This is a genomic window from Oerskovia gallyi (genome assembly GCF_014836745.1).
Lineage (GTDB): Bacteria > Actinomycetota > Actinomycetes > Actinomycetales > Cellulomonadaceae > Oerskovia > Oerskovia paurometabola.
On record NZ_JACSQE010000008.1, the window covers coordinates 33926 to 91596 of the forward strand.

Genomic DNA, 57671 nt, shown 5'->3' on the forward strand with positions numbered 1-57671 from the left:
CCTCTCGTCGACGCTTCACGCTTCGAGACGTAGGACTCAGAAGTCCCAGTCGTCGTCCTCGGTGTTGACGGCCTTGCCGATCACGTAGGACGAGCCCGAGCCGGAGAAGAAGTCGTGGTTCTCGTCGGCGTTCGGGGACAGCGCGGACAGGATCGCCGGGTTGACGTCGGTCTCGTCCTTGGGGAACAGCGCCTCGTAGCCCAGGTTCATGAGGGCCTTGTTCGCGTTGTAGCGCAGGAACTTCTTGACGTCCTCGGTCAGGCCGACGCCGTCGTAGAGGTCGGCGGTGTACTGGACCTCGTTCTCGTAGAGCTCGAAGAGCAGCTCGTACGTGTAGGCCTTCATCTCGTCGCGCTCCTCGGGGCTGAGCTTCTCGAGCCCCTTCTGGAACTTGTAGCCGATGTAGTACCCGTGCACGGCCTCGTCGCGGATGATGAGGCGGATCAGGTCAGCGGTGTTCGTGAGCTTGGCCCGGCTCGACCAGTACATCGGGAGATAGAAGCCCGAGTAGAACAGGAAGGACTCGAGGAGCGTGCTCGCGACCTTGCGCTTGAGCGGCGAGTCGCCCTTGTAGTACTCCATGACGATCTCGGCCTTGCGCTGGAGGTTGGGGTTCTCCTCCGACCACCGGAACGCCTCGTCGATCTCGCGCGTCGAGCACAGCGTCGAGAAGATCGACGAGTAGCTCTTGGCGTGCACGGACTCCATGAAGGCGATGTTGGTGTACACGGCCTCCTCGTGCGGGGTGATCGCGTCGGGGATGAGCGACACGGCACCCACGGTGCCCTGGATGGTGTCCAGGAGCGTGAGGCCGGTGAAGACACGCATGGTGAGCGTCTTCTCCTCCTCGGTGAGCGTGGCCCAGCTCTGGATGTCGTTCGAGACCGGCACCTTCTCGGGGAGCCAGAAGTTCCCGACGAGCCGGTCCCAGACCTCGGCGTCCTTGTCGTCCTCGAGACGGTTCCAGTTGATCGCGGACACGCGATCGATGAGCTTGAGCTTCCCAGTGGGTGACATGTCGTTCTTCTTCTTTCTCAGCACGGTGCCAGCGACGAGACGAGAGGTCCTGCGGGCGGCGGGAGCGGGAGGGGCGCCGGTCGTGGTCGGGCCTGGCGGGGGCCGCGAGGCACGAGCGGCCCGGGCAGACCGGCACCCCTCCCGTGGGCGTCGCCCTCAGGCGACGAGGACGATCACAGCATGCAGGAGACGCAACCCTCGACCTCGGTGCCCTCGAGCGCGAGCTGACGCAGGCGGATGTAGTACAGGGTCTTGATGCCCTTGCGCCAGGCGTAGATCTGCGCACGGTTGACGTCGCGCGTGGTCGCGGTGTCCTTGAAGAACAGCGTGAGGCTCAGGCCCTGGTCCACGTGCTGCGTCGCCGCGGCATACGTGTCGATGATCTTCTCGTAGCCGATCTCGTACGCGTCCTGGTAGTACTCCAGGTTGTCGTTCGTGAGGTAGGGCGCCGGGTAGTAGACGCGCCCGATCTTGCCCTCCTTGCGGATCTCGATCTTCGAGGCGACCGGGTGGATCGACGACGTCGAGTTGTTGATGTAGGAGATCGAACCGGTCGGCGGGACGGCCTGGAGGTTCTGGTTGTAGATGCCGTGCTCCTTGACGGACGCGGCGAGCGCCTTCCAGTCCTCCTGCGTGGGGATGTGCACGCCGGCGTTCTCGAAGAGCTCCTTGACGCGCGGCGTCGCGGGCTCCCACACCTGGGTCGTGTACTTCTCGAAGTACTCGCCCGAGGCGTACGTCGAGTCCTCGAACCCGCCGAACGCGCGACCCCGCTCGATCGCGAGACGGTTGCTCGCGGCGATCGCGTGGTAGGCCACGGTGTAGAAGTAGATGTTCGTGAAGTCGATGCCCTCTTCGGAGCCGTAGAACACGCGCTCACGAGCGAGGTAGCCGTGCAGGTTCATCTGCCCGAGGCCGATCGCGTGGCCCGACTCGTTGGCGCGCTTGATCGACGGGACGGACTCGATGCTCGTCTGGTCGGACACGGCCGTCAGGGCACGGATCGCGGTGTCGATGGTCTTGGCGAAGTCCGGCGAGTCCATCGTCTTGGCGATGTTGAGCGAGCCCAGGTTGCAGGAGATGTCGCGGCCGACGTGGTCGTACGACAGGTCCTCGTTGTACGTCGAGGGCGTCGAGACCTGGAGGATCTCCGAGCACAGGTTCGAGTGGGTGATGCGGCCCTTGATCGGGTTCGCCTTGTTCACCGTGTCCTCGAACATGACGTACGGGTAGCCGGACTCGAACTGGAGCTCGGCGAGGGTCTGGAAGAACTCGCGCGCCTTGATCTTGGTCTTGCGGATGCGTGCGTCGTCGACCATCTCGTCGTACTTCTCGGTGACCGAGATGTCCGCGAAGGGCTTGCCGTAGACGCGCTCGACGTCGTACGGCGAGAAGAGGTACATGTCCTCGTTCTTCTTCGCCAGGTCGAACGTGATGTCGGGGATGACCACACCGAGCGAGAGCGTCTTGATGCGGATCTTCTCGTCGGCGTTCTCACGCTTGGTGTCGAGGAAGCGCATGATGTCGGGGTGGTGCGCGTGCAGGTAGACGGCACCGGCACCCTGGCGGGCCCCGAGCTGGTTCGCGTAGGAGAAGGAGTCCTCGAGGAGCTTCATCACGGGGATGACGCCCGAGGACTGGTTCTCGATGTGCTTGATCGGGGCGCCGTGCTCACGGATGTTGCTCAGGAGCAGGGCGACGCCGCCGCCACGCTTGGAGAGCTGGAGCGCGGAGTTGATGCCGCGCGCGATGGACTCCATGTTGTCCTCGATGCGCAGCAGGAAGCAGGAGACGGGCTCGCCGCGCTGCGCCTTGCCGATGTTGAGGAACGTCGGGGTCGCGGGCTGGAAGCGGCCGGCGACGATCTCCTCGACGATGTCGAGCGCCGTCTGCTCGTTGCCGTCCGCGAGGCCGAGCGCGACCATGGACACGCGGTCCTCGAAGCGCTCGAGGTACCGCTTCCCGTCGAACGTCTTGAGCGTGTACGAGGTGTAGTACTTGAACGCACCGAGGAACGTGTCGAAGCGGAACTTCTTGGAGTACGCGAACTCGAAGAGCGACTTGACGAAGGCGCGGTCGTACTTCGCGAGGACAGCGGGGTCGTAGTACTTGTTCTCGACCAGGTAGTCGAGCTTCTCCTCGAGGCTGTGGAAGAAGACCGTGTTCTGGTTCACGTGCTGCAGGAAGTACTGGCGCGCAGCCTGGCGGTCCTTGTCGAACTGGATCTCGCCGTCGGGGCCGTACAGGTTGAGCATCGCGTTGAGTGCGTGGTAGTCGAGCTCGACTCCCGCAGCCACCGTGCTCACGCTGGAATCCGTGACTGTCGTTGCCAAAATCGTCCCAATCCGTCGCGGACGCGCTCGACGTCCTCGGCTGTTCCAAGAAGCTCGAAGGCGTACAGGTAGGGCACCTGGCACTTCGAGGAGATGATGTCGCCGGCGATGCAGTAGGCAGCGCCGAAGTTGGTGTTGCCCGCAGCGATCACGCCGCGGATCAACGACCGGTTGTGTGCGTCGTTCAAGAACTTGATGACCTGGCGGGGCACTGCCCCGCCCTCGTTGCCGCCGCCGTACGTCGGGATCATCAGGACGTACGGCTCGTCGACCCGCAGGAACTCGTCCTTGGGTCGCAGCGGGATGCGGTGGACCGACTGGCCGCGGTCCTCGAGGCCCAGCCTCTGGACGAACCGGTGCGTGGTGTCCGAGACGCTGGAGAAGTAGACGAGCGATCCCATGTCACACCTCGCAGCGGGGACCGGAGGGACGAGCTGCTCAGGCGACGGGAGCGACCTTCGCCGCAAGAGCGTTGATCTGGTCGGGGCGGAAGCCCGACCAGTGGTCGTCGCCCGCGATGACGACGGGTGCCTGCAGGTAGCCGAGGCCGCGAACCAGCTCGAGCGCCTCGGCGTCCTGGCTGATGTCCACGACCGAGTACTCGATGCCCTTCTTGTCGAGGGCGCGGTAGGTCGCGTCGCACTGAACGCAAGCCGGCTTGCTGTAGACCGTGATGCTCATCTGGTCAGTCTCCTCGTGTAGGGGATCGGTCTTCCACGGGTCTCGGGCCGACTCCGCGAAGGGTCCTGACCTCGAAGAACACTGGTGGAACTACGATCGTGTGATGTGCCCGAGGAGATGATGCGCTCCCTGGTGCTGACCACTATACCTAGTGGGCGGGCTCCGCGCTCGGCACTAGATGTCGTGGTCGGGTGATCCTGGTCGCCTCATCCTCGGGGCCTCTCGGAGTGTGCTACAAGCACGGATCCATCCTCCCAGGAGGCACTGACAAGACCTGCCGGGCGCCGTCGTCCACCGCTCGTCCGCACGTCGATCCGCAGCCTCTTGCGGCCCCGGTGACTTCTCCACAGGCTGTGGAGGATCGTCGTCCACACGCTGTGGGGAGTCGACCCGCCCTCGTCGACGGGTCACGAGACCCGACGAAGGACAGCGTCGAGCGCGGACGAGGACGTCGCGAAGCGGACAAGCCGGGCAGAAATTTCTCAGGCGTGTCGTGTCGGCTCGGCGTGTCGCGCGGTTCCGGTCGGGCTGCGACAAAGATCACCGCTACCCCGCCGGCGCCGCCTCCGGGGCACCGCGCACGACGTCCGGGCCTCCTCTTCCCAGGAAGGCCCGGACGTCGCGGTCAGCACGTGCCGCCGAGTCAGACCTCGTCGACCGCGGGCAGCACCGAGGACGACGCGAGCCGGCGGTACCAGTGGGCCGAGTCCTTCCAGGTCCGCTCGAGCGTGTCGTAGTCGACACGGATGATCCCGAACCGACGGTCGTAGCCGTAGCCCCACTCGAAGTTGTCGAGCAGCGACCACGCGAAGTACCCGCGCACGTCGGCGCCGGCGTCGATCGCGGCCCCGACGGCGTCGACGTGGTCGTGCAGGTATGCGACCCGGAGGTCGTCGTGGACCCGGGCGGTCCCGTCCGCGTCGACGCTCACCTCGTCGTCGAAGGCCGCGCCGTTCTCGGTGACCATGAGCGGCTGGTCGGGGTAGGTCCGGTGCACCGAGACCAGCAGCTCGGTCATGCCTGCGGGCTCGATGTTCCAGCCCATCGCGGTGTAGGGGCCGGGCTGCTGGACGAACTCGACGTCGTCGACCCCGATCCACGGGCTGTGGCTCGACGCGCCGTGGCCGTCGCTCTCCGAGCGCTCGCCGTCGCCGGAGAAGTGCCGGACGCGCACGGTCGAGTAGTAGTTGACGCCGAGGATCGACAGCGGCTGCCGTACGAGATCGAGGTCGCCGTCGTGGACGAACGACCAGTCGCTCACGTGCGCGGTGTCGGCGAGCAGGTCGGCAGGGTAGGCGCCGTCGAGCAGCGGGCCGAGGAACGCCCGGTTGGCGAGCGCGTCGATCTTCCGCACGGCGTCGAGGTCGGCGTCCGAGGTGGGGTCGTCGGGACGGATGACGTGCAGGTTGAGGGTCACCGAGGTCTTGGCGTCCTCGCCCAGCTCGTCGCGGATCGCGCGGCACGCGAGCCCGTGGGCGAGGTTGAGGTGGTGCACGGCCGCGAGCGCCGCGACGGGCTCGGTGCGGCCGGGGGCGTGCACGCCCGAGCCGTACCCGAGGTAGGCCGAGCACCAGGGCTCGTTGAGCGTGGTCCACACGTCGATGCGGTCCCCGAGCTCGCGGGCCATGCGGCGCGCGTACTCCGCGAACGCAGAGGCGGTCTCGCGGTTCGCCCAGCCGCCACGGTCCTCGAGCTCCTGCGGGAGGTCCCAGTGGTAGAGCGTGACGACGGGCTTGACGCCCGCCTCGAGCAGCGCGTCGACGAGCCGCGAGTAGAACGCGATGCCCTCGGGGTTGAACTCGCCCGTGCCGCCGGGCTGGACGCGCGACCAGGAGATGGAGAAGCGGTAGGCGCCGAGCCCGAGGTCCTTGATGTGCTGCACGTCCTCGGCCCACCGGTGGTAGTGGTCGTCGGCCACGTCGCCCGTGTCGCCGTTGAGGGTACGGCCGGGCGTGTGGGAGTAGGTGTCCCAGATGGAGGGGCCGCGGCCGCCCTCGGCGGCGGCGCCCTCGATCTGGTAGGCGGCGGTGGCCGATCCCCAGAGGAAGTCGGTCGGGAAGGTGCGCGCTGCGGGGGGCTGCGCTGCGGACGGTGCGGGGTCGGCGTCCTGCCGGGTGGCGACGGTGCTCACGGTGTTCCTTCGGTCGGTCGTCGGTGGATGGTCTGACTCAGGCGTGGAAGCGCTCTCACGTATCGATTCGATCAGCGTACCCACGCGGCCGGGCGACGTCGAGGGCGGGCCGCGAGCGGCGCCGTCGGGCAGGAGGACTCCCCCGCCCGACGACGCCGCTCACCCCCCCTTGCGTTCCCCCGCCGCGTGGCGTGGGGCGAGCGTCAGACGGACAGCTCGACGCTGCCCACGCCCTGCGCCCGGACCACCCGGTCGCCGAGCTGCACGGCCCACGGCGCGCGGGCGTCGTCGGAGGTGACCGTGATCCGCGACCCCTCGCGCACGGTGCGGAAGGTCGTGGCCGTGCCCGTCTCGGACGGGACCGTGGTCGTCGAGTCATGACCGTCGGGCAGCTCGAACAGGCGCAGGGTCACGCCGTCGGCCCACTCGTAGTCGGGCCGGTCGGTGCGCGCGCCGACCGGAAGCACCGTGCCCGGGCGGACCAGGAGCGGCAGCGAGTCGAAGCCGTGCCGCTCCGACACCCACCGCGGTCCCGAGACCGTGGTCCCGTCGAGCAGGTTCGTCCAGCGACCCTCCGGGACGTAGTACTCGACGTCGCCCTCGGCCGTGAAGACCGGCGCCACGAGCAGCGAGCCGCCCAGCATGTACTGGGTGTCGACCCCGAAGCCCCCGCGGTCACCCGGGAACTCGAGCACCATGGGCCGCATCATCGAGATCCCGTCCCGGTGCGCCTCCTCCGCGACCCCCGCCAGGTACGGCATGAGCGAGAGCTTGAGCCGCGTGAACCGCCGGGTGACGTCGACCGCCTCCTCGTCGAACGCCCACGGCACGCGCACCGAGTCCGAGCCGTGCAGCCGGCTGTGCGAGGACAGGAGCCCGAACGCGAGCCACCGCTTGAAGACCCCCGGGTCCGGGACCCCTTCGAAGCCCCCGATGTCGTGGCTCCAGTACCCGAAGCCGGACATCGCGAGCGACAGCCCGCCGCGCAGCGACTCGGCCATCGACGCGTACGTCGAGTCGCAGTCACCGCCCCAGTGCACCGGGAGCTGCTGACCGCCCGCGGTCGCCGACCGCGCGAACAGGACCGCGTCCCCCTCGCCGCGCTCGCGCTCGAGGAGCCGGAAGACCGCCTCGTTGTAGAGCTGCGCGTAGTAGTTGTGCATCTTGGCCGGGTCCGACCCGTCCGACCACACCACGTCGTCGACCGGGATGCGCTCCCCGAAGTCGGTCTTGAAGCAGTCGACCCCCTGGTCCAGCAGGCCCTTGAGCTTGCCCAGGTACCACTCGGTCGCCTCGGGGTTCGTGAAGTCGACCAGACCCATGCCCGCCTGCCACTTGTCCCACTGCCACACGCCGCCGTCGGTCGTGCGCAGCAGGAACCCGGCCTCGCGCGCCTCCTCGAAAAGCGGCGAGCGCTGCGCGACGTACGGGTTGATCCACACGCAGATCTTGAGGCCCTTGTCCTTGAGCCGGCTCAGCATGCCCTCGGGGTCGGGGAACGTGCGGGGGTCCCACTCGAAGTCGACCCACTGGTACTCGCGCATCCAGAAGCAGTCGAAGTGGAAGACGGACAGCGGCAGGTCCCGCTCGGCCATCCCGTCGATGAACCCGCTCACGGTCTGCTCGTCGTAGCTCGTCGTGAACGACGTCGTGAGCCACAGCCCGAACGACCAGCCCGGGACGCGCGCGGGGCGCCCCGTCAGCGCGGTGTACCGCGTCAGGACCTCCTTGGGCGTGGGCCCCGCGACCAGGTAGTACTGGAGCGCCTGCCCCTCGACCGAGAACTGGGCACGCGTGTTGATCTCCGAGGCCACCTCGAACGACACGAGCTCCGGGTGGTCGACGAACACGCCGTACCCGCGGCTGCTCACGTAGAACGGCACGTTCTTGTACGCCTGCTCGCTCGACGTCCCGCCGTCGGCGTTCCAGACGTCGACCGCCTGCCCGTTCTTGACGAACGGCCCGAACCGCTCCCCCAGCCCGTACAGCTGCTCGCCCGGCGCGAGGCTCAGCTGCTCGTGCACGAAGTGCGAACCCCCGTGCACGGCATCGGCCTGGACCGCGCCCACGGCCTTGTGCAGGCTCGACGTCACGACCTGCCCGTCCTGCTCGACGTCGACGCGCCAGCCGCCGTCGCGGTGCACCCGCACCGCCAGCGGCCCCGAGCGCAGCACGCCCGCGGCGGCGTCGACCGAGATCTCGGGCCGGAAGCCCTCCTCGCGGCGGAGCTCGAAGTGCGGACCGCGCCGCGCCCCGCCGCTCAGGTGCTCGATCCGCACGCCGATCACCCCCGGCGCAGGCGACGAATAGGTGACCGTCAGGAGCGGCCGGTTGAGCGTGTCGCCGCGCCGCCGGATCACGGCCGTCGGGGCGTACACCGTCATGGTGCCCGCCGCAGGGTCGGCGCGGACGTCGTCGACCTGGGCCGGGTGGAGCGGCGAGAAGCCGTCACGGACCTGCCAGTAGCCGTCGGTGAACTTCATGGGTGCTCGGTTCCTTCGGGGTAGGTGCGGTCACTTCACGGCGCCGGCCGTGACGCCTCGCGTCAGGGTGCGCTGGAAGATCAGGAAGAAGATGACGGCGGGGACGAGCGAGACCAGCGCGCCCGCGTTGGTCGTCGTGGCGTCCATCATCCGGTCGCCCTGGAGCGAGGCCAGCGCGATCGGGATCGTCTGCGTCGCGTTGGTCGTCAGCATGACCAGCGGGATGAAGAACTCGTTCCAGGTCCAGATGAAGAAGAAGATCATCAGGACCGAGAGCGTCGGGCGCACGACCGGGAAGACGATCCTCCACAGGATCTGCCAGCGCGTGGCGCCGTCGAGCGCCGCGGCCTCGAGCAGCGCGGGCGGGAACGTGCCCAGCACCGACGACAGGAGGTACGTGCCGAACGCCGACTGGATGACCGTGAAGATGATGATCACGGACCACTGGGAGTTCGACAGGCCGACCTGCTGCGCCATGGTGAACAGCGGGTAGACCAGGGCCTCTTGCGGCAGCATGTTCGCGAGCAGGAACAGCATGATGATCCACAGGCGACCCTTGACCCTCCCGACGCCGATCGCGTAGGCGTTGAGCAGCGAGAGCAGCGTGCCCCCGATCGCCACGGCGGCCGAGATCCAGATCGAGTTGAGCAGCTTCTGCGGGAAGTCGACCCGCTCCCAGAACGCCACCACGCCGTCGAAGTACAGGTGCGTCGGCCAGCTCAGCGGCCCGTCCTGCGAGTACTCCGCGGGCGACTTGAACGCGTTGAGGAGCATGATGACGAACGGGGCGAGCATCAGGAGCGCGAACAGGGCGGCCGCGGCGAGCACGAACCATCGCCCGATCCCCCGCCGGTGCCGCTGGTCGGGCCGGGTGGCCCGCAGGACCTGGTCCCCGGTGGACTTCTCGACGGACGGGGACAACGTGTCGGTGGCCATCAGCGGCCTCCTTCTTCACGGCGCTCGGCGCGGGACTGCAGGGCGAGGATGACGAGGGCGACCACGACGATCACCAGGGTCAGGACGGTGGCCACGGCAGCGCCGTAGCCGACCTTCGACTTGTCGAAGAAGTTGAGGTACGAGTAGTAGCTGGGCACGAGCGTCGAGCTCTCGGGGCCGCCACGGGTCAGCACGTAGATCGGGCCGAAGACCTTGAGCGCCGCGACCGTGCAGGTCAGGACCACCACGAACGTCTCGGGGCGGATCTGCGGCATCGTGATCGCGCCGAACCGGCGCCACCACCCTGCGCCGTCGAGCTCGGCCGCCTCGTACAGCTCGGGGTCGACCCGCTGGAGCGCCGACATGAAGATCACGACCGGGTAGCCGATCTGGACCCAGACCAGGACGGCCATGACCGTGGGCAGCGCCGTGGTCGTGGACCCGAGCCAGTTGGGCGGGTTCTCGAACCCGATCGAGCGCAGGACCACGTTGAGCGCGCCGGTCTGGGAGTTGAGGATCCAGTTCCACAGCACGCCCGCGACCGCGACCGGCAGGATCTGCGGCAGGTAGTAGGTGGCGCGCAGGAAGGCCGCGACGCCGCCGCCGAACCGGCGGCCGAGGTAGTCGAACAGGACGGCCGCCAGCACGAGCCCGATGATCGTCGGGACCACGACCATCGCGAGGATCATCGCGACCGAGTTCCGGAACGAGGTCCAGAACTGCTCGTCGGCCATCAGGGCGGCGTAGTTGTCGAGCCCCACGAACTTCTTCGGGGCCATGCCGCCCTTCCACTTGAAGAGGCTGTAGTACACGTTCGTGGCGAACGGGATCAGGATGACCACCGTGAAGGCGACCGCTCCCGGGATCAGGTAGGGCAGGTAACCCACCCAGCGGGGTCTGCTGCGCCGCGAGCGCGCGGCCCGTGCTCGCTCGACCGTCGGGGTCGGCGTCTTGACAGTGCTCATGGTCTTTCCTCGTCGTCGGAGTCCTCGGCCCCGGTGGGCGGACGGTCGCCCGCCCACCGGGTTCCCTGCGCTGCGGATCAGCCCTCGAGCAGGTCCGCCTTGCCCTCCTCGTACGGGCCGGACAGGCCGTCGAGGACCTCGGCAGGAGTCTTGGACTTGTTGACGAGCGACTGGAGCTGGCTCACGAGCACGTCGTAGTAGCCCGCGACGGGCCAGTCGGGGTAGAACGCGAGGCCGTCGGCGGCCAGGATGTCGTTGAAGTTCTGGGTGAGGGCCTGGGTGCGCTCGTCCGTGATGGCCGAGACGTCACCCGCGACGGGGAGCCCGCCCGCCTCGCCCAGGATGTTCTGCACCTCGGGACGCAGCGTGATGTCGATGAACTCCTCGGCGAGGGACTTCGAGTCGGCGTTGGTCGGGACGACCCACAGGTTGCCCGACGAGCCCACCTGCAGCGTGTTGCCCGGGAAGTTGAACTGGCCCCAGTCGGCGTCCATCTCGTCGACGATGCGCCCGAACCACCACGAGCCGGAGACCATCATCGGGTAGGTGCCGTTGATGAACGAGACGCCCATGTCCTCGGCCGTGAGAGCGGCGGAGTCGGAGGCGATGTAGCCCTTGTCGATCCAGTCGGCGAGGGTCTCGGTGGCCTCGGTCATCTCCGGGCCCTGGAAGTCGACGTCACCGTCGAACAGCTGGTAGGCGTCGACGAAGTCCTGGTCGGCGTTCGCGAGGACGAGCTCGTACCAGAGCTGGCCGAGCGGGTACTCGGCGCCGGCCTCGGCGAGCGGCGTGACCCCGGCGGCCTGGAAGGTCGCCATCGCGGTCTCGAGCTCGGCGAGCGTGGTCGGGACCTGGACGCCGTACTGCGCGAACATGTCCTTGTTGTAGTAGACGCCCACGAACTCGCCGTAGTTCGGCACCCCGTACCAGTCGCCCGACCCCATGAGGCCGTTCTCGTCGTAGGTCGCGGTGGTCTGGAGCGACCCGCTGAGGGTGGTGTCCCAGCCACGCTCCTCGGCCGCGTCGGTCAGGGGCGTCAGCAGGCCCTGCGACGCGAGCTGGCCTGCGGTCGCGTTCCCCTTGTTGTACTCCATGACGTCGGGAACGTCGTCGCCGGTCAGCACGATCTTCGCGTTCTTCTGGATCTGCTCGAACGTCTGCTTCTGGACGTCGACCGTGACGTCGGGGTTCTCGTCCTCGAAGATCTCGATCGCCTTGGCCCATGCCTGGCCCATGGCCGACGTCTCCGACTCGTAGTGCCAGATCGTGAGGGTCTTGTCGTCGGAGTCCCCTCCGCCGCTCCCTCCTCCCGCGCAGCCCGCCAGGGCGAGTGGGAGCGCTACCAGGGCAGCGACAAGAGGCTTCCGTGTACGCAACATGACTCTCTCCTCATCATTGAGCGTCGGCGTCAGCGCCGATCGTCTGGTCCTGCACCGGCCAGGCCGGCGGACGTGCACCGGCGGACCGCCGGTCGTGACCCCGGCACCTCGGGATCGAAGCCGGGGTCGGGGGTCGAGCACCCGGGGTCAGGTCCCCCGGACAGGGGCGGGGCCGACGCTCGCGCCGGCCTCGAGGTCGCACGTGACGAGGACGGGCGCGTGCGACCTGCCCGCGTCGTCGATCCGTGCGACCAGGGACTGCACACCGAGCCGCCCGAGCGCTGCGCCCGGTGCGTGCATGGTGGTCAAGGGGGGCGTGCTCATCGCGCCGACACCGGGCGAGCTGACGATGCCGAGCACCGAGACGTCGGCGGGGACCGCGAGCCCACGCGCCTGCAGGCCCGACATGACCCCGAACGTCGCGATCTCGTTCATCGTGACGAGCGCGGTGAGCGACGGGTCCTGCTCGAGCAGCTCGCCGACCGCGGCGCGTCCGGCCTCGGCCGTCTCGTCGCACAGGAGGCTGCGCCCCGCGAGCCCCCGGCGCGCCATGGCCGCGGCGAACCCCTCGTCCGCACGCAGGGTCGGGCCGTAGCCCGCCGCGGCGCTCTCGGCCGAGTGGTTGATGAAAGCGATCCGGCGGTGGCCCAGCGCGAACAGGTGGTCGACGGCCGCCTCGGTCGTCGCGGCGAAGTCGATGTCGACGTACGGACGCCCCTCGAGCTCCCGGGTGCGACCGATCATCGTGTAGGGCACGCCTGCCTCGTGGAGCACCTCGACGCGGGGGTCGTCGAGCCGGACCTCCATGAGCAGGACGCCGTCGGCCATGCCCTGCTGGGTCAGGTCGCGGATCTCGGTGGCCTCGTGCGCCGCGAACGGCCAGAGCACCAGGTGGTACCCCGCCTCGCGGGCGGCGGCCGCCGCGCTCGTGACGAACTCCGAGACGGTCCCGCCGATGCCGGTCTCGGTCGCGGGGAAGATCAGGGCGAGGACGTGGCTCCGACGTGAGGCGAGCCCCCGAGCCATGGCGTTGCGGTGATACCCGAGGTCCGTCATGGCCGCCTCGATCCGGGCACGCGTCTCGTCGGAGATCTTGCGCGTCCCGTTGAGCGCGTACGACACCGTGCTGAGCGACACGTTCGCCCGTGCGGCCACGTCCTGCATGGTCACCATCTCGCCACCTCCTCGTGGTCGGCCCCAGCCTCGGGGACCGAATCGTCGAAGCGCTTCGTCGAAGCGCTTCGAATGAATACGAGTATTGACTGAACTATTGCGATCCGTCAACCCCTCTCGCCCGGACGACGACGGCCCGGCGCCGAGCTCTCGCTCGGGGCCGGGCCGCTGTTCGGGTGTCGTCGCAGGTCAGGCGACGTGCGCCATGGTCGCTCGGGGTCAGTCGGTGACCAGCGCTCCCCCGCGCCACACGACGACCGGGTGCAGGCCCGCGTCCGCCACGAGGACGTCGGCACGTCGCCCCGCCTCCAGCGCGCCGATGTCCGCTCGCCCGAGCACACCGGCCGGCGTCAGCGACGCCGCCTTGATCGCGTCGACCAGCGGGATGCCGAAGCCGACCGTGGCGCGCACCACGTCGAGCAGGTGGAACGTCCCCCCGGCGATCGACCCCTCGGGCGTCCCGTCGTCGAGGCGCGCGACGCCGTCGGCGACCGTGACCGCCATGGGACCGAGCTGATACGTGCCGTCGGCCATGCCCGCCGCTGCCATCGCGTCCGTGACGAGCACGATCGCGTCCGGCCCGACGAGCTCGAACACGCTGCGGACCGTCCCGGCCGCGAGGTGGGTGCCGTCCGCGACGAGCTCGACCACGAGGTCGCCCCGTGCCGCGGCCGCGAGGCACGAGGCGATGGGTCCGGGGGCGCGGTGGTGCAGCGGGCGCATGCCGTTGAAGAGATGCGTCGCGGTCACGCGGGGCGCAGGACCCACCGGCTCCCCCGCCGCGACGAGGGCGGCCCGACGCGCGGCGAGCGCCGTGACCCCCTCGGCGATCGCGGCGTCGGTCTGCTCCGACGACGCGTCGGTGTGCCCGACCGAGGGAACCGCCCCGACCTCGACCAGGGCCTCCACGACGCCGCCGGGCCCCGTGTTGCCCGGCACCTCGGGAGCGAAGGTCATGGTGCGGACGTGCCCGCGCCCGGCCTCGGCGATCGCCCGGACCAGCTCGGGGTCTCCCGCGAGCATGTCGTGGGGGTTCTGCGCGCCGCAGCGCACCTCGGACAGGAACGGTCCCTCCAGGTGGATGCCCGCGATCTCGCCCGCGTCCCCGAGGTCCGCGAGCGTCGCGACCCGGCGCAGCAGGGTCTCGCGCTCGGCGGTCACGAGCGACGCGACCAGGCTCGTGGTCCCGTGGCGGCGGTGCTCGCGGACCGCGACGAGGGCCTCCTGCGCGTCCTGCGCGTCGGGGAAGCTCGCGCCGCCACCGCCGTGGTTGTGCAGCTCGACGAGGCCCGGCAGGACGACCTGCCCCTCGGCGGGCTCGGCCGCCGCCTCGACCTCGGCCGCGTACCCGGCCGCTGCGGCGTCCCTGCGCTCACCGACCCACGCGATCACCGGACCGTCGAGGACCACCACGCCGTCCTCGAGGACCTCCTGCGGGGTCACGACCCGGCCCCTCAGGGCGGTCCGTCCGGCGGGCGGCGCCTCCCCCGACGAGGACGCAGGCGTGGAGGCGGACGACAGCGGGGCGGGGTTCGACGTCATGGCCACATTCTTGCGCACTTCGTTCGAACGACGCACGAATGGTCGTGAGGGCAGCGGCGACGGGTCGAGTGCTGAGACGGGCTCGTCAGAGGTCTCGCGCCAGCCGACGCGCAGCCCGTGCGAGATGCGCGATGTACAGGCGTTGGAAGATCGGGACGAGCGGGCGCAACGCCCGGACCCACCGGGCCGCCGGATTGCTGAAGACGTCGACGACGAACCAGACGTCTCCCGCCGCGTCACGTTCGAGCACGAACGACTCCTCCCCCACGAACACGTGCCCCGGCAGGGTCCCGTACCCGAAGCCGATCCGCTGCTCCTCCCGCTCGACCCACACGATCTCGCACGGTTCGCTCAGCCGGACGGGCCCCAGGCCCAGCCGCGTCGTCACGAGCCCGCCGACCTCGGCGACGGGCGCCGAGGTCACGATCTGCACGCGCGCCCGAGCGTGCACCTGCCAGGTCAGGAGCAGCTCGCCGAGGCGACCGAGCTCGGCGACCGAGTAGGGCCTCTCCGAGATCCGGTGTCGCAGGCGCAGGTGGGCGTACCCCGCCGGCAGCTCGGCGGAGCGGGTGGCTCCCACCTCGGGGTAGGTCGTGCGGGACTGCGTCATGCCTGTCTCCGTCCTGGGCTCCTGCTAGGTCTGTGTGTCGTGCGGTCGTCTTCTTGCATCGCCGGAGCGCGACGCCCCGGATCCGCCCCCGCCCGGGCGAGCCGCAGTCCGAGCATGGTGCACAGCGAGAACCCGAGCGCGTTCGCGACACCGTGCGTCGCGGCCATCTGCCCGATGCTCGGGTGCGGCACGCCCGTGAGCTCACCGACCGCCCACCAGACCGCGAGCAGCATCGAGGCTCCGACGGCGAGCGACCCTGCGGTGAGAAGCATCCTTGCGCCTCGCCCGGCCGGGACGCCCACCACGGCCCACGCGGTGCTCCAGAGCGCAGCGGTGAGCACGAGCGCGCCGAGCAGCTCGACCGTGTTGCCGACGAAGTACCCGACGAGGACCGCCGCGGTACCCGTCGGCACCCCGACCGCCCCGAGGCGCGCGGCGGCCGGCCTGCCACGTGGTCCGTCGACGGGGTCGTCGAGCGTGACCGTCAGGCCCGCGACGAGCGCCGCCGCGAAACCCGCGAAGAGCATGTGCGGCACGGTCAGCGTCAGGTAGGTCCCCGAGAACCCGAGGAGCCCCCATCCCCCGCGGTCGGCCAGCATCGCGGCGGCACCGACCCCCGGCACGACGAGAGCGACGCCAACGGCGAGCCGCACCTCGGGCCGTCGAGGCGCCGTCGGGCCGAGGAGGACGCGCACCGCAGCGACGAGCAGGACCGCCGATCCGCCGAGGAACGGGACGGTCGACGCCTGCGCGAGCGGACCCCCCGGGAGCCAGGCTCCCGCGGCCGTGACCGCACCCGCGGCGGGCCACCACGCGCTGCCCGCCCCCGGCACCGTGCGCGACCCGAGCAGGGACAGCCCCAGCGGGAGAATCACCACGAGCCCGAAGGCCACCACGAGGTCCACGAGGACCGCGGTCGCGGGGCTCACGTCAGGCCTTCAGCGAGGCGGTCAGGCGCAGGACGTCGTCGACGACGGTGCGCGCCACCGGGAGGCGAGAGAGCCGGACGAGCGTCCCGACGATCGGGCTCGCCCCCGCGACGAGGCGTCGCGTCCGAGCCGTGCCCGACGACGAGTCCTGGACCCAGAAGAGGGTCACCCCGAGGTGCGCGAGCCACAGCAGCTCGGGGAGCCGGGCACGCAGCGCGGCGGGCACCGCGGGCGAGGCGCCGGCGACGACGTCCTCGAAGATCGCGAGCGAGAGCTCCCGGGACTCGCGCGAGGCCTCGCTGAACGGGTTGGCCGCGGCACCCGGCCGGATCGCGACCGAGACGAACTCGGCGCCGAACGAGTGGTACGGCGTGAAGACGTCGATCGCCGCGTCGAGCACTCGGCGCAGCCGCTCGGCGAGCGTCCCGCCCTGCGCGAGGACCTCGTCCGCTGCGCGGCGGTGCGCCCGCTGCACCTCGACGTACAGCTCCTGGACCAGGTGGTCCTTGGACGGGAAGTAGTAGTAGGCGTTGCCCGTGCTCACGCCTGCCGCGGCGGCGATGGCCCGCATGGTCGTGGCCTCGTAGCCCTGCTCGCGCAGCAACGAGAGAGCAGCCTCCAGGACCTTCGCGCGGGTCTGCGCGGACTTGGCGGTGGCGGACTGCGGGCGCTCTGGCGCCGCCGGTACCGTCACGCCCCCTGCTCCGCGCCGGAGGGATCATTTTTGAACATGTTCAAAAACCTAGCACGAGGAGAGCCCGTCCGACCACCAGGGCCGGACGGGCGCTCCTCACGACGAGGTACCGCTGCGTCACCGGCGGGCACGGCCCGAAGATCACGTGCCGGGGTGCGAGCCAGAGTGCAGAGGCGCGAGCTAGAACAGGCGCGAGTCGACGTCGTCGACGCCACGCATCGCGTCGTAGTCCAGGACCAGGCACCCGATGCCCCGGTCGGTCGCCAGGACCCGTGCCTGCGGCTTGATCTCCTGCGCCGCGAACACCCCGCGCACCGGGGACAGGAGCGGGTCACGGTTCAGCAGGTCCAGGTAGCGAGTGAGCTGCTCGACCCCGTCGATGTCGCCCCGACGCTTGATCTCGACCGCGACCGTCGCCCCGTCCTTGTCCCGGGCCAGGATGTCCACCGGGCCGATCGCCGTGGGGTACTCGCGGCGGATCAACGTGTGCCCCGTCCCCAGCAGCTGGATCTGGGCGGCGAGCATCTCCTGCAGGTGCGCCTCGACCCCGTCCTTGATCAGGCCCGGGTCGACGCCGAGGTCGTGCGCCGAGTCGTGCAGGACCTCGTACAGCTCGATCTCGAGGCGGTCGTCGCTCTTGGCGTGCTGGACCGCCCACACCTGGGTCACGCCACGCTCGCGGGCCGACTCGTCGGGCTCCGAGACCGCCATCGAGCAGGGCGGGCTCATCCAGTTGAGCGGCTTGTACGAACCGCCGTCCGAGTGGAGCAGCACGCTGCCGTCAGCCTTGACGAGCAGCACGCGGGTCGCGAGCGGGAGGTGGGCCGAGAGCCGGCCCGTGTAGTGAGCCGAGCACTGGGCAACCACGAGACGCACGAAGAACTCCTCAGACGGGGACGAAGACGGCGGCGGGGACGCCGACGGCGAGCGCTCGACGAGCGCTCAGACCACCACGCCGCGGCGACCGGGCGGAGCCGCCTCGAGCCAGGACGCCAGACCGGCGTACGCGCCGCTCGACATCGTCAGCTCGAACCGGACGTCCTCGTACGAGCACTCCACGAGGAAGAGGTCACGGTCCTCGTCGAGGGGGCGTCGGGACAGGATCACCAGATCCTGCCGCCGCCACGTGCGCGCCGGGCGCAGCGAGAGCGACCAGCAGCGCCACCAGTCGATGCGACCCACACCGTAGTGCGCGATCCCCAGCGACCAGGACGCCTGAGCGTCCCCGGCGGGGCGGGCGCTGCACTCGAAGGACCCCACCCGGTGGGCGATGGCCCGAAGACGCAACGCTCCCAGCCCGACCACGAGCGCGACTGCGAGAAGCAGTCCGATCGCGATCCAGGCGGGGAGCGGCACGTGTGCTACCTGAGCCCGTCAGTGGCCGGAGACGCCGGCGCCGTCGAGCACCTCTGCGTCGTCCACCACGAGCATGACCTGGTTGGAGTCCACCGAGAGGAACCCACCGGTGACCTTCACGGCGACCTTCTCGCCGTTCGAGCCGGTGATCCGGACGGTGCCCTCGCCGAGGACGGACAGGAGGGGCGAGTGGTTCACGAGGATACCGATCTCACCGTCGGCGGCCGGCGCGCTCACGGCGCGCGCGTCCCCGGACCAGATCTTGCGGTCCGCCGCCACGAGGTCGACGTTCAGCTGTGCCACTTCAACTCCTTCATGTCGGTGCACGGGTCTGACGAAGCGCGCCGCGTGCCCGACCCGAAGGCCCGGCGCGCGGCGCGCTCACGTCGTGTCAGACGCCGTACTCCTTCTGGATACGGGCCCAGTTGCGCTCGAGGTCCTCGAGGCCACCGATGTTGAAGAACGCCTGCTCGGCGACGTGGTCGAACTCGCCGTCCGCGATCTTCTTGAAGGCCTCGATGGTCTCCGTGAGCGGAACCGTCGAACCGACGACACCCGTGAACTTCTCGGCCATGTACGTGTTCTGCGAGAGGAACTGCTGGATGCGACGCGCACGCGCCACGACCGTCTTGTCCTCCTCCGAGAGCTCGTCGACGCCGAGGATCGCGATGATGTCCTGCAGCTCCTTGTTGCGCTGGAGGATGGACTTCACGCGCGTCGCGACGTCGTAGTGCTCCTGGCCCACGTAGCGCGGGTCGAGGATGCGCGAGGACGACGTCAGCGGGTCGATCGCCGGGTACAGACCCTTCGAGGCGATCTCACGCGAGAGCTCCGTGGTCGCGTCCAGGTGGGCGAACGTCGTCGCCGGCGCCGGGTCGGTGTAGTCGTCCGCAGGGACGTAGATCGCCTGGAGCGACGTGATCGAGTGACCACGCGTCGAGGTGATGCGCTCCTGCAGCAGACCCATCTCGTCGGCCAGGTTCGGCTGGTAGCCCACCGCGGAGGGCATGCGCCCGAGCAGCGTGGAGACCTCGGAACCGGCCTGCGTGAAGCGGAAGATGTTGTCGATGAAGAGGAGCACGTCCTGCTTCTGCACGTCACGGAAGTACTCCGCCATGGTGAGCGCGGAGAGCGCGACGCGAAGACGCGTGCCCGGCGGCTCGTCCATCTGGCCGAAGACGAGGGCCGTCTTGTCGAAGACGCCCGCCTCCTCCATCTCGACGATCAGGTCGTTGCCCTCACGGGTGCGCTCGCCGACACCGGCGAACACCGAGACACCACCGTGGTTCTGGGCGACGCGCTGGATCATCTCCTGGATGAGGACCGTCTTGCCGACGCCCGCACCACCGAAGAGGCCGATCTTCCCACCGAGCACGTACGGCGTCAGAAGGTCGATCGACTTGATGCCGGTCTCGAACATGGTGGTCTTCGACTCGAGCTGGTCGAACGCCGGGGGCTTGCGGTGGATGGGCCAGCGCTCGGTGATCTCGAGCTTCTCGCCCTCCTGGAGGTTGAGGACGTCACCGGTCACGTTGAACACGTGGCCCTTGGTCACGTCACCCACGGGGACGCTGATCGGCGAGCCGGTGTCGGTGACGACGGCGCCGCGGACCAGGCCGTCGGTCGGCTTGAGGGCGATCGCACGGATGAGCGAGTCGCCCAGGTGCTGCGCGACCTCGAGGGTCAGGCGGAAGGACTTCTCACCCTCGCCCTGTCCGGACAGGTCGATGTCGACGGTCAGCGCGTTGTAGATCTCGGGGATCGCGTCCGACGGGAACTCGATGTCGACGACGGGGCCGATCACGCGGGCGACACGGCCCACGCCGGGTCCGCTCTGGTGCTCGACCTGGGCTTCCACGGTGGTGGCGGTCATTACTGGCCTCGCTTCGCAGGGCCGGAGACAGCTCCGGCAGGTTCGGTGCAGGTGATGGAGATCGTCAGGTTCGTCATGCGGTGCCTCACGATGCCGCGAGGGCGTCGGCACCGGAGACTATCTCGCTGATCTCCTGGGTGATGTCGGCCTGTCGTGCCTGGTTCGCAAGTCGCGTGTACATGCGGATCAGGTCCTCGGCGTTGTCCGTCGCGGTGTGCATCGCGCGCTGGCGGGCAGCCAGCTCCGACGCAGCCGCCTGCAGGAGGCAGCTGTAGATGCGGCTGCGCACGTAGCGCGGCAGCAGTGCGTCGAGGACGGCCTCGGGCGACGGCTCGAAGTCGTACAGCGGCAGGACGTCGTTCTGCCCGACCGGCGCGACCCCTTCGACGACCTCGAGGGGAAGCATCCGGACGACGCGGGGACGCTGCGTGACCATGTTCACGAACTGCGTGTACACGATGTGCAGCTCACCGACGCCGCCCTCGTCCGCGGGGGCGAGGAAGGCGTTCAGCAGCGTGTCGGCGATCTCGCCGGCGACGTCCGCCGACGGCGAGTCCGAGCCACCGGTCCACGAACCGGCGAGCTCACGGTGACGGAAGGTGTAGTAGGTCACCGCGCGACGCCCTGCGGCGTAGAGCGCGACCTCCTTGCCCTCGTGCGTGAGGCGCTCGACCAGGCGCTCCGTCTCGCGGATGATCGACGCCGAGTAGGCGCCGGCCATGCCACGGTCCGAGGCGACGACGAGCACCGCGACACGGTTGGTGTCGGTACGCTCCGACGTCAGCGGGTGCCGGGTCGTGGAGTGCGTCGCGACGGCCGACACCGCGGTGGTGATCGCCTGGGCGTAGGGGCCCGCCTCGGACGACCGGGCGCGAGCCCGGCCGATCCGAGAGGCAGCGATGAGCTCCTGCGCGCGGAACATCTTCTTGAGGGACTGCGTCGACTTGATCCGCTGCTTGTAGACGCGCTGGGATCCGGCCATGTCAGGCCTTCTTCTGCCGGACGATCTGCTCCTGCTCGACCACGACAGCCTCTTCCTCGTCCGACTCGCCACCGACGAGGGGGGTGCCGTCGCCCGTGAGGAAGCCGTTGCGGAAGTCGTCGACGCCCTGAGCCAGCGCAGCCTCGGTCTCGTCCGAGAGCTTGCCGGTCGAGGCGATCGTGCTGAGCACCTCGGTGTTGCGGCGCAGGTGGTCGAGCAGCTCGCTCTCGAAGCGGCGCACGTCCTCGAGGGGCACGTCGTCGAGCTTGCCCTTGGTGCCGGCCCAGATCGAGGCGACCTGGTCCTCGACCGGGTACGGCGAGTACTGGCCCTGCTTGAGCAGCTCCATGAGGCGAGCGCCACGGGTCAGCTGGCCGCGCGAGGCCGCGTCGAGGTCCGACGCGAACATCGCGAAGGCCTCGAGCGAACGGTACTGCGCGAGCTCGAGCTTGAGCGTGCCCGAGACCTGCTTCATCGCCTTGACCTGTGCGGCGCCGCCGACACGGGACACGGAGATACCGACGTCCACCGCGGGGCGCTGGTCGGCGTTGAAGAGGTCCGACTGGAGGAAGATCTGACCGTCGGTGATCGAGATGACGTTGGTCGGGATGTACGCCGACACGTCGTTCGCCTTGGTCTCGATGACCGGCAGACCGGTCATCGAGCCCGCGCCCAGCTCGTCCGAGAGCTTCGCACAACGCTCGAGCAGACGGGAGTGCAGGTAGAAGACGTCACCGGGGTACGCCTCGCGGCCCGGCGGGCGGCGGAGCAGCAGCGACACGGCACGGTAGGCCTCGGCCTGCTTCGACAGGTCGTCGAAGACGATGAGGACGTGCTTGCCGCCGTACATCCAGTGCTGGCCGATGGCCGAACCGGTGTAGGGGGCGAGGTACTTGAAGCCTGCCGGGTCGGACGCGGGAGCCGCGACGATCGTCGTGTACTCCAGGGCGCCGGCCTCTTCCAGCGCGCCGCGGACGGCGGCGATGGTCGAGCCCTTCTGGCCGATCGCGACGTAGATGCAGCGGACCTGCTTGGTCGGGTCGCCGGTCTCCCAGTTCGCCTTCTGGTTGATGATCGTGTCGGTCGCGATCGCCGTCTTGCCGGTCTGGCGGTCACCGATGATCAGCTGGCGCTGACCACGGCCCACGGGGATCATCGAGTCGATCGCCTTGAGGCCGGTCTGCAGCGGCTCGTGGACCGACTTGCGGTCCATGACGCCGGGGGCCTGCAGCTCGAGGGCACGACGGCCCTCGGTCTCGATCTCGCCGAGGCCGTCGATCGGCTGACCCAGCGGGTCGACGACGCGGCCCAGGTAGCCGTCACCGACGGGGACCGAGAGGACCTCGCCCGTACGGCGGACCTCCTGGCCCTCCTCGATACCGGTGAACTCACCCAGGACGACGACACCGATCTGGCGAACGTCCAAGTTCAGGGCAAGGCCGAGGGTGCCGTCCTCGAAGCGCAGCAGCTCGTTGGCCATTGCGCCCGGAAGGCCTTCCACCTGGGCGATGCCGTCAGCGGCGAGGGTGACGCGACCGACTTCCTCGGTCACCGCGCCCCCGGGCTCGTAGGACTTCACGAAGCTGTCCAGCGCGGCCCGAATCTCGTCGGGCCGGATCGTCAGCTCAGCCATTGCTCTTCTCCTGTCGTGGCCACCCCGCGGTGTGCGGGAGCGGTCGAACGTTCTTGTCAGTTCGCCGGCTCGGGAGCCGGCGGGGTGTCGACGACACCGGGGACCGCGAGGACCTCAGTGTTCGGGCGAACAGGTCAGCTGACCAGTCGTCTGCGTGCGTCGACCAGGCGCGAGAGGACCGTCGAGTCGACGACGTCCGCTCCGACCTGGACGCGCAAGCCGCCGAGGACCTCGGGGTCCACGGTGACGTTGAGCTGGACTGCCCGGCCGTACGCGCGCTCGAGGAGCGCGGACAGACGGTCCTGCTGTGCCTGGCTGAGCACCGTGCCCGACGTCACCGAGGCGACGAGGCGGCGGCGACGCCGTGCGGCGACGTCCCCGAGCCACACGAGGGTGGCGACGAAACGACGACCACGAGGTGCCACGGTCGCCCGCTCCGCGAGGAACTGGGTGACCGGGTCGACCTTGCCCGCGAGCAGCGCGTCGACGAACGCCTTGCGACGAGCGGGGTCGGTCGAGGTCTCCGTCAGCACGCGGCGAGCCTCACGCTCTCCGACGAGAGACCGCGTGATGCGGAACAGCTCGTCCTCGACGCGCACGAGCGCGCCGCGGGCCTCGGCCGAGGCCAGGACCGCGTCGACGCCGAGGTGCTCGACGGCGTCGGCGATGTCGCCGTCGTGCGCCCAGCGGTCCCGGGCGAGCCCGGAGACCAGGTCGACGACACGACCGTCGAAGCCCTCGCGCAGCAGGTCGGCCGCGAGGGCCGCCTTGTCCTCGCCGGACCGCGACGGGTCCGCGAGAGCACGGCGCAGGGGCACGGAGCCGTCGAGCGCCGCTGCCACCGTGAGGAGCTGCTCGCCCAGGGCGAAGGCTCCTTCACCGGCCGCACGCAGCACCGGCTCGAAGCGCTCCTGTGCCTGCTCGAGAGAGGCTCCGCTCGTCCCGCGCATCAGCCCTCCTTGCCGTTGGCCGCCGCGCTGGCAGCCCCGGCTCCCGCTGCCTCGAGCTCGTCGAGGAAACGGTCCACGACACGCGACTGGCGTGCGGAGTCCTCGAGGGACTCGCCGACGATCTTCGAGGCGAGCTGGGTCGCGAGCGTCCCGACGTCGTTGCGCAGCGAGACCGACGCCTGCTGACGCTCGGCCTCGATCTGGCGGTGTGCCGTCTCGACGATACGAGCGGCCTCCTCGCCGGCCTTGACCTTCTGGTCGGCGACGATGGCCGTTCCCTCGGCGCGCGCGTCCTCACGGATCTTCGCGGCCTCGGTGCGTGCCTCCTGCAGCTGCTGGTGGTACTCCGCGAGTGCCGCAGCGGCCTCGGCCTGAGCGGACTCCGCCTTGGCCAGGCCACCCTCGATCTTGGCCGTGCGCTCGTCGAGCACCGCCTGGAACTTGGGGAGGACCATCTTGTAGAAGACGACCGCGATGATGATCAGGACGATCGCCGACCAGAAGAGGTCGTAGAACGGCGGGAGGAACAGCTTGATGGGGTCGACCTCGCCAGACTCTGCGGCGAGGACCGCCTGGGGGCCGATGGTCGACATCAGAAGATGAAGCCAGCGACGAAGCCGAGCAGCGCGAGGATCTCGACGAAGGCAAGACCGATGAACATGGTGCCGCGGAGCTGGCCGGCGACCTCGGGCTGGCGGGCCATGCCCTCGACCGTCTTGCCGATCAGGATGCCGAGGCCGATGCCCGGGCCGATCGCGGCGATGCCGTAGCCGATGGTGTTGATGCTGCCTTCGACAGCGGCGAGGGTGGTGACGTCCACGGTGTTTCCTTCCGTTGGGCGCCCGGTCGTGCGAACGGGCGTCAGGTGCGATGCGTCAGGTGGAGCTCAGGGTCGGTTCCGGGACCGAGGGCCCGGGACCAGGTACGTGGTGCGGGTCAGTGCTCTTCCTCGATCGACATGTTGATGTAGACCGTGGCGAGGAGCGCGAAGATGTACGCCTGCAGCCCCGCGACGAACACCTCGAAGAGGGTGATCGCGATGCCGCCTGCGAGAGTCAGCGCGCTGATCGCCTTGAGGGCCGGCGCTGCCTCGAGGAGCAGGAAGTTCGTGGCGGCGAAGCACAGGACCAGCATGATGTGGCCCGCGACCATGTTCGCCGTGAGTCGGATGACCAGCGAGGCCGGGCGGATGATCAGGAGCTGGAGCAGCTCGATCGGCGCCAGGATGAAGTAGATCGGGAACGGCACTCCCGGGGGGAACAGGTTCGCCCGGATGTAGCCCCAGAGGCCGTGCTGCCGGATGCCCGCGGCCCAGTAGGCCACGAAGACCCACAGCGCCAGGAGGATCGCCACACCGGCGACCGAGGTGCCCGCGAGGTTGAGCCCCGGCACCACGCCGGTGAGGTTGAAGGCGAGGATCGTCACGAAGATCGTCGTGATCATGGGCACGTAGCGGCGAGCCCGCTCGGTCCCCATGATCTCCTCGACGATGTTCACCCGAGCGAAGTCGAGGACCATCTCGACGCCGTTCTGGAACCGGCCGGGGACGAGCTTGGCTCGCCGCGCCGCGATCACGAAGATCGTCAGGATCACGATCGTGGCGATCACTCGGATGAGCTGCAGCCGGTTGAACTCGAACGGGGTGCCGGCGAAGAAGATGGCGTCGGGGAAGAACTCACCGATCGTCGGCGCGTGAAAGCCGCCTTCGCCTTCTGCTGCGGCAACGAAGGGAGAGGGGGTCGCGAGCGTGAACAGGGTGGACTCCCGGTGGTCGTCGGTCGCCGAGGCCGTGCGCTCGATGGGCACGCCGTCGGACCAGGCCTTCATGGATTCGCCGATAGCCTAACGCATGTTCAGACCTTCACAGGTCACGGGTCCGCGCCGACGGCGAGGTCGAGGGATATGATGCCCCGGCTCGCCGTCGGGCCACCGTGCACCAGCGCGCACGTGGGCGCCGCGACCGCCGGACCGCCGGCTGCGGTGCGCCCTTCGCGGACCCCAGGACGCGGGGCTCAGGCCTTCGGCGTGACGTACGGGATGCGGCCGCGGTCGACCGCCCGGTAGTCGAGGAGCGCCGAGCCGATGACACCGACGAGCAGGACCACGGCGAAGACGATCCGGTCGTAGAACTCGTAGTTGCGCAGCACCGCCAGCACGATCCCGAGCAGGACGATCTTGACGAGCCAGCTCCCCAGCACGACAGCCGCCGTGGTGGTCGGCGTCGAGCGCGCGGTGCGCGCCATCGCGACGATCGTCGTGCCGGAGAACACGAGGGCGATCCCGACGCCCATGAGGGCGCCCCAGACCCCCGCGGTGCCTGCCAGGAGCGCCCCCAGCCCCACACCCAGGACCAGGAGTCCGCCGAGCAGCAGCAGGGTGTCGCGCAGCGCGGTCCGGAACACTGCACTGACCGCGTCCCCGACGGCGTCCGCCGAGACCGGGGAGGTGTCCGCCGTGGGCGGGACCGACGCGCTGGAGACCGGCTCGCGCGTCGGCTCGTCGGGAGTCTGCGGTGCGGGGGTCGTCATCAGGAGTGTCCTTCGGGGTGGGCGCGGTGCGCATCGGTGGGTGCTTCGGGGGTGGTCGGCGCCGGGGCGGGGACGACCTGCGAGGCCCCGCTCGCCGCCGCGACGCGTCGGGGCGGCAGCGCGGACGGGATGCCCTCGGGCGCGGTGACGGCGTCGTCGTCGAGGAACCTGCCGCGGGTGCGCAGCGGGCCGAGCGTGAGGATCGCCGCCACGACGACGGCCACGACGAGCCCGATCGCGACGTTCTCCGCGGGCCATCGCACGAGCGCGACCGCGCCGAACGCGAAGACCGCGGTCCACACGTACATGATGATCACGGCACGGCGGTGCGAGTGTCCGAGCGTCAGGAGCCGGTGGTGCAGGTGGAGCCGGTCCGGGTGGAAGGGCGACTTGCCCGTACCGACCCTGCGGACCACCGCGAGGACCATGTCGAGCAGCGGGAGCAGGATCACCGCGAGCGGCAGCAGGATGGGGATGAGCTCGCGCTGGCGGCTCGGGTCCGAGGCCATGCCCGTGTCGATGCTCCCGGTGACCACGATCACCGCGGAGCCGAGCACGAGACCGAGCACCATCGAGCCCGAGTCGCCCATGAAGATCCGGGCGGGGTGGAAGTTGTGCGGCAGGAACCCCAGACAGATGCCGACGAGGGCCGCCATGATCATGGTCGCCAGGCTCGAGTAGTCCGTAGGGCTCGCCACGGTCGTCAGGCTGTACGTGTAGACGAAGTAGGCGCCGCCGCCGATCGCGATGAGGCCCGCGGCGAGCCCGTCGAGGCCGTCGACGAAGTTCACGGCGTTCATCGCGACCACGATGACGAGCACGGTGACGATGAGCGAGAGTCGCGACGAGCCGATCACGAGCCCGTTGATGGGGAAGGTCACGAGCTGCACGCCCTGCCAGGCGACGAACAGGGCCGCGAGGACCTGGCCGGCGAGCTTCGTCATCCAGTCGAGGTCCCAGATGTCGTCCGCGACGCCCAGGAAGCAGACGATGAGCGCGCCCCCGACGATCGCCCACGCCCGGTCGTCGATCTGGAAGACCCCGTCGAGGAAGGGCATCTGCGACGCGAACGTCACCGCCACGACGAGGCCCGCGGTCATCGCGAGCCCGCCCAGGCGGGCCGTGGGGATGGTGTGCACGTCACGGTCACGGACCGCGGTGATCGCTCCGGTCCTCGCCGCCACCCAGTACGCGAGCGGGGTGAGGAGGTAGGTGACCGCCGCTGCGATCAGCAGGACGAGCAGATAGACCCTCACCCGCCGTTCGCCTCCGGGCCGCTCGTCGTCACGGTCTCCTCGGGCGTCACGGTCTCCTCGGACGGGTCGTCCACGTTCTCGGTCGGCTCCTCCCCGATCCCCAGGACCGGCGCGACCTCACGCAGGCGCTCGAGCGAGACGGCGCCCTCGCGTACGACCCGCAGGTGCGGCCCGGTCGCGTCGACGATGGTCGAGGCCACTCCCCCGGGCGCGGTGCCGCCGTCCAGGTACACCGCGACCGACTCCCTGAGCTGTACCTGGGCGTCGGCGACCTCGAGCGCGGCGGGCAGACCGGTGGAGTTGGCGCTCGAGACCGCGAGCGGTCCCGTGCGGCGCAGCAGGGCGAGCGCAGCCGGGTGGTCGGGCATGCGCAGCGCGACGGTCCCGTGCGTCTCGCCGAGGTCCCACGCGAGCGAGGGCTGGGCGGTCAGGATGATGGTGAACCCGCCGGGCCAGAACGCCTCGACGAGCGCGCGCGCGTCGTCGGGCACGTCGGTCGCGAGCCCGTCGAGGGTCCGCAGGTCGGGGACCAGGACGGGCGGCGGCATCTGCCGACCGCGTCCCTTCGCGGCCAGGAGGGCTGTGACGGCCTCGGCGTCGAACGCGTCGGCCCCGATCCCGTAGACCGTGTCGGTCGGCAGGACCACGAGGCCGCCTCGCGAGACGGCGTTCACCGCCTCGTCGATCGACGGTCCCCAGGTGTTCGGGTCGGTGACGGGGTGCACAGAGCTCACGCTTCTCAGTCTTCCATGTCCGAAGGGTCCCCTGGTGCGGGGTCTGGCTCGCTCGTCGCCCGCGAGCGCCGGGCCACGACCATACGCGGTCGGCCCGTGAGGTCCTCGACGGTCCGGACGTCCTCGAAACCGCCGACCGCGGCCACCATGTCGCGCGCGGGCCGCGCCTGGACCTCTGCGTGCTCCATGACGTAGAGGCCGCCGGGGGCCAGGAGCCGGGCCGCGGCGCGGGTCACGCCGCGCGGCACCTCGAGGCCGTCTTCGCCGAGCCCGTAGAGCGCGACCTGCGGGTCGTGCAGCGCGACCTCGGGGTCGCGCGGGACCGCGTCGGGCGGCACGTAGGGCGGGTTCGAGACGACGACGTCGCACGTCCCGTCGAGCTCGGCGAGCGCGGTCCGCGCGTCCCCCCGGACCAGGTGCACGACGGCGCCGCTCGCCTCGTGCGTCCGGGCGACGTTGCGCTCGGCCCACGCGTGCGCGTCGCGGTCCAGCTCGACCGCGTGCACACGGGCACCCGGGACCTCGGTCGCGACGGCCAGGGCGATCGCGCCCGACCCCGTGCACAGGTCGACGACGAGGGGCGCCTGCGAGCCCCGGGCGACGACACCGAGCGACTCGTCGATCGCGACCTGCGCGACCTGCTCGGTCTCGGGACGCGGCACGAACACCCCTGGCCCCACGACCAGGTCCAGGTGCCGGAAGGGGGCCGTCCCCGTGAGGTGCTGGAGCGGCACGCGACGGGCACGGGCGTCGAGCAGCCCGGCGAGGCCGTCGAGCACGTCCTCGGTGGTGGGCGTCCCGTCGGGCAGCAGGGAAGACACGGGACGTCCCAGGACGGCCGCCGAGACGACCCGTTCGCGCGGCACGCCCGCGGCGTGCGCGAGCAGCAGCTCGGCGTCGACGCGGGGCGTGTCGATCCCGGCCCGTGCGAGGCGGGCCGCCGCCTCGCGCACGAGGCGAGAGACGTCGTCGGGCAGGGACGACGTGGGGTCCTGCCCCGGCCGCACCGCCGGGACCTGCGGCGACGTCACGACGCCGCGGCGGCGAGGCGCGCCGCCTCGTCGGCGTCGATCGCCGAGCGGATGACCGGCTCGAGGTCACCGTCGAGGACCTGGTCCAGGTTGTACGCCTTGTAGCCCGTGCGGTGGTCCGCGATCCGGTTCTCCGGGTAGTTGTACGTCCGGATGCGCTCGGAACGGTCCACGGTGCGCACCTGCGAGCGGCGCAGGTCGTTCGCGGCGGCCGCCTCCTCCTCCTGGCGCGCGGCCAGGAGCCGGGCGCGCAGCACGCGCATGGCCTGCTCGCGGTTCTGGAGCTGGGACTTCTCGTTCTGCATCGAGACCGTGATCCCCGTGGGCAGGTGCGTGATGCGCACCGCCGAGTCCGTCGTGTTGACCGACTGGCCGCCCGGGCCCGAGGACCGGTAGACGTCGATGCGCAGGTCGTTCTGGTCGATCTCGATCTCTCCCGCGTCCTCGACCTCGGGGAACACGAGCACGCCCGCGGCCGAGGTGTGGATACGGCCCTGCGACTCGGTCACGGGCACGCGCTGGACGCGGTGCACGCCGCCCTCGTACTTGAGGTTGGCCCATACCCCGTCAGCAGGGTCCGAGGGGCCGGATCGAGCCTTCACCGCGACCTGGACGTCCTTGTAGCCGCCGAGGTCCGAGTCCGTGGCCTCGATGACCTCGGTCTTCCAGCCGCGGCGCTCGGCGTAGCGCAGGTACATGCGCAGCAGGTCGCCCGCGAACAGCGCGGACTCCTCGCCGCCCTCGCCCGCCTTGATCTCGAGGATCACGTCGCGCCCGTCGTCGGGGTCGCGCGGCACGAGGACCCGGCGCAGCTTCTCGGTCGCGGCCGCGGCCGCCTCCTGGAGCGCGGGGAGCTCGGCGGCGAATTCTGCGGTGTCCTCCCCTGAGCCCTCGATGAGCTCTGTCGCGGCCTCGACGTCGTCGGTCGCGTCGCGCCACGCGCGATAGGCCGCGACGACCTGGCCCAGCTCGGCGTAGCGGCGCCCGAGCGTGCGCGCCCGGCCGGCGTCCGCGTGGACCGCGGGGTCGGCGAGCAGCGTCTCGATCTCGGCGTGCTCGGCGAGCAGGTGTTCGACGGCGGCGAAGGACTCGGTCACGAGGGTGTCCTGACGAGAGGGGTGGTTAGGGCTGTGTGGTCGGGCGCTCGGTCCGGCGCGCTCGCGCCGGGAAAGACGACAGCGCCGGTGGAACGGGCACGCCGCCTGCCCCTGGAGAGGTTGACGGACGCCCGGACCACCGGCGCTGGAGAGTCGCTACTTGTCGGCGGCCTTCTTGCCGTAACGAGCCTCGAAGCGGGCCACGCGGCCACCGGTGTCGAGGATCTTCTGCTTGCCCGTGTAGAACGGGTGGCAGGCCGAGCAGACGTCGGACGAGATGCGTCCGGACTTCTCGGTGCTGCGCGTGACGAACGTGGAACCGCAGGTGCAGGTCACCTCGGTCAGGACGTACTCGGGGTGGATCTCAGCCTTCACAGGACTCTCCTCAGTGGGTTGCCCCCGGGTCGCCTGCGGACAGCAGCCGTGAACCGGGGACGGGGAAACCAACAGGACATTGTGCCAGACGCGTCCGGCACACGGAAAATCCGTGGGCCGCTCTCTCGGGGCGAGCGGCCCACGGGCGCATCAGACGGCGCGGCCGACCTCTTCGTCGTTGTTGATGCCACCAGGTGTGGTCTTCTGCACCTGGAGCAGGAACTCGACGTTGGACTTCGTCTCCTTGAGCTTGCCGAGCAGCAGCTCGATGGCCTGCTGCTGGTCGAGCGCACCCATCACGCGGCGCAGCTTGTAGACGATGCGGAGCTCGTCCTGCGGCATGAGGATCTCCTCGCGGCGCGTACCGGACGCGTTGACGTCCACGGCCGGGAAGATGCGCTTGTCCGCGAGCGAGCGGGAGAGCCGGAGCTCCATGTTCCCGGTGCCCTTGAACTCCTCGAAGATGACCTCGTCCATCTTGGACCCGGTCTCGACGAGCGCCGAGGCGAGGATCGTGAGCGACCCGCCGTTCTCGATGTTGCGTGCCGCGCCGAAGAAGCGCTTGGGCGGGTAGAGCGCCGAGGCGTCGACACCACCGGACAGGATGCGCCCGGAGGCGGGGGCCGCCAGGTTGTAGGCGCGCGACAGACGCGTGAGCGAGTCGAGCAGCACCACGACGTCCTGCCCCAGCTCCACGAGGCGCTTGGCGCGCTCGATCGCGAGCTCGGCGACGATCGTGTGGTCGGAGGCCGGACGGTCGAACGTCGAGGCGATGACCTCGCCCTTGACGGTGCGCTCCATGTCCGTGACCTCTTCGGGTCGCTCGTCCACGAGCACGACCATGAGGTGGACCTCAGGGTTGTTCGTCGTGATCGCGTTGGCGATCTGCTGCATGATGATCGTCTTGCCCGCCTTGGGCGGAGCCACGATCAGACCACGCTGGCCCTTGCCGATGGGGGCGACGATGTCGATCACGCGCGGCGTGAGACGACCGACCTCGCCCGTCTCCAGCCGCAGTCGCTCCTGCGGGTAGAGCGGCGTCAGCTTGTTGAACTCGGCACGGTTGCGAGCGGCCTCGGGAGACATGCCGTTGACCGAGTCGAGCCGGACCAGCGCGTTGAACTTCTGGTTGCGCGGCCCGGTCTGCTGGAACGACTCGCCGTCGCGGGGCTGTCGCACCGCACCGACGATCGCGTCACCGCGACGCAGGCCCGACTTCTTGACCTGGCCGAGAGAGACGTAGACGTCGTTCGGACCGGGCAGGTAGCCGCTCGTCCGCACGAACGCGTACTGGTCGAGCACGTCCAGGATGCCGGCCACGGGCAGCAGCACGTCGTCCTCGGTCACCTCGATGTCGTCGAGGCCCGACACGTCGATGTTCCCGCCACGGGTGCGGCCGCGCTTGCGGTCGCGGTCGCGGTTGCGGTCACGCCCGCGGCGGCGGCGTCCGCCGCGCTCGTCGTACTCGTCGCTCTGACGGTTGCCCTGGCCCTGCTGGTCGCGCTGACCGCCCTGCTGGCCGCCCTGGCTCTGCTGACGCTGGCCGCCCTGGCGCTCCTGCTGGCCGTTCTGGCGCTCGCCCTGTCCCTGCTCACGCTGCTGGTCGCGCTGGCGCTCCTGGCGACCGTTGGCACCGGCCTCCGGGGCCGACTCGCGAGCGGTCTCGCCCTCGCCGCCGCGCGGGGCACCGGCGCCCCGTCCGGCGCGACGCGAACCACGCTCGGGGGCGGCGCCCGTCACCAGGCCCACGGCAGCGGCCGCGCGTGCGGCGCGCTCGTCCGGGGTCTCTCCCCCGGCGGCACGGTCGGCGTCGGTGCGGGCTGCCCGGGTGCCCTGCTCCAGGAGCGGCGCGACGATGTCGGCAGCCTGGTCGGCCCGCGCAGAACGCTGGCCGCGCTCGCGACGGGGCCGCTCGGCGCGCTCGACGTTCTCGGTCGCCGCGCGGACGGGGACCTCGACGGCCGGCTGCACGACGACCTTCTCGGTCTGGGTGTCCTTCTCCGGCGCGCGACGCGCGGCGGCGGACGCTCCGGCGGTGCGCTCGGGAGCGCTCTTCTCGCCGGAGGTGGAACGGATGACGTCGACAAGATCGCTCTTGCGCATCTTGGACGTGCCCTTCACACCGAGCTGCGAGGCGAGTGCCTGCAGCTCGGGGAGGCGCAGCGTCGAGAGCGCGCCTGCACGGGCGGTGTCGGTGGTGTCTGTCACGAAGGACCCTTCCCCTCGTTTGCGCCCACTTGCTCTGTGCGAGGGGTGGGCCGCGGGTGATCGACGCTCGGCACGTGACGGCCGGAACGCAGTGGAACCACGCGTCAGTGGTACGACGACGTCAGCTGACGTGGGCTGGATTGCCTTCTCGCGGGGTATGAGTCGCAGTCAGTGGATGCTCTGCCGATGCCCGGGGACTCGGCGGAGAATCGTCGAGGAATCACCGAGGCATCATCACGAACCTGCGAAGGCTCAATGGATTCTACCATCCGTAGCCCCCCGGAAGACCAGTCCCCCCAAGGGCTGCACCAGCGATCGCCGGACGGTCAGTGCGACTGTCGGGAGGACGGGTCGGCCAGACCCGCCGACCCCAGGACACGCTCGGACCGCACCCCTGCCAGGTCGATGCCCGGACGGTAGGCACGCCACTGGTCCGACCCGTGCAGCAGGTCGCGCAGCACCGCGTCCGCCCGGTCACGGTCCGAGGCGTCCCCCAGCAGCAGGACGGTGGGCCCGGCTCCCGAGATCGTCGCGGCCAGGCCGTCGGCCCGCAGCGCGCGCACGAGCTCCCACGACGCGGACATGACGCCCGCGCGATACTCCTGGTGGAGCCGGTCCTCGGTCGCGTCGAACAGGTGGTGCGGCGAACGGGTGAGCGCCTCGACGAGCAGGGCCGCGCGCCCTGCGTTGAGCGCGGCGTCGGCGTGCGGCACGGTCTCCGGCAGGACACCGCGAGCACGGCTCGTGGCGAGCCGGATCGTGGGGACCAGGACGGTCGCCTCGATGTCCGGGTGGACGTCGAGGCGCACCGCGTGCGCCCCCTCGTCCCCCTCGACCGTGCTCGTCCACGCGATCGTCGCTCCCCCGTAGATCGCGGGCGCGGCGTTGTCCGGATGCCCCTCGAACTCGGTCGCGAGCTGCAGGACCGTCGCGTCGTCGAGGGCCGCGGGGTCCGCGACCAGGGCGCGCGCGGCGACGATCCCGGCCACGACCGCAGCGGCCGAGGAGCCGAGGCCCCGACCGTGCGGGATCGCGTTGGTGGCCGTCAGGTGCAGCCCCGTCTGCGGTGCGCCGACCAGGTCGAGGGCGGCACGCAGCGCGCGCACGACCAGGTGCCGCTCGTCACCGGGGACCTCGCCCGCCCCCTCCCCCTCGACGTCGACGACCACGTCGCCGTTGCCGAGCGCACGCACCTCGAGAACGTCGTAGCGCGCGAGGGCCAGCCCCATGGCGTCGAAGCCAGGGCCGAGGTTCGCGCTCGTCGCGGGCACGCGCACGCGCACATGGTCGGCTCCGAGCTGCATCTCGCGGGACCTCTCTTCGGGGAGCTACGGGGGCTGGGGCAGACCCACGGGGAGCCTGCGGCGGATCTACGGCGGCGGGACGGGCGGCGCGCCCGCCCCCTCCCCCGTCCGGAGGAGAGGGAGGACGGACGACGCCGCGTCAGCCGAGCTGGAGCGCGTCGGCGATCGAGACGACGTCGGCGCTCACCCGGATCGGCGTCACGTCGGCGCCGTCCAGGGTCTTGAGCGCCCACTGCGGGTCCTTGAGGCCGTGGCCCGTGACCGTGACGACGATGCGCGCACCCGCGGGCACCAGACCACGCTCGGCGCGCGAGAGGATGCCCGCGACACCGGCCGCCGAGCCCGGCTCGACGAACACGCCGGCCTCGGCCGACAGGATGCGGTGCGCCGCGAGGATCTGCTCGTCGGTCACGGCCTCGATGACGCCACCCGACTCGTCGCGCGCGGCCTCGGCCTGCGCCCACGACGCGGGGTTGCCGATCCGGATCGCGGTCGCGATCGTCTCGGGGTGCGTGATGGGGTGGCCCGCGACGATCGGGGCCGAACCGGCGGCCTGGAAACCCCACATGATCGGGGTCCTCGTGGAGACCGCGGGCAGGTGCGCCCCCGGGGAGCCGGGGTCGCCGAGGCCTGCGTACTCGCGGAAGCCCCTCCAGTACGCCGTGATGTTGCCCGCGTTGCCGACGGGCAGGGCGTGGATGTCCGGGGCGTCGCCCAGCGCGTCGACGATCTCGAACGCACCGGTCTTCTGCCCCTCGATGCGGTCCGGGTTGACCGAGTTCACGAGCTCGACCGGGTAGGCCTCGGCGAGCTTGCGCGCCGCGACCAGGCAGTCGTCGAAGTTGCCGTCGACCTGGAGCAGCTTGGCGCCGTGCGCGATCGCCTGGCTCAGCTTGCCCATCGCGATCTTGCCGTCCGGGACCAGGACGGCGCAGACCATGCCGGCCTTGGTCGCGTACGCGGCGGCCGAGGCCGACGTGTTGCCCGTCGAGGCGCACACCACGGCCTGCGCCCCCCGGCCCGCGGCCGACGAGATCGCCGCGGTCATACCGCGGTCCTTGAAGGACGCGGTCGGGTTCATGCCCTCGACCTTGAGGAAGACCTGCGCCCCGGTGCGGGCCGAGAGCGCGGGCGCCTCGACGAGAGGCGTGCCGCCCTCGCCGAGCGTCACGATGCGCTCCTGCACGTGGGCGGGCAGGCGGTCGGCGTACTCGGCGATGATGCCTCGCCACTGGTGGGCCATCAGGCTCCCTCGACTCTCAGGACGGACGTGATCTCTCGGACGGGTTCGAGCACCGCGATCGCGTCGACCGTCGCGGCGAGCGCGGCCTCCGCTGCGGCGTGGGTCGTGATGACGAGGTGCGCGACGCCGGTCGACCCGTCGTCGGCGCCGTGCGTGTCGTCGGCCCCGGGCGCGGCGGCTTCCGAGGGCTGGCGCACGGCCTCGATCGAGACGCCCTTCGACGCCAGGACCTGGGCGACCTGGGCCAGGACGCCGGGGCGGTCGTCGACCGCGAGGCGCACCTGGTAGCGCGTGACCGCGGTGCTGGCCGGCAGGATCGGCAAGGCCGCGTAGGTGGACTCCTCGGGGCCCTTGCCGCCGAGCACGCGGTGGCGGGCGGCGGACACGACGTCGCCGAGCACGGCGGACGCGGTCGGTGCGCCGCCGGCGCCGCGGCCGTAGAACATGAGCTCGCCCGCCGCGTCGGCCTCGACGAAGACCGCGTTGAAGGCCCCGCGCACACCGGCCAGCGGGTGCGCGAGCGGCACGAGAGCAGGGTGCACGCGCACCGAGACCCCGTGCGATCCGTCGTCGCCCGTCACGGACTCCGCGATCGCGAGCAGCTTGATGACGTGACCGGTCTGCGCGGCCCACGCGACGTCGTCGGCGGTGATCCTCGTGATGCCCTCGCGTGCGACGTCCTCGAGCGAGACGCGTGTGTGGAACGCGAGGCTCGCGAGGATCGCGGCCTTGGCCGCGGCGTCGAAGCCCTCGACGTCGGCCGTGGGATCGGCCTCGGCGTAGCCCAGGTCCTGGGCCTGGCGCACGGCGTCGTCGAACGACATGCCCGTGCTCGCCATCTGGTCCAGCACGTAGTTCGTGGTGCCGTTGACGATGCCCAGGATCCGGCGCACGCTGTCGCCCGCGAGCGACTCGCGGACCGGGCGCACGATCGGGATCGCGCCCGCGACCGCGGCCTCGAAGTAGATGTCCACGCCCGCGGTGTCCGCGGCCTTGTAGAGCGTGGGGCCGTCCTCCGCGAGGAGCGCCTTGTTCGCGGTCACGACGGCGGCGCCCGCCTCGATCGCGCGCAGCAGCAGCGCGCGGGCCGGCTCGATGCCGCCCATGACCTCGATGACGATGTCGGCGCGCGACACGAGCGCCTCGGCGTCCTCCGTCAGGAGCGAGCGGTCGACCGACTCGGCGAGCGGCCGCGGGGCCGACGCGTCCCGCACGGCGATCCCCACGAGCTCGAGCGGCGCCCCGACGCGCGAGGCGAGGTCCGCACTCTGCTGCGTCAGCAGCCGGGCCACCTCGGACCCGACGACGCCGCACCCGAGCAGCGCGACGCGCAGCGGGCCTTGCTCCTGCTGGCTGGCTCCCACGAAGCTCCTCCTCCATCACCCGGCCCGCACGGTCAGCGGTGCCGTCGTTCTCGGGTCCCTGCCGGACGCGGTCGCGTCGGAGGTTTCCCCTGACCCTGGCGGACCGCGGCACCCCGTGCCCCGCATCCCGACCAGTCGGTCCGAGCATGTCGATCCTCGCCCGGTCGCCCGGATCCTGGGCGCTCGTCTCAGGATACGGGTGGGCAGGTGCCGGGCCACGAGGCGCCGCGCCGCACCGGCCCCGGCGACGTCAGCCCAGGTCGAGCGCGAGCAGGTCGTCCTCCGTCTCACGACGGACCAGGACCCTGGTCTCGCCGTCGGCCACGGCCACGACCGGGGGTCGGGGCACGTGGTTGTAGTTCGAGGCCATCGAGCGCCCGTAGGCGCCCGTCGCCGCGACGGCCAGCAGGTCGCCCGCCCGCACGTCGCCCGGCAGCAGCACGTCGTGGACCACGATGTCGCCGCTCTCGCAGTGCTTGCCGACCACCCGCGCGAGCACGGGCTCGGCGTCCGACAACCGGTTCGCGAGCTCGGCGTGGTAGTCCGCGCCGTACAGCGCCGGGCGGATGTTGTCGCTCATGCCGCCGTCGATCGAGACGTACGTGCGCACGATCGTGCTCTCCGCCTCGCCGCCCGGCCCGCTGACCCGCACGGGCTTGACCGTGCCGACCGTGTAGAGCGTCAGGCCCGCGGGCCCGACGATCGCGCGGCCCGGCTCGATCGAGAAGCGCGGCAGGGGCGTCCCGAGGTCCGCCGACGAGGCGGCCACCGACGCCGCGACGTCCTTCGCGATGCGGTCCGGGTCGAGCGCGACCTCGCCCGGCAGGTACGCGATGCCGTACCCGCCGCCCAGGTCCACCTCGGGCACGAGGAAGCCCGTGCGCCGCGCCAGGGCGGCCCGCAGCTCGAGGACCTTGCGCGCCGCGACCTCGAACCCCGACGGGTCGAGGATCTGCGAACCGATGTGCGAGTGGATGCCCAGCAGCTCGAGCTCGGGGTGCGAGAGCACCGTGAGGAGCGCGACCATGGCGGGGCTGTCCTCGCCCTCCGTGGGCGTCGCGAGCGACAGACCGAACTTCTGGTCCTCGTGCGCGGTCGAGATGTACTCGTGCCCGCCCGCGTGCACACCCGTGGTCACACGGATCATGACCGGGGCCGGAGCCCCACCGCGTGCCCGGGCCGCCGCGGCCACGCGCTCGACCTCGACGAGCGAGTCCACGATGACCCGGCCCACGCCCGCCTCGAGCGCGCGCGCGATCTCCCGGTCCGACTTGTTGTTGCCGTGCAGGCCGATGTGCTCGCCGGGGACGCCCGCGCGCAGCGCGACCGCGAGCTCGCCGCCCGTCGCGGTGTCGATCCGCAGGCCCTCGTCGTGGAGCCAGCGCGCGACCGCGACCGACAGGAACGCCTTGCCCGCGTAGTAGACGTCGACGCCCGCACCGACCTCGGCGAACGCCGCCTCGAACGCACGACGGTAGGACCGCGCACGCTCGCGCAGGTCGGCCTCGTCCAGGACGTAGGCCGGCGTGCCCTGGGCGTCCGCGAGCTCGCGCACGTCGACGCCGCCGACCGTCACCGCGCCGTCAGGCCCACGGCGCACGCCGCTCGACCACGGCTCGCCCGGCACGTAGGTGCCGGTCGGCGAGAAGGCGGGCGGCGTCGTCGGTCCTGCCGACGCGCTCACATGCGCTCCGGCGCGGACACGCCCAGCAGGCCGAGGCCGTTGGCGAGGACCTGACGCGTCGCGTCGTTGAGCCACAGGCGCGTGCGGTGCACGTCCGTGACCTCCTCGTCGCCCAGCGGCGTCACGCGGCACTCGTGGTACCAGGAGTGGTAGTCGCCCGCGAGCGCCTCGAGGTAGCGCGCGACGCGGTGCGGCTCGCGCAGCTCGGCCGCCTGGCCCACGACGCGGGGGAACTCGGTGAGCGCACCGAGCAGGATCGACTCGGTCTCGTGCGTCAGGAGCGACGGGTCGAACGCCTCGCTCCCGTCCTCACGGAACCGCGAGACACCGTGCGCCTCCGCGTTGCGCGCGACGTTCGCCGTGCGGGCGTGCGCGTACTGCACGTAGAAGACCGGGTTCTCGTTGGTCGCCCTGGAGAGCAGGTCGAGGTCCAGGTCGATGCTCGAGTCGGTCGAGGAACGCGCGAGCGAGTAGCGCGCGGCGTCCACGCCCACGGCGTCGACCAGGTCCTCGAGCGTCACGACCGTCCCGGCGCGCTTGGACATGCGGACCGGCTGGCCGTCCTTGACGAGGTTGACCATCTGCCCGATGAGGATCTGCAGGTTCTTGCCCGGCTCGTCGCCGAACGCCGCGCACACGGCCATCATGCGGCTCACGTACCCGTGGTGGTCCGCGCCGAGCATGATGATGACGTCGTCGAACCCGCGCTCGCGCTTGTCGAGGTAGTACGCGATGTCGCCCGCGATGTACGCGGCCTCGCCGTCCGACTTGATGATGACGCGGTCCTTGTCGTCACCGAAGTCGGTCGTGCGCAGCCACGTCGCGCCGTCGGCCTCGAACACGTGGCCGCCCTCGCGCAGGCGCTGGACCGCGCGCTCGACCGCGCCGGACTCGTGCAGCGAGTCCTCGTGGAAGTAGACGTCGAAGTCGACGCCGAAGTCGTGCAGCGCGGCGCGGATCTCGTCGAACATGCGCTCGACGCCGCGCGCCCGGAAGACCTCCTGGGCCTCGTCGTCGGGCAGCGTGCGCGGGTCCGGGTCGCCCGCGGCGACCGCGTCGGCGATGACGGCCTCCGCGATGTCCGAGATGTACTGGCCGCCGTAGCCGTCCTCGGGGGCGTCCTGGCCCTTGGCGCGTGCGAGCAGCGAGCGCGCGAAGCGGTCGATCTGCGCGCCGTGGTCGTTGAAGTAGTACTCGCGCTCGACCACGGCCCCCGAGGCCTGGAGCACACGGGCCAGCGAGTCGCCGACCGCGGCCCAGCGCACCCCACCGATGTGGATGGGGCCCGTGGGGTTCGCCGAGACGAACTCGAGGTTGATGCGCGTGCCGGCCTCGGAGTCGTTGTTCCCGTAGGTCGCGCCCTGCGTGATGATCGTGCGCGCGAGCTCGCCCGCGGCCGCCGCGTCGAGGGTGATGTTCAGGAAGCCCGGCCCGGCGATGTCCACCGACTTGACGCCCGGGTGCGCGGCCAGGCGCTGCGCGAGGTCCTCGGCCAGGACGCGCGGGGCGACGCCGGCCTTCTTCGCGAGCTGCAGGGCGACGTTCGTGGCCCAGTCGCCGTGCTCGCGCTGGCGGGGTCGCTCGACGTGGACCGACGTGGGGACCGCGTCGGCGGGCAGGGCGAGGGTGCCGTCGGCGACGGCGGAGGCCAGGGCAGCGCTGAGCGCTTCGGAGAGCTCGTTCGGGGTCACCCGACGATTCTAGCGAGCGACGCTAGCGCTTTGCGTCGCCGTCCGTCGGGGGCGCCGAGGGGCGTCCCCGCCGAGCACGCGGACCCCACGTGTCCTCGATCATGACGGGGCGGCAGCCCGCGACGGCGGCCAGCAGGATCACCACGAGCGTCACGAACAGGAAGACGAACGTGCTGGTCCACGTGCCGCTGCGGGCGTACAGGATGCCCGCGGTCAGGGGCCCCGCCCCCGCGACGAGATACCCCACGCCCTGCACGAACCCGGACAGCGCGACGGCCCCGGCCGACGTGCGGCTGCGCAGGTTGATGAGTGCCAGCCCGAGCGGGAACGTCGAGGCCCCCAGCCCCGCGAGCACGACCCACACCCAGATCGCAGGACCCGCCTGGCCACCCATCAGCCCGCCGTACCCGACCGCGAGCATCGCGACGAAGACCACCACGAGGGGGTACGGGTTGCGCATCCGGGCCGCGAGCAGCGGTGTGACGATCGACATGGGCATGCCGACGAACGCGTACAGCGCGAGGGCGCTCGCCGCGGTCGGCTCGGACATCCCGGCGTCGATCAGGACGTGCGGCAACCACGCGAACATGACGTACGTGTTGAGCGAGTTGAGGCCGAACATCCCCGCGATGCCCCACGCGAGCGGGCTGCGCCACGCACGCCCCTCGTGGCGGTGCCGCCCGTCGAGGCCTGCGGTGTGCTCGGGCGAGTGCTCGAGCACCGACGCGAGCTCGGCGCGGGCTCGGGCCGAGCGCGCGATCACCACGGTCCACGGCACGGCCGCGAGCAGCCCCACGAGCGCCCAGCCGCCCAGGGCGGGCCGCCAGCCCAGCGACGAGGCGATACCCACCACGAGCAGCGGCGGGATCGCGGTGCTCAGCGAGAGCGTCACGGTGTACGCCGCGGTCACGGCGCCGATCCGGTCGGGGAAGTACCGCTTGACGAGCGGCGGGAGCAGGACGTTGCCCATGCCCATGCCCGCGAGCGCCACCGCGGTCCACAGCAGGAAGGACGGGGCCGTGCTCGACAGCGACCGCAGGATCTCGCCGACCGAGCTGACGAGCAGCGCGGCGACGAGCGTCGGTTCGAGCCCGAACCTGCGCGAGAGGACGGGGACGAGCGATCCGAAGACCGCGAACGCGATCACCGGGACGGTCCCCAGGAGTCCCGCGAGCTGGTCGCTCAGGTCGATGTCGGTCCGGACCACGTCCAGGATCGGGGAGACCGAGGCGACCGCGATCCGCAGGTTGAACGCCGCGAGGACGATCCCGGCAAGGACGACGAACCGCCCGTGCCACGGGCGGAGGGCGTTGTCGGGGGTGCTGTCGGGGGTCGAGCTCGAGTCCTGGCGATCCACTCCAGGAGGGTACGCATCCGTCTCCCGAGGCACCCGTCCCGGAGGGCGTTCCGGCCTGGTGAGTCCGGTCACCCCGCTACCGCGCGGGCCGGTCGTCCCGGACGGCTCTCGGCAGGTGGGAGCACGAACCCGCCGGAGACTGGTAGTCTCGTGCACCGTGCCGGATGCTCGTCAGAGCGAACGCATGTTGCCCTCGTAGCTCAGTGGATAGAGCGTCTGCCTCCGGAGCAGAAGGTCGTAGGTTCGAGTCCTATCGAGGGCACCGCAGACAAGCCCCTGGACCCCTCGGTCCAGGGGCTTCGTCGTGCCCGCGACCTGTCCGTGTGGTCGGCGCCTCCCCCGCACCCGTGTAGCGTCCGCACTACTGGGCCACCGTGGTCTCGTTGACGGGACAAGCGTGACAACAGCATCGAACGACACCATCCTCGGCCTCCTCGGGACGTCGCGGAAGCCCGACGAGCGCCGGCTCCCCCTCCACCCCGACCACCTCGAGCGCATCGCCCCCGAGCTCCGGTCGCGGATCGTCGTCGAGCACGGCTACGGCGAGCGCTTCGGGGTGAGCGACGAGCAGATCGCGCCGTGGGTCCGCTCCCTGGGCACCCGCACCGAGGTCATCGCGGCCGCCGACGTGATCCTGCTGCCCAAGCCCCAGCTCGAGGACCTGCACGACCTGCGCCCCGGCCAGACCCTGTGGGGCTGGCCGCACTGCGTCCAGGACCGCGAGCTGACCCAGCTCGCGATCGACAAGCGGCTCACGCTCGTGGCCTTCGAGGCCATGCACCACTGGGCGTCCGACGGCGGGTTCGGCCTGCACGTCTTCCACAAGAACAACGAGATGGCGGGCTACTGCTCGGTGCTGCACGCGCTCGCGCTGTGCGGGTCGACGGGCGACTACGGCAGGCGTCTGACCGCCGTGGTCATCGGCTTCGGCGCCACGGCGCGCGGGGCGGTCACGGCCCTCAACGCGCACGGGGTCCACGACGTCCGCGTGCTCACCAACCGCCGGGTCGCGGCGGTCGCGGCACCGATCCACTCGGCGCAGATCGTGCAGTTCGACCACGACGACGCGCCGTACCTCAGCGAGGTCATCACCGACGAGGGCCGTCTGCCGCTCGCCCCGTTCCTCGCCGAGAGCGACATCGTCGTCAACTGCACGCTCCAGGACCCCAACGCGCCCCTGCTCTACCTGCGCACCTCCGACCTGGGGGCGTTCCGGCCGGGCAGCCTGATCGTCGACGTGTCGTGCGACGACGGCATGGCGTTCGACTGGGCGCGATCGACCACGTTCGCCGACCCTCTGGTCACGGTCGGGGAGAACATCAACTACTACGCGGTCGACCACAGCCCCTCGTACCTGTGGAACTCGGCGACGTGGGAGATCAGCTCGGCAGTCCTGCCGTTCCTCCCCGCGGTCATGGCCGGCCCGACGGGCTGGGAGGCGAACGAGACGGTCCGCCGCGCGATCGAGGTGCGCGACGGCGTCGTCCTCAACCCTGCCGTGCTCGAGTTCCAGCACCGCGAGGCCACGTACCCGCACCTCCCGCTCCCGGCCCAGCCGTGAGCGACCGCGTACGGTATGTCCTATGACGGACGGTGGTAACGGAGACTTCGAGTTCGAGCGTCGCTTCCTCGTGAAGGACGTCCCGGTCGACCTGCTCGACGCGCCCGCGCTCATCGTGCAGAGCTACTACCTGGCCGAGGACGGCTACGCGCTGCGGCTGCGCGCCCAGGCGAGCGCGACGGCCGCCGCGCTCAGCGGCAGCACCTCTCCTCTGAGCGTCCTGGACCGGTACGCGTTCGACTTCTGCGCGCTCACGGTCAAGGGACCCACGGTCGGGGGCACCCGGTACGAGGCCGAGCGGGAGATCGACGTCAACGTCGGGGTCGAGATGATCCGTCGTGGTGGCGGGCGCATCGTCAAGACCCGCTACTCGGCATGGCTCGGGGCGGACGGCTGGGTCATCGACGTGTTCGGCGGCGCCAACCACCCGCTCGTCGTCGCGGAGTGCGAACGCTCGGGCCCCGTCGTGGACCTCCAGATCCCGGCGTTCTGCGTCACCGAGATCACCGACGACCGCCGGTTCTCCAACGACTCGCTCTCGCACACCCCGTACTCGGCGTGGGCGGGGTCGTTCGCCGCCGAGCTCGCGGTCTCCGGGCCACGGTTCCGGCAGGACTTCGGGCACAACGCCCACCTGCCCGGGGAGTAGCCCGGGCAGGGGCGCGCCCGGCGGGACCGGGCGCGCCCCGCTCAGGCCCCGTCGCCCACGAGGCGCGGGCCGTCCACGGGGCGCGGGCCGTCCACGGGGCGCGGGCCGTCCACGACGTCACGGTCTCCTCCGACGGGGGCGATCCCCAGGCTGCGCGCGTAGTAGACCCACGGGAACCATGTCCCGATCCGCTCCCACCCGTCGGCCTCGAGCCCGAACCGGCTCGCCCCCAGGACGTACACGCGCGCGTGCTCCCACTGCGTCGTGGTGCGCACGAGCCGGTGGAAGCCCGCTCCGAACCCCGTCGAGCGCCACCCCTTGCGCCCGTACGCCTCGAGCGCCGGCATCTCGGTCACGGCCGTGACGGGCGCCAGGATCCGGGTGTCGCCGACCTCCGCGCCCCCGACGAGGTCCTGGACCGTCCCCGGCGCGGCCGCCCCGACGGGTCGCCCGAAGCGCTGCTGCGCGGCCTGCCGCGAGATCCCCAGGGTCGTGCCGATCGCCTCCCAGCTGTGCCCTGCCGAGCGCGCCGACGACACGGCCGTCGCGAGGAGCGACTCGGCCGAGGTGCTCGCGCGCGCCGTGAGGGCGACGAGCTCGAGGTGCGCACCGGGGTCCGTCGTGATGCGGTCGCCGATGCCCGGGTCCGCGGCGGTCACGGCCTCGGCGAGCAGGTCGTCGAGCGTCCGGTCGTCGTCGCGGGGTTCGAGGCTGCCCCAGACGGGTGCCCCGCTCACGGTTCGCGACTCTCGTCGATGACCGACGCCGGAGCGCCGGTCGCGACGGCGGGCTGGTCGGTGAAGGGAGATCTTCGGGTAGCCATGCGTCAACCCTGGCTTGACACGGGTGCTCTGTCAAGAGGTGGTTGACGACCCGGTGCGGTGCGTATCCCGGGGGGGCAACACGCCGTCGGACGTCCCTCCCGCGCCGTCCCGACCGACCCGACGGAGAATGCAGGGCATGGACGAGGCCGTCGTACTCCTGTTCATCACCGGTGCGCTGGCCGTCACGGCCGTCGCCCGGCACTGGGACCTGCCCGCTCCCCTCCTGCTCGTCACCGTGGGCCTGGGCGTCTCGCTGATCCCCGTCGTCCCGCACATCGAGCTGAGTCCCGAGGTCCTGCTGGGCATCATCCTGCCGCCGCTGCTCTTCTCGGCCGCCAACGGCAGCTCCTACCAGGACTTCCGCACGTCTCTCCATGCGATCGTGCGCCTCGGGGTCGGGCTCGTGATCGTCACCGCCCTGGCGGTCGCCTGGGTCGCGACGCTCCTGCTCCCCGACCTGCCGTTCGCCGCGGCGCTCGTGCTGGGCGCCGTCGTCGCTCCACCCGACGCAGTCTCCGCGGCCGCGGTCGGCCGACGGCTCGGGCTGCCCCGCCGGGTCATGACCCTGCTCGGAGGCGAGAGCCTCATCAACGACGCGACCTCCCTCACGCTGTACAAGGTCGCCCTCGCCGGCGTCGCGACGGGTGCCTGGGTGTGGACCGAGGGCATCGGGGTCTTCACGCTCGCCGTCGTGGTCGGCGTGGGCGTCGGGCTCGTCATGGGCATCGGGATGCATGCCGCCCGCCTGCGGCTCGCCGACCCCCTCCTGACGAGCGTCGCCGGGATCATCCTCCCCTTCGCGGCCTACTGGATCGCCGAGGAGCTCAGCGGGTCGGGGGTGCTGGCCGTGGTCGCCGCAGGCCTCTACCTGGGCCACACGGCCCCGACCGCGGGCTACGAGACACGACTCGTCGAGGAACCGCTGTGGGACAGCCTCGACCTGCTGCTCGAGGCCATCACGTTCGCGCTCATCGGGCTCCAGCTCAAGTCCGTCGTCGAGACCGTCGTGGACTCCGACGAAGGGCTCAGGACGGCGGTCTGGGTGTCGCTCGCAGCCCTCGCCACGACCATGGCGATCAGGCCCGTCTACGTCTTCGCGACCTCCTGGCTCGACCGTGTGCACCTGCCCGGGTCGAGACGCGCGCGCGGCGACCGGCTCGACTGGCGCGAGTCCCTCGTCGTCTCGTCCGCAGGCATGCGCGGTGTCGTCACGCTCGCCGCCGCGGCCGCGATCCCCGCGACGCTCGGCGGCGAGGAGTTCCCCGGCCGGGCCACGATCCAGCTCGCGGCCTTCACGGTCGCGATCGGCACGCTCCTCCTGCAGGGCGTGACGCTGCCCTGGGTCATCCGGGCGCTCGGCGTCGGCGGAGAGGACGAGGCCGCGAGCGACGCCGCCGAGGAGGCACGGGTCCGCCGGCTCATGGCCGAGGCGCAGGCCGAGGCCATCGCGCACGCCACGAAGGAGTGGGCACCCGTGATCGGGGAGGAGAAGGCCGAGGCCACCCGAGCGGCGATGTCCGCCGCGATCGTCGGTCGCGCCCAGGCCGCGGCCCGTCTCCTGTCCCCCGAGTCCGAGGCCGAGGAACCGGTCGAGCAGGCCCCCGTCCGGGCCCGCCCCACGGGCGGACGCGCCTTCCCCGTCGCCCGGCCCGGCGACCGGTCGGAGGACCTTCGGCGGCTCAACGCGCTGCGCGCCGACATGAACAGGGCTCAGCGACAGGTGCTGGTCGACGAGCGCGACGCGGGACGCCTCAACGAGGCCGTGATGCGCAGGATCCTGCGCGAGCTGGACATCGAGGCCGAGGCGCTGGCCGAGTCCTGGGTCAACCGGATCTGACGGGACCCGTCAGAGAAGGCCACCGTGCTCGACGACACCCTCGGTGAACTCGAAGTGCCACGGTTCGTAGGCGCCGCCACCGCCACGCTTGGCCCACGACGGGTTGGCCCAGCCGTACAGGCCGCCGTTCTTGTTGATCCACGAGTAGACCTCGCGGTTCCCCGTCTCGCTCGAGCACAGGTCGATCGCGAGGCCCCAGCCGTGGAACGAGGTCCCCGGCTTGGCGGCGAACGCCCCGCGCGACCCCTTGAGGGAGACCTGCGAGGCGATCGTCCGGTAGCTCGAGACCAGGCACATGTCACGGCCGAACGTCGACCGGAAGGCCTCGTTCATGGCCGACAGCGCCACCGCCGCGTCCGGACGCAACGACTCGCCCGGCTGCCACAGGTCGCACAGCTCGTGGCCCGTGAGCTTGCCGTTGGCGCTCGTGACCTTGACCGTCGGGTCGCAGTCGGGCAGCGGGGCACGTTCGACCGAACGGCTCGCGGCCTGGGTCCGGCCGTCGATCTTCGGAGCCGACGCGACGTACTCCGACGTGGCCTCGGCCGCGGTCGGGTTGTTCACGAGGTCAAGCGCGCTTGGGCCGGTCGGCCTGCCGTCCGGCCCGAAGGGGGCCGCCGGGCCGTCCTGCGCACCGGCCGAGAGCGGCATGGCGATGGTAGCGACCGCGAGCGTCCCGAGGACCGCCATGCGAGGGGCCCAGCGCTGATGAGAGGGGATCTCCGCCCGACGACGTCCCTTGTGCCCGGTCTCCGCCTCGCGCCGAGCGCGCCGGGAGTCGGAGGACTGGGACGTCGACATCGACTCCACCGGACCTCCGCTCGAAGAACCACCCGGACACCTCACGGTGGCCAGGGCGGCACTGACGACATGAACGCCGCACCTCGCAGAAGGGATGAGCCTCCTGTACCGGAGGAACCGTGCGAGACGAAGCATCGGACACGATATCCGTGGGCGCGTGGGAAGCCAAGTCCCCTGCTCAACGAGCTGCGGGCGGCCCGAGGCAACCCGCTCAGTGCACGCGCCGCTGCATCGCGTCCCGCACCTCGCCGACGAGCTCCTCCAGGATGTCCTCGAGGAAGACGACGCCCAGAGCGCCCGGACCGCGGTCCGGTGCGGCGCCGTCGGGCAGCGCGGTCACGACGACCGAGCCGTCCGAGACGCCGCCCTCGCGCTCCGAGGTCCCCTCGTCCACGCGCGCCAGGTGCGCGCCCGAGCGCTGCATGGCGCGCAGGGTGTCCTCGATCTCGTCGCCCGGCTCGGCCGTCGCGAGCGCGCGCACCCGCCACGACGGCACCGGCCGGAAGCGGTCCTCACCGCTCGCGTACAGCACGTCCTTGAGGTGCAGGTACCCCACGAGCTCGCCGTGCACGTCGGCCACCGGGAAACGGCTGAACCCCGTCTTGGCGACCAGGCGCTCGATCTCGTCGGGCGTGCACCCTTCGACCACCGTCACGAGACGGTCGACCGGCACCATGACCTCGGCCGCCGTGCGCTCCGAGAACTCGATGGCCCCCGAGAGCAGGCCCTGCTCGTCCTGCAGGAGCCCCTCGGCCTGCGAGTGCTCCACGATCGACTGCACCTGCTCGGCCGTGAAGACCGACGCGACCTCGTCCTTGGGCTCCACCCCGGTCCAGCGCACCACGTGGTTCGCGAGCCAGTTGAGCGAGACGATGATCGGCCTGAGGATGCGGCCCAGCACGACGAGCGGCGGACCGAACCACATGACGGCCTTCTCCGGTCCCGACACCGCGAGGTTCTTGGGGACCATCTCGCCGAGCACGACGTGCAGGTAGACCACGATCGCCAGCGCGATCACGAAGGCGATCGGGTGCGTCAGCGACGGGCTCACACCCAGGGCGTGCAAGGGCACCTCGATGAGGTGCGCGACGGCCGGCTCCGCGACGACACCCAGCCCCACCGAGCACACCGTGACGCCGAGCTGGGCGCACGCGAGCATGAGCGAGACGTGCTCCATGGCCCACAGGACCGTCTGCGCCCGGCGGTTGCCCTGCGCCGCGAGCGGTTCGATCGCGCTGCGCCGGGCGGAGATGATCGCGAACTCCGCGCCCACGAAGAACGCGTTCGCGGCCAGGAGGAACAGGCCCAGGAGAAGGGCTGCGGTCGAGCTCATCGCGCACCTCCAGGCGTCCGGGGGGAGCCGCCCGCGCGCGGGGCCGCGCCCGGCGGGGGTCCGGGCGGCGCGAGCACTCGCACCCGCAGACGCTCGACGCGGCGCCCCTCCATGGCCTCGACCCGCAGCACGACGTCGCCGGCGCGGACCTCGTCACCGACCTCGGGCACCCGGCCCAGGTCGGCCATGACGAGCCCGCCCAAGGTCTCGTACGCACCGTCCTCGGGGACCTCGAGCGCCGTCGACTCGCGGAGCTCGTCCGGCCGGATGACCCCCGGCACGATCCACGAGCCGTCGGTCCCGCGGGCCACCCCGGCCCGTCGGGGGTCGTGCTCGTCCGCGACGTCCCCCACGAGCTCCTCGACCACGTCCTCGAGGGTCACGACCCCCGACGTCCCGCCGTACTCGTCGACGACCACGGCCATCTGCAGGCCGAACCCGCGCAGCTCGACGAGAAGCGGCCCCAGCGCGACCGTCTCCGGGACGCGCGGGGCGTCGACCATGAGCGCGGCTGCGGGCACCTCGGCGCGACGCTCGTGCGGCACCCCCACGGCACGGCGCAGGTGGACCAGGCCGAGCACGTCGTCGCGGTCCTCACCGATCACGGGGAAACGGGAGTGCCCCGAGGTACGGGCGAGCGCCACGACGTCCTCCGCCGTGTCGTCGCGACGCAGGACCACCATGCGCATGCGGTCCGTCATGACGTCGACCGCGCTGAGCTCGTCGAGCTCGATCGAGTTGGTCAGGAGCGTGGCCACCGAGGTGTTCAGGGTGCCCTCCTGGGCCGACCGCTTGACGAGGGCCGCGAGCTCGGACGCGGAGCGCGCGCCCGACAGCTCCTCGCGCGGCTCGACGCCCATGCGGCGCAGGATCGCGTTCGCCGAACCGTTGAGCACCGAGATGACCGGGCGGAAGAGCTTGGTGAACTGCCGCTGGACCGGGACGACCTGGCGGGCCGTCGCGTACGGGGTCGACAGCGCGAAGTTCTTGGGGATGAGCTCGCCGAAGAGCATCGAGAAGAGGTTCACGACGACGAGCGCCAGGACCACCGCCAGGACCGTGGCCGCGCTCGCGCCGAGGGCCGTGCTCCCGAGGGCGTCGCCGATGAGGTTCTGGAGGGCCGGCTGGGCCGTGTAGCCGAGCAGGATGGTCGTGATGGTGATGCCGACCTGCGCCGAGGAGAGCTCGGTCGACAGGTGCTTGAGACCGGCCCGGACGCTGCGGTCGCGGCGGCTGCTGCGCGCCTGCGTCCCGGGGACGTCCGCCTCGCGCACGCCGTCCGGCGCTGCACCTCGCGCCGTGCCATGCCCGGCGACGTCGGCGTCGTCGTCCTCATCGCTCCCCGGCCTGGCCAGGACGGCGGGGTCGAGGGTCACGAGGGAGAACTCGCTCGCCACGAAGACTGCGGTACCTGCGGTCAGGAGCACCCCCAGCGCGACCATCAACCAGTCGCCTACCACGGGGTGCTCCACGGATATCGGGGTGCGCTCTTCATCGTGGAGACGATGTTATCGGGCCAAGGCGCGGCGTCCATCCGGAGCGGGGACGCGGCTCCCGGCTCCTGGCCAGCACCGGACGAGCACCTGACCAGCACCGAACGCCCACCGGAACACCACGGACACCGGCCGATCTTCCGTCCGTCGTGCGACCATCGTCGCCCCCTTTGTGCCACGCTGGTGCCATGACAGCCAGCGCATTCCCCACCGGCACCGGCGCGACGAGCGCTGGTGGTCCCGCAGGCACACCCGCGCAGTCCGCGAACATCCTCGTCGTCGAGGACGAGCCGGCGATCGCCACGGCCATCGCCCAGCGCCTGAGCGCCGAGGGCTGGCGCGTCGAGGTCGCACGCGACGGGCTCTCGGGCGTCGAGGCCGCGACCCGCCTGCGACCCGACGTGATCGTGCTCGACGTGATGCTGCCGGGCATCGACGGCCTCGAGGTCACGCGCCGCATCCAGGCCGAGCAGCCCGTCCCCATCCTCATGCTGACGGCGCGCGACGACGAGACGGACATGCTCATCGGGCTCGGGGTCGGCGCCGACGACTACATGACCAAGCCGTTCTCGATGCGCGAGCTGGTCGCCCGGGTCAAGGCGCTCCTGCGGCGCGTCGACCGCGCGGCCCAGGCGGCGACGGCGACCCCCACGGACCCGCCCATGGTCGTGGGCGACGTCGTGATCGACCGCGCCCAGCGGCGCGTGCACCGCGCGGGCGAGGAGGTCCACCTGACCCCCACCGAGTTCGAGCTGCTCGTCATGCTGGCCAGCTCGCCCAAGACCGTCCTCACGCGCGAGCGTCTCCTCGCCGAGGTCTGGGACTGGGCCGACGCGAGCGGGACCCGCACGGTCGACTCCCACATCAAGGCGCTGCGCCGCAAGCTCGGACCGGACCTGATCCGCACGGTCCACGGGGTCGGGTACGCGTTCGAGCCCCCGGTCGCGTGACCTCCGGCCCCCGGACCATCCGCCCCCACCTCCCGGACGTCCGGCCCCTCGACTCGTTCCGGTCGCTCAAGATCAAGCTCGGCGTGCTGGTCTTCGCGACCGTCACGCTCGCGGTCCTCATCACGTGGCTCGGGCAGCAGAACAAGCTCGGCCCAACCCGCACGTTCCCCCTCGCGATCGTGCTCTCGCTCCTGCTCACGCAGATCCTGGCGCGCGGCATGACCTCGCCCCTGCGCGAGATGACGGCGGCCGCGCAGTCCATGGCCGACGGCGACTACACCCGCCGCGTGCGCGCGACGAGCCGCGACGAGGTCGGCCAGCTCGCGGTCGCGTTCAACATCATGGCCGAGGACCTGGCGTCCTCGGACCAGATGCGGCGAGAACTCATCGCGAACGTGTCGCACGAGCTGCGCACCCCCATCGCGGCGCTCCAGGCCCAGCTCGAGAACGTCGTCGACGGCGTGAGCGAGGCGAACCCGGCGACCATGGAGATGGCGCTCGCCCAGACCGAGCGCCTGACCCGCCTCGTGACGTACCTCCTGGACCTGTCCCGGATCGAGGCGGGCGCCGCGGCCCTCAACTTCCAGGACATCCCGCTCGGTGACTTCCTGGAGGAGAACGCCGACGCCGTCTCGATGGTCGAGGCCGGCAAGCAGCTCCAGTACGTGGTCGACGTGACCCCCGAGGACCTGACGCTGCCCGCGGACCCCGAGCGGTTGCGCCAGATCATCACCAACCTGCTCCAGAACGCGATCCGGCACTCGCCCCAGAACGGCGAGATCCGCCTCGAGGCGTACCCCGTGGACGACGACGTGGTGATCGAGGTCATCGACCAGGGACCGGGCATCGCGAAGAAGGACCGCGAGCGGATCTTCGAGCGCTTCGCGCGGGGCAACGCCCCCTCGCAGGGCCACTCGTCGACCGGGGGGACCGGGATCGGGCTCGCGATCGTGCGCTGGGCGGTCGACCTGCACGGCGGCCGCATCGAGGTCGCGGACTCCCTGCAGGGCGCGACCATGCGACTGACCTTCCCGGCCCGTCCTCAGCCCCACACGACGGGGCTGCCGGACGACCTTCCGGAGATCCTGGGACATCCCGGGACACCTCGGCCGACCGGCCAGGAAGGGCGCTCTGCGGACGACGCAGAGTGAGATCTTCGTCACACTCGGTGGCATCCATACCCGGGGATGGTCTAAACGACCTGACCTTTGGTCAGCGAACAGGTCGCTGTTGCCCCCCTGTTTGCCTCTGGCAGACGTCCCGTGAAGAACCGGCCGACACCCTGCACATTTCCGCCGACCAGGGCCTCGGCGAGCGGGTGGGAGGGCCTAGGCTTGACGGGTCCGGTTCCGGACTAGGTACCCGATATCCAGTGACGATCAGTGGTGAAAGTGGGCGATCCTCGCGTGTCCCCGAAGGCTGAGTCAGAGTCGATCAGCGCAGCAAGTTCTGTGTTCGGCGCCAACGAATGGCTCGTCGACGAGCTCTACGAGCAATACCTCAAGGACAAGAACGCGGTCGACCCCGCGTGGTGGGAGTTCTTCGCGGACTACCGTCCCGGGGACAAGGCGAGCGAGGTGAACGGGAGCAGCACGCCTGCCGCCCCCGCAGCCCCCGTCGCCGGGACCACGACGCAGCCCGTCGCGACCCCGGCCCCCGCGGTCCAGATCCCGGCGAACGCACCGGCAACGCCGCCGGCCCGCACGGCCGCCGTCCCCGCGACCGACGGCTCGGCCGCCGGCGAGTCGGCGCAGCGCCCCAAGTCCCCCGTGGTCCCCGCCGACCCGACCGTCAACGCCGCGATCGCGGCCGTGAAGGCCAACCGCCCGGTCGCGACCGCGCAGCCGGCGACGGCCCCGTACGCCGCGGTCGCCGCAGCGAAGTCGAAGTCCGACACGCCCGACGCCGCGGACGACGTCCAGAAGCTGCGCGGCCCCGCCGCGCGCGTCGTCGTGAACATGGAGGCGAGCCTCGAGGTCCCCACGGCGACCTCCGTGCGCGCCGTGCCGGCCAAGCTCATGGTCGACAACCGCATCGTGATCAACAACCACCTCGCCCGTGGGCGCGGCGGCAAGATCTCGTTCACGCACCTCATCGGGTACGCGCTCGTCGAGGCCCTCGGCGAGATGCCGGCCATGAACGCGAGCTACACGCAGCTCGACGGCAAGCCTGCGGTGAACAACCCGGCGCACGTCAACTTCGGTCTCGCGATCGACCTCGCCAAGCCGGACGGCACCCGCCAGCTCCTCGTGCCGAGCGTCAAGAAGGCCGAGCAGATGGACTTCGCCCAGTTCTGGGCGGCCTACGAGGACCTGGTCCGCCGGGCTCGCGGCAACAAGCTCACGGTCGACGACTTCGCCGGCACCACGATCTCGCTCACCAACCCCGGTGGCATCGGCACCGTGCACTCGGTCCCGCGCCTCATGCAGGGCCAGGGCACGATCATCGGCGTCGGCGCCATGGACTACCCCGCGGAGTTCGCGGGCGCCTCGGTCGAGCAGCTCGCGCGCCTCGGCGTCTCGAAGGTCCTGACGATCACGTCGACCTACGACCACCGCATCATCCAGGGCGCCCAGTCCGGCGAGTTCCTGCGCATCCTCGGCACCAAGCTGATCGGTGAGGACGGGTTCTACGACCGCGTCTTCGCTGCGCTGCGCATCCCCTACGAGCCGGTCCGCTGGACCCGCGACAACACGACGGACGCCGAGATCGAGGCCGCCAAGCCCGCCAAGATCGCCGAGCTCATCCACTCGTTCCGCTCGCGCGGCCACCTCATGGCGGACACCGACCCGCTCGCCTACCGCCAGCGCAAGCACCCGGACCTCGACGTCCAGACCCACGACCTCACGCTGTGGGACCTGGACCGCACCTTCCCTACGGGCGGGTTCGGCGGCAAGACCAAGTCGACGCTGCGCGACATCCTCGGCCTGCTGCGCGACTCGTACTGCCGCTCGATCGGCATCGAGTACATGCACCTCGCGGACCGCGCCCAGCGCCGCTGGCTCCAGGAGCGCCTCGAGTCCGGGTACGCCCGCACCCCGCGCGAGGACCAGCTGCGGATCCTGCGCCGCCTGAACTCCGCGGAGGCCTTCGAGACCTTCCTGCAGACCAAGTTCGTCGGCCAGAAGCGCTTCTCGCTCGAGGGTGGCGAGTCCGTCATCCCGCTGCTCGACGCGGTGCTGTCCAAGGCGGCCGACGGCGGCCTCGACGAGGTCTGCATCGGCATGGCCCACCGTGGCCGCCTCAACGTCCTCGCGAACATCGCGGGCAAGAGCTACGCGCAGATCTTCGCGGAGTTCGAGGGCAACCAGGACCCCAAGAGCGTCCAGGGCTCGGGCGACGTCAAGTACCACCTCGGCACCGAGGGCACGTTCTCGGCCGAGTCGGGTGCGCAGACGCGCGTCTACCTCGCGGCCAACCCCTCGCACCTCGAGGCGGTCGACCCGGTGCTCGAGGGCATCGTGCGCGCCAAGCAGGACCGCATCGACCTGGGCGGCGACGGGTTCTCCGTCCTGCCGATCCTCATCCACGGCGACGCGGCCTTCGCGGGCCAGGGCGTGGTCCCCGAGGTCCTGAACCTCGCGCAGCTGCGCGGGTACCGCACGGGCGGAACGATCCACGTCATCATCAACAACCAGGTCGGCTTCACCACGGGCCCGTCCTCGTCGCGCTCGACGCTCTACTCGACCGACGTCGCCAAGGGCTACCAGGTCCCGATCTTCCACGTGAACGGTGACGACCCGGAGGCGTGCGTGCGCGTCGCCGAGCTGGCCTTCGCGTTCCGCGAGCAGTTCGACCGCGACGTGATCATCGACATGATCTGCTACCGCCGCCGCGGGCACAACGAGGGCGACGACCCCTCGATGACGCAGCCGCTCATGTACAACCTGATCGAGGCCAAGCGCTCGGTGCGCAAGCTCTACACCGAGAACCTCGTCGCACGCGGCGACATCACGCTCGAGGAGGCCGAGCACGTCCTGCAGGACTACCAGGCCCAGCTCGAGCGCGTCTTCACCGAGACCAAGGAGGGCGGCTTCACCCCGTCGCCCGCGACCGAGCCCGTCGCGGGCCTGGAGCGTCCTGAGTCCCAGCGTGAGGACGCCGGCACGATGGTCGGGTGGAAGACCGCGATCGACCAGTCGATCATCGAGCGCGTGGGTCAGGTGCACGTCTCGCCGCCCGAGGGCTTCACGGTCCACCCCAAGCTGGCTCAGCTCCTCGAGAAGCGCAACCAGATGTCCGCCAACGGCGGCATCGACTGGGGCTACGGCGAGCTGCTCGCCTTCGGCTCGCTGCTCGTGGAGGGCACGCCCGTGCGCCTCGCCGGGCAGGACTCGCGTCGCGGCACGTTCGTGCAGCGCCACGCCGTCCTGCACGACCGCGAGACGGGTGCCGAGTGGACCCCGCTGCTGTACCTGTCGGCGGACCAGGCGAAGTTCTGGGTCTACGACTCCTCGCTGAGCGAGTACGCGGCCCTCGGCTTCGAGTACGGCTACTCGGTCGAGCGTCCTGACGCCCTGGTGCTGTGGGAGGCGCAGTTCGGCGACTTCGTCAACGGCGCACAGACCGTCATCGACGAGTTCATCTCCTCGGCCGAGCAGAAGTGGGGCCAGAACTCCTCGGTCGTCATGCTGCTGCCGCACGGCTACGAGGGGCAGGGGCCGGACCACTCGTCGGCGCGTATCGAGCGCTTCCTGCAGATGTGCGCCGAGAACAACCTCACGGTCGCGCAGCCCTCCACGCCGGCGTCGTACTTCCACCTGCTGCGTCAGCAGGCGTACGCCCGCCCGCGTCGTCCGCTCGTGGTGTTCACACCCAAGCAGCTGCTGCGTCTCAAGGCGGCCGCGTCCGGGGTCGAGGACTTCACGACCGGCACGTTCCAGCCGGTGCTCGGGGACCCGACGGCGAACCCCGCGTCCGTGGACCGCGTCCTGCTCTGCACGGGCCGCGTCTACTACGACCTGGTCGCCGAGCGCGCCAAGCGTGGGGACGACAAGACGGCCATCGTCCGCCTCGAGCAGCTCTACCCGCTCGACGTGGACGGCATCCGCCGGGAGCTCGCCAAGTACGCGGGCGCCGAGGTCGTGTGGGTCCAGGACGAGCCGGAGAACCAGGGTGCGTGGTCGTTCGTCCACGTGAACCTGCCCGAGGACCTGCCTCGCGTCCGGGTCGTCTCACGCCCCGCGTCGGCCTCGACCGCTGCCGGTACGGCCAAGAAGCACCAGGCACAGCAGGCCGTCCTCCTCGAGCAGGCGTTCGCCCGCTGAGCAGGACCCGCACGCTGAGCCCCTGAGGGCTACGACGAAGGCCGCCTCCCTGGACGGGGAGGCGGCCTTCGTCGTGCGTGCGCGGGAGGTCTACCAGCGGCCGTGGACCTGCTCGCGCAGGTAGCGGTCGTAGATCTCCCGGACGCCCGACGCGAAGAGGGGGCCGATCACCTCTGCGGAGCCGGCCTCGGCGTTGGCGCGGGCCTGGTCGACGTTGCGAGCCCCCGGGATCACGGTCGAGACACCGGGCTGCTGCCAGATCCAGGCGATCGCGGCCTGGGCCGGGGTCACGTCGGGTCCGAGCACGTCGTGCACGAGCGCGGTGAACTCCCCCGCCGCGGTGAGGCCGGTCGCGAAGTCGACCCCGGAGAAGGTCTCGCCGACGTCGAACGCGGAGCCGTCGCGGTTGAAGCTTCGGTGGTCGTTCTCGGCGAACGTCGTCTCGCGCGTGTACTTCCCGGACAGCAGGCCCGACGCCAGCGGGACGCGGGCGATGATCCCCACCCCTGCCTCGGAGGCCGCGGGGAGCACCTCGTCGAGGGGCTTGATCCGGAACGCGTTGAGGATGATCTGGACCGTCGCGACGCCGGGGCGCGCGATGGCCGCGAGCGCCTCGTCGACGGTCTCGACGCTCACGCCGTAGGCCGCGACGGCTCCCTCGGCCACGAGCGTGTCGAGCGCGTCGTACACCTCGTCGTCGTCGACGACCGACGACGGCGGGCAGTGGAGCTGGACGAGGTCGAGCCGGTCGGTGCGGAGGTTGCGGCGCGAACGGTCCGTCCACTCGCGGAAGTTCGCGAGCGTGTAGCTCGCGGGCTCCTGCGGGGCTCGTCGGCCCATCTTGGTCGCGACCGTGATGCCTGCGCCGGGGTTGTCCGCGAGGTAGGACCCGATGATCTCCTCGCTGCGGCCGTCGCCGTAGACGTCGGCGGTGTCGAAGAAGGTCACGCCCGACTCGGCCGAGGCGTCGAGCACGGCGCGGGCGTCGGCCTCGCTGACCTCACCCCAGTCCGCCCCGAGCTGCCAGGTGCCGAGCCCGACGACCGAGACCAGTCGTCCGGTGCGTCCGAGCACTCGTCGTTCCATGTGTTCCTCCTCGTCCTGCGGGTGGTGCTCCCGCTCCCGGAAGGACCGGGGACGGTGCGTCGCTGGGCCGTGCCCCCGAGAGGGTGGCGCAACCGGGTTCTACTGTCCCTGCTCGACGGGCGTTCCGCACCCAGTAACGTGTGTGATCGTGAACATCCACCCGCCCTCCGGTTCCCAGATCCACATCGAGCACGGTGACCACCGTGCCACGCTCACGGAGGTCGGTGCGACCGTCCGGACGTACTCGGTCGCCGGGCGGGACGTCTTCACCCCTTTCGGCGAGGACGAGCTCGCCCCCGCGTCGCACGGTGCCGTGCTGCTCCCCTGGCCC

At 71.0% G+C, this 57671-nt stretch carries 49 protein-coding genes and 1 tRNA gene (1 of these 50 cut by a window edge); 8 read left to right on the forward strand and 42 right to left on the reverse strand.

Translation table 11 applies throughout. The features are described from left to right. Nucleotides 1-36 precede the first annotated feature (36 nt). From nrdF to H9640_RS11275, 37 genes are all read right to left on the reverse strand, one after another. Nucleotides 37-1017, reverse strand: coding sequence for a class 1b ribonucleoside-diphosphate reductase subunit beta (gene nrdF, locus H9640_RS11095; protein ID WP_030149937.1), 981 nt, complete (start codon nt 1015-1017; stop codon nt 37-39). Between the two features lie 173 nt (nt 1018-1190). Beyond that, a complete protein-coding gene (gene nrdE / locus H9640_RS11100; protein WP_225227068.1) occupies nt 1191-3350 on the reverse strand; it encodes a class 1b ribonucleoside-diphosphate reductase subunit alpha in 2160 nt (719 codons plus the stop codon). Beyond that, entirely contained in the window at nt 3320-3751 is a 432-nt protein-coding gene (nrdI, locus tag H9640_RS11105) for a class Ib ribonucleoside-diphosphate reductase assembly flavoprotein NrdI (RefSeq protein WP_138823559.1), read from the reverse strand. Before nrdI ends, nrdE begins: the two co-directional genes overlap by 31 nt. Before the next feature lie 37 nt (nt 3752-3788). After that, nucleotides 3789-4031 (reverse strand): glutaredoxin-like protein NrdH, encoded by a 243-nt coding sequence (gene nrdH, locus H9640_RS11110; RefSeq protein WP_030149940.1) that lies wholly within the window; start codon nt 4029-4031, stop codon nt 3789-3791. A gap of 643 nt (nt 4032-4674) precedes the next feature. Further along, a complete protein-coding gene (locus H9640_RS11115) occupies nt 4675-6162 on the reverse strand; it encodes a GH1 family beta-glucosidase (protein ID WP_191790780.1) in 1488 nt (495 codons plus the stop codon). Between the two features lie 203 nt (nt 6163-6365). Next, nucleotides 6366-8645, reverse strand: a complete 2280-nt coding sequence (gene yicI / locus H9640_RS11120) for an alpha-xylosidase (RefSeq protein WP_191790781.1) — start codon at nt 8643-8645, stop codon at nt 6366-6368. A gap of 30 nt (nt 8646-8675) precedes the next feature. Next, a complete protein-coding gene (locus H9640_RS11125; RefSeq protein WP_191790782.1) occupies nt 8676-9581 on the reverse strand; it encodes a carbohydrate ABC transporter permease in 906 nt (301 codons plus the stop codon). Next, nucleotides 9581-10546 carry a carbohydrate ABC transporter permease gene (locus H9640_RS11130; RefSeq protein ID WP_191790783.1) on the reverse strand — a complete coding sequence of 322 codons (966 nt, stop codon included), beginning with the start codon at nt 10544-10546 and terminating at the stop codon, nt 9581-9583. The genes H9640_RS11125 and H9640_RS11130 overlap by 1 nt, the downstream gene beginning before the upstream one ends. A 77-nt stretch (nt 10547-10623) precedes the next feature. Then, nucleotides 10624-11925 (reverse strand): ABC transporter substrate-binding protein, encoded by a 1302-nt coding sequence (locus tag H9640_RS11135; protein WP_191790784.1) that lies wholly within the window; start codon nt 11923-11925, stop codon nt 10624-10626. A 147-nt stretch (nt 11926-12072) separates the two neighbouring features. Beyond that, nucleotides 12073-13098, reverse strand: a complete 1026-nt coding sequence (locus H9640_RS11140) for a LacI family DNA-binding transcriptional regulator (RefSeq protein ID WP_191790785.1) — start codon at nt 13096-13098, stop codon at nt 12073-12075. A 219-nt stretch (nt 13099-13317) separates the two neighbouring features. Then, entirely contained in the window at nt 13318-14640 is a 1323-nt protein-coding gene (locus H9640_RS11145) for an N-acetylglucosamine-6-phosphate deacetylase (protein WP_191790786.1), read from the reverse strand. 85 nt (nt 14641-14725) lie between these two features. Continuing rightward, nucleotides 14726-15250, reverse strand: coding sequence for a DUF1990 family protein (locus tag H9640_RS11150; protein WP_191790787.1), 525 nt, complete (start codon nt 15248-15250; stop codon nt 14726-14728). Then, on the reverse strand, nt 15247-16179 hold the full coding sequence (locus H9640_RS11155) for a YndJ family protein (protein ID WP_191790788.1): 933 nt from the start codon (nt 16177-16179) through the stop codon (nt 15247-15249). The genes H9640_RS11150 and H9640_RS11155 overlap by 4 nt, the downstream gene beginning before the upstream one ends. A 1-nt stretch (nt 16180) precedes the next feature. Continuing rightward, entirely contained in the window at nt 16181-16873 is a 693-nt protein-coding gene (locus H9640_RS11160) for a TetR/AcrR family transcriptional regulator (RefSeq protein WP_318243744.1), read from the reverse strand. A gap of 180 nt (nt 16874-17053) precedes the next feature. Further along, nucleotides 17054-17749 (reverse strand): endonuclease NucS, encoded by a 696-nt coding sequence (nucS, locus tag H9640_RS11165; protein WP_191790789.1) that lies wholly within the window; start codon nt 17747-17749, stop codon nt 17054-17056. A gap of 66 nt (nt 17750-17815) precedes the next feature. Further along, entirely contained in the window at nt 17816-18229 is a 414-nt protein-coding gene (locus H9640_RS11170) for a DUF2550 domain-containing protein (RefSeq protein WP_191790790.1), read from the reverse strand. 18 nt (nt 18230-18247) lie between these two features. Next, nucleotides 18248-18532, reverse strand: coding sequence for a F0F1 ATP synthase subunit epsilon (locus H9640_RS11175; protein WP_030149953.1), 285 nt, complete (start codon nt 18530-18532; stop codon nt 18248-18250). An 88-nt stretch (nt 18533-18620) separates the two neighbouring features. Continuing rightward, nucleotides 18621-20102, reverse strand: a complete 1482-nt coding sequence (gene atpD / locus H9640_RS11180; RefSeq protein WP_138823534.1) for a F0F1 ATP synthase subunit beta — start codon at nt 20100-20102, stop codon at nt 18621-18623. Between the two features lie 85 nt (nt 20103-20187). Then, nucleotides 20188-21084, reverse strand: a complete 897-nt coding sequence (locus H9640_RS11185) for a F0F1 ATP synthase subunit gamma (protein ID WP_191790791.1) — start codon at nt 21082-21084, stop codon at nt 20188-20190. Between the two features lies 1 nt (nt 21085). Continuing rightward, a complete protein-coding gene (atpA, locus tag H9640_RS11190) occupies nt 21086-22717 on the reverse strand; it encodes a F0F1 ATP synthase subunit alpha (RefSeq protein WP_191790792.1) in 1632 nt (543 codons plus the stop codon). Between the two features lie 134 nt (nt 22718-22851). Then, nucleotides 22852-23667, reverse strand: coding sequence for a F0F1 ATP synthase subunit delta (locus H9640_RS11195; protein ID WP_191790793.1), 816 nt, complete (start codon nt 23665-23667; stop codon nt 22852-22854). Next, nucleotides 23667-24260 carry a F0F1 ATP synthase subunit B gene (locus H9640_RS11200; RefSeq protein ID WP_191790794.1) on the reverse strand — a complete coding sequence of 198 codons (594 nt, stop codon included), beginning with the start codon at nt 24258-24260 and terminating at the stop codon, nt 23667-23669. Before H9640_RS11200 ends, H9640_RS11195 begins: the two co-directional genes overlap by 1 nt. Next, nucleotides 24260-24487, reverse strand: coding sequence for an ATP synthase F0 subunit C (gene atpE, locus H9640_RS11205; RefSeq protein ID WP_030149959.1), 228 nt, complete (start codon nt 24485-24487; stop codon nt 24260-24262). Before atpE ends, H9640_RS11200 begins: the two co-directional genes overlap by 1 nt. A 116-nt stretch (nt 24488-24603) precedes the next feature. Continuing rightward, the gene (atpB, locus tag H9640_RS11210) at nt 24604-25494 is read right to left on the reverse strand and encodes a F0F1 ATP synthase subunit A (RefSeq protein ID WP_191790795.1); all 891 of its coding nucleotides are present in this window, start codon (nt 25492-25494) and stop codon (nt 24604-24606) included. Between the two features lie 185 nt (nt 25495-25679). Next, the gene (locus H9640_RS11215) at nt 25680-26195 is read right to left on the reverse strand and encodes a hypothetical protein (protein ID WP_191790796.1); all 516 of its coding nucleotides are present in this window, start codon (nt 26193-26195) and stop codon (nt 25680-25682) included. Then, nucleotides 26195-27451, reverse strand: a complete 1257-nt coding sequence (locus H9640_RS11220; RefSeq protein WP_191790797.1) for an MraY family glycosyltransferase — start codon at nt 27449-27451, stop codon at nt 26195-26197. Before H9640_RS11220 ends, H9640_RS11215 begins: the two co-directional genes overlap by 1 nt. Beyond that, nucleotides 27448-28176 carry an L-threonylcarbamoyladenylate synthase gene (locus tag H9640_RS11225; RefSeq protein ID WP_191790903.1) on the reverse strand — a complete coding sequence of 243 codons (729 nt, stop codon included), beginning with the start codon at nt 28174-28176 and terminating at the stop codon, nt 27448-27450. The genes H9640_RS11220 and H9640_RS11225 overlap by 4 nt, the downstream gene beginning before the upstream one ends. Nucleotides 28177-28190: 14 nt before the next feature. Next, entirely contained in the window at nt 28191-29162 is a 972-nt protein-coding gene (gene prmC / locus H9640_RS11230) for a peptide chain release factor N(5)-glutamine methyltransferase (RefSeq protein ID WP_191790904.1), read from the reverse strand. A gap of 50 nt (nt 29163-29212) precedes the next feature. After that, a complete protein-coding gene (gene prfA / locus H9640_RS11235; RefSeq protein ID WP_191790798.1) occupies nt 29213-30313 on the reverse strand; it encodes a peptide chain release factor 1 in 1101 nt (366 codons plus the stop codon). Nucleotides 30314-30469: 156 nt separating this feature from the next. Then, a complete protein-coding gene (rpmE, locus tag H9640_RS11240) occupies nt 30470-30688 on the reverse strand; it encodes a 50S ribosomal protein L31 (RefSeq protein WP_191790799.1) in 219 nt (72 codons plus the stop codon). Nucleotides 30689-30838: 150 nt separating this feature from the next. Further along, on the reverse strand, nt 30839-32896 hold the full coding sequence (rho, locus tag H9640_RS11245; RefSeq protein ID WP_191790800.1) for a transcription termination factor Rho: 2058 nt from the start codon (nt 32894-32896) through the stop codon (nt 30839-30841). Between the two features lie 326 nt (nt 32897-33222). Continuing rightward, complete coding sequence (gene thrB, locus H9640_RS11250; RefSeq protein ID WP_191790801.1) at nt 33223-34200, reverse strand: homoserine kinase; 978 nt, start codon at nt 34198-34200, stop codon at nt 33223-33225. Nucleotides 34201-34339: 139 nt separating this feature from the next. Next, nucleotides 34340-35443 (reverse strand): threonine synthase, encoded by a 1104-nt coding sequence (gene thrC / locus H9640_RS11255; RefSeq protein ID WP_191790802.1) that lies wholly within the window; start codon nt 35441-35443, stop codon nt 34340-34342. Then, nucleotides 35443-36807: a homoserine dehydrogenase gene (locus H9640_RS11260; RefSeq protein ID WP_191790803.1), complete on the reverse strand. Its 1365-nt coding sequence runs from the start codon at nt 36805-36807 to the stop codon at nt 35443-35445. The genes thrC and H9640_RS11260 overlap by 1 nt, the downstream gene beginning before the upstream one ends. A 250-nt stretch (nt 36808-37057) precedes the next feature. Continuing rightward, nucleotides 37058-38491 (reverse strand): diaminopimelate decarboxylase, encoded by a 1434-nt coding sequence (gene lysA / locus H9640_RS11265; protein WP_400274685.1) that lies wholly within the window; start codon nt 38489-38491, stop codon nt 37058-37060. Then, a complete protein-coding gene (argS, locus tag H9640_RS11270; RefSeq protein ID WP_191790804.1) occupies nt 38488-40182 on the reverse strand; it encodes an arginine--tRNA ligase in 1695 nt (564 codons plus the stop codon). The genes lysA and argS overlap by 4 nt, the downstream gene beginning before the upstream one ends. Before the next feature lie 22 nt (nt 40183-40204). Next, nucleotides 40205-41539 carry a CynX/NimT family MFS transporter gene (locus tag H9640_RS11275; RefSeq protein WP_191790805.1) on the reverse strand — a complete coding sequence of 445 codons (1335 nt, stop codon included), beginning with the start codon at nt 41537-41539 and terminating at the stop codon, nt 40205-40207. A gap of 189 nt (nt 41540-41728) precedes the next feature. Here H9640_RS11275 and H9640_RS11280 point away from each other — a divergent pair. The 3 genes from H9640_RS11280 to H9640_RS11290 all read left to right on the forward strand — a co-directional run bounded on the left by H9640_RS11280 (nt 41729) and on the right by H9640_RS11290 (nt 43749). Beyond that, a tRNA-Arg gene (locus H9640_RS11280) sits at nt 41729-41801 on the forward strand. Nucleotides 41802-41936: 135 nt separating this feature from the next. After that, nucleotides 41937-43100 (forward strand): N(5)-(carboxyethyl)ornithine synthase, encoded by a 1164-nt coding sequence (locus H9640_RS11285; RefSeq protein WP_191790806.1) that lies wholly within the window; start codon nt 41937-41939, stop codon nt 43098-43100. A gap of 22 nt (nt 43101-43122) precedes the next feature. Continuing rightward, nucleotides 43123-43749, forward strand: coding sequence for a CYTH domain-containing protein (locus H9640_RS11290; RefSeq protein WP_138823500.1), 627 nt, complete (start codon nt 43123-43125; stop codon nt 43747-43749). Nucleotides 43750-43790: 41 nt separating this feature from the next. Here the strand turns inward: H9640_RS11290 and H9640_RS11295 are convergent, their stop codons facing one another. Beyond that, nucleotides 43791-44486: a hypothetical protein gene (locus tag H9640_RS11295; protein ID WP_318243745.1), complete on the reverse strand. Its 696-nt coding sequence runs from the start codon at nt 44484-44486 to the stop codon at nt 43791-43793. Between the two features lie 223 nt (nt 44487-44709). Here H9640_RS11295 and H9640_RS11300 point away from each other — a divergent pair, with 223 nt between their 5' ends. Continuing rightward, nucleotides 44710-46410, forward strand: coding sequence for a cation:proton antiporter (locus H9640_RS11300; RefSeq protein WP_191790807.1), 1701 nt, complete (start codon nt 44710-44712; stop codon nt 46408-46410). Nucleotides 46411-46419: 9 nt separating this feature from the next. On the opposite strand, the gene H9640_RS11305 is transcribed toward H9640_RS11300, so the two are convergent. The 3 genes from H9640_RS11305 to H9640_RS11315 all read right to left on the reverse strand — a co-directional run bounded on the left by H9640_RS11305 (nt 46420) and on the right by H9640_RS11315 (nt 50004). Then, complete coding sequence (locus tag H9640_RS11305; protein ID WP_191790808.1) at nt 46420-47211, reverse strand: M15 family metallopeptidase; 792 nt, start codon at nt 47209-47211, stop codon at nt 46420-46422. 211 nt (nt 47212-47422) lie between these two features. Next, nucleotides 47423-48544: a hemolysin family protein gene (locus H9640_RS11310; RefSeq protein ID WP_191790809.1), complete on the reverse strand. Its 1122-nt coding sequence runs from the start codon at nt 48542-48544 to the stop codon at nt 47423-47425. After that, nucleotides 48541-50004, reverse strand: coding sequence for a hemolysin family protein (locus tag H9640_RS11315; RefSeq protein ID WP_204809646.1), 1464 nt, complete (start codon nt 50002-50004; stop codon nt 48541-48543). The genes H9640_RS11310 and H9640_RS11315 overlap by 4 nt, the downstream gene beginning before the upstream one ends. Before the next feature lie 221 nt (nt 50005-50225). On the opposite strand from H9640_RS11315, the gene H9640_RS11320 reads away from it, so the two are divergent. The 3 genes from H9640_RS11320 (at nt 50226) to H9640_RS11330 (ending at nt 56254) form a co-directional block, all read left to right on the forward strand. Next, a complete protein-coding gene (locus H9640_RS11320) occupies nt 50226-50987 on the forward strand; it encodes a response regulator transcription factor (protein ID WP_225227069.1) in 762 nt (253 codons plus the stop codon). After that, nucleotides 50984-52138 (forward strand): sensor histidine kinase, encoded by a 1155-nt coding sequence (locus H9640_RS11325; RefSeq protein WP_191790810.1) that lies wholly within the window; start codon nt 50984-50986, stop codon nt 52136-52138. Before H9640_RS11320 ends, H9640_RS11325 begins: the two co-directional genes overlap by 4 nt. Nucleotides 52139-52393: 255 nt before the next feature. Further along, nucleotides 52394-56254: a multifunctional oxoglutarate decarboxylase/oxoglutarate dehydrogenase thiamine pyrophosphate-binding subunit/dihydrolipoyllysine-residue succinyltransferase subunit gene (locus H9640_RS11330; RefSeq protein ID WP_191790811.1), complete on the forward strand. Its 3861-nt coding sequence runs from the start codon at nt 52394-52396 to the stop codon at nt 56252-56254. Nucleotides 56255-56344: 90 nt separating this feature from the next. Here the strand turns inward: H9640_RS11330 and H9640_RS11335 are convergent, their stop codons facing one another. Beyond that, on the reverse strand, nt 56345-57340 hold the full coding sequence (locus tag H9640_RS11335) for an aldo/keto reductase (protein WP_191790812.1): 996 nt from the start codon (nt 57338-57340) through the stop codon (nt 56345-56347). A gap of 148 nt (nt 57341-57488) precedes the next feature. On the opposite strand from H9640_RS11335, the gene H9640_RS11340 reads away from it, so the two are divergent. Next, nucleotides 57489-57671, forward strand: partial view of an aldose 1-epimerase family protein gene (locus H9640_RS11340; RefSeq protein WP_318243746.1) — the 5' portion only. 732 nt of this gene lie beyond the right edge of the window; only the first 183 of its 915 coding nucleotides appear in the window; it begins with the start codon at nt 57489-57491; its stop codon lies off the right edge, out of view.

Excerpts from the sequence above, each read along its gene's own strand:
- nrdF (WP_030149937.1), bottom strand. The coding sequence starts at position 1,017 with ATGTCACCCACTGGGAAGCTCAAGCTCATCGATCGCGTGTCCGCGATC.
- nrdI (WP_138823559.1), bottom strand. The coding sequence starts at position 3,751 with ATGGGATCGCTCGTCTACTTCTCCAGCGTCTCGGACACCACGCACCGG.
- nrdH (WP_030149940.1), bottom strand. The coding sequence starts at position 4,031 with ATGAGCATCACGGTCTACAGCAAGCCGGCTTGCGTTCAGTGCGACGCG.
- yicI (WP_191790781.1), bottom strand. The coding sequence starts at position 8,645 with ATGAAGTTCACCGACGGCTACTGGCAGGTCCGTGACGGCTTCTCGCCG.
- H9640_RS11125 (WP_191790782.1), bottom strand. The coding sequence starts at position 9,581 with ATGGCCACCGACACGTTGTCCCCGTCCGTCGAGAAGTCCACCGGGGAC.
- H9640_RS11130 (WP_191790783.1), bottom strand. The coding sequence starts at position 10,546 with ATGAGCACTGTCAAGACGCCGACCCCGACGGTCGAGCGAGCACGGGCC.
- H9640_RS11135 (WP_191790784.1), bottom strand. The coding sequence starts at position 11,925 with ATGTTGCGTACACGGAAGCCTCTTGTCGCTGCCCTGGTAGCGCTCCCA.
- H9640_RS11140 (WP_191790785.1), bottom strand. The coding sequence starts at position 13,098 with ATGGTGACCATGCAGGACGTGGCCGCACGGGCGAACGTGTCGCTCAGC.
- H9640_RS11145 (WP_191790786.1), bottom strand. The coding sequence starts at position 14,640 with ATGACGTCGAACCCCGCCCCGCTGTCGTCCGCCTCCACGCCTGCGTCC.
- H9640_RS11150 (WP_191790787.1), bottom strand. The coding sequence starts at position 15,250 with ATGACGCAGTCCCGCACGACCTACCCCGAGGTGGGAGCCACCCGCTCC.
- atpD (WP_138823534.1), bottom strand. The coding sequence starts at position 20,102 with ATGACCGCCACCACCGTGGAAGCCCAGGTCGAGCACCAGAGCGGACCC.
- H9640_RS11185 (WP_191790791.1), bottom strand. The coding sequence starts at position 21,084 with ATGGCCGGATCCCAGCGCGTCTACAAGCAGCGGATCAAGTCGACGCAG.
- atpA (WP_191790792.1), bottom strand. The coding sequence starts at position 22,717 with ATGGCTGAGCTGACGATCCGGCCCGACGAGATTCGGGCCGCGCTGGAC.
- H9640_RS11195 (WP_191790793.1), bottom strand. The coding sequence starts at position 23,667 with ATGCGCGGGACGAGCGGAGCCTCTCTCGAGCAGGCACAGGAGCGCTTC.
- H9640_RS11200 (WP_191790794.1), bottom strand. The coding sequence starts at position 24,260 with ATGTCGACCATCGGCCCCCAGGCGGTCCTCGCCGCAGAGTCTGGCGAG.
- atpB (WP_191790795.1), bottom strand. The coding sequence starts at position 25,494 with ATGAAGGCCTGGTCCGACGGCGTGCCCATCGAGCGCACGGCCTCGGCG.
- H9640_RS11215 (WP_191790796.1), bottom strand. The coding sequence starts at position 26,195 with ATGACGACCCCCGCACCGCAGACTCCCGACGAGCCGACGCGCGAGCCG.
- thrB (WP_191790801.1), bottom strand. The coding sequence starts at position 34,200 with ATGCAGCTCGGAGCCGACCATGTGCGCGTGCGCGTGCCCGCGACGAGC.
- thrC (WP_191790802.1), bottom strand. The coding sequence starts at position 35,443 with ATGGCCCACCAGTGGCGAGGCATCATCGCCGAGTACGCCGACCGCCTG.
- H9640_RS11290 (WP_138823500.1), top strand. The coding sequence starts at position 43,123 with ATGACGGACGGTGGTAACGGAGACTTCGAGTTCGAGCGTCGCTTCCTC.
- H9640_RS11300 (WP_191790807.1), top strand. The coding sequence starts at position 44,710 with ATGGACGAGGCCGTCGTACTCCTGTTCATCACCGGTGCGCTGGCCGTC.
- H9640_RS11305 (WP_191790808.1), bottom strand. The coding sequence starts at position 47,211 with ATGTCGACGTCCCAGTCCTCCGACTCCCGGCGCGCTCGGCGCGAGGCG.
- H9640_RS11310 (WP_191790809.1), bottom strand. The coding sequence starts at position 48,544 with ATGAGCTCGACCGCAGCCCTTCTCCTGGGCCTGTTCCTCCTGGCCGCG.
- H9640_RS11320 (WP_225227069.1), top strand. The coding sequence starts at position 50,226 with ATGACAGCCAGCGCATTCCCCACCGGCACCGGCGCGACGAGCGCTGGT.
- H9640_RS11335 (WP_191790812.1), bottom strand. The coding sequence starts at position 57,340 with ATGGAACGACGAGTGCTCGGACGCACCGGACGACTGGTCTCGGTCGTC.